We start from the raw sequence: 57,671 nt of genomic DNA on the forward strand, positions 1-57,671 counted from the left end.
TTATTGCTGATGCATACATTTATGAGAAATAAGGTGAGCATATGGTTCAGAGCTTTTTCGATTATTCTCTGGGGCCGCACGGGAGATTTCTCGGCGAGCTTTTGCTCAAATACCAGTTCCCGGTCAATTGCGCCATTTTTGCCTTTGTTTTTTATACCATTGTCCGCAAGCTGAATACCCGTAAGAAAGAGAAGGTGGATAAGCATGATTAAGCTGGCTCCATCCATACTGGCGGCTGACTTTTCCTCGCTGGGGAGTGAAATTGAAGCCATTGACCATTCCGGCGCCGATCTTGTCCATATCGATGTCATGGATGGGCAATTCGTACCGAATCTGACTCTGGGACCCGATATGATCCAAGCTATCCGGCCGTACACGAAGCTCTGCTTCGATGTGCACCTGATGATTGCGGAGCCGCAGCGCTTTATCGGCAGGTTCGCTGCCGCGGGTGCGGATATTCTCACGGTGCAGGCAGAGGCCTGCACCCACCTGCACCGTACGGTGCAGGAGATCAAAGCCGCCGGTCTCAAGGCCGGAGTAGCTCTAAATCCGGCAACCCCGCTCACAGCGCTCGAATGCATTCTGGAGGAGGCCGATCTGGTGCTGCTGATGAGCGTCAATCCCGGCTTCGGAGGGCAGAGCTTCATCCCTTCGGCAATGGGCAAAATCAAGGCGCTGCGCGGAATGCTGGACAGGGTGGGGCGGCAGATCGACCTTGAGGTGGACGGGGGAATCAAGCTGTCCAATGTCCGGGAGGTTGTGCAGGCAGGGGCCAATGTGGTTGTAGCCGGCTCTGCGCTGTTCAAGAGCGGCGGGCTGCGGGACAATGTGGAGCGTTTCCGTACTGAGATGGGGAACTGCAGAGTTCCCGGTCAGGAGCAGGCCAATGGAGGCGCTTGAGAAAATCATCGGCAAGCCGTTCCGCTGCACCTGCGGGCGGCTTCATGAAGTGCCGATCCGCAGCCTGTCGCTGGATGCGGATATGGAGGCTGTGGCGGAAGCCTGCCTGATGGATTTCCGGGGCAGTCATGTGCTGATTGTATCAGACCGCACAACCCATGGGCTGTACGGCCGTGAACTGGCCGGGCTGCTGGGCCGCAGAGGCTTTACGGCCGACAGCTGCCTGTACACCGAGGCGAAGGCGCTGCCGGACGAACGCTCGCTCGGGAAGCTGCTGATGTCCTCGGCGGGAAAGCCGGGCGGGCTGGTTGCCGTCGGTTCGGGCACAATCACGGATCTGACGCGGCTGGCTGCTGCTCTCCGGCATGGCCATTGCCATGGCAGGCGATTCGCGGCCTGCTTCCGGGGCCGAGCATCTGCTGGCCCATTATCTGGAGAGCGAGTTTCTCCGCGAGGGCAGAGAACCGCTCGCCCACGGCATCGCGGTTGCGGTGGGAACCTTATGTGCGGGCCTCTTCTATGAGGCCGTGCTCTGCAGCAGGGAGTGGACGGATATGGGACGGAGTGTTTCTGTCCGCGAAGCTCTGGCTTCCCGGCGTCCAGCCCCGGCGTCCAGCCCCGGAGGCCATCTGCGGCTGGCTGGCGGCAATTGGGCTATCCTCATCGCCGGCCGATTACGGCATTGGCCGTGAGCTGCTGCATGGGGCGCTGCTGAAGTCGCGTTTCAGCAGACAGCGGTATACGGTTTTCTCGTACGCGGCAGAGCTTGGCATCCTGGAGCAGGCGGCGGAGAAGGTGCTGAATACGTTATACCCGGTGTGAGAGGAAGCCATTGTGCATCACAATGATGCACAATGGCGGGGTAATAAATTGGGATGAAAACGTGTACATTTATGAATATCAAAATGATACTATGAAAATGAGGGGAGGGGGAGGCAAGCGAATGAAGGTTATAATCGGCAACGACCATGGCGGAATCTTTTTGAAGGAAGAGATTTTGCTGGTCCTGGGAGAGCTGGATTGGGAGGTTGAGGATATTGGCTGCCATTCTTGTGAGCCAGTGGATTATCCCGACTATGCCGTGCAAGCCGCACGCAAGGTAGCGGCGGGCGAAGCTGACCGCGGCATCCTGATCTGCGGCACAGGCATTGGCATGTCCATCGCCGCGAACAAGGTGGCAGGTATCCGCTGCGCCCTGATTCATGATCTGTTCAGTGCAAAAGCAACCCGGGAGCATAATGACAGCAACATTCTGGCGATGGGCGAACGGGTCATCGGCCCGGGACTGGCAGGAGAGATTGTGCGGGTCTGGCTGGAGACAGAGTTCACCGGCGGACGGCACCGGCAGCGCATCGACAAGATAGCGGAGGTCGAGCATTCTGCAACACAGCTGTAAAGAAGAGAGGGAGAGAGCATATGAATACATCGCCTGTTAAAAGCGGTGAGATCAAGGAATTGGCTGCAAGCGCTTTGCGCATCTTGTCCATCAATGCCATGGGAAGAGCCGGTTCCGGCCATCCTGCACTGCAGTTCATGGCGCTGGCATCGTCAAGCGGAAGGGCGGGAGAATAACGATGATTATGGAAACCTTTGTAGTTACGGAAGAGTCAGGGCTTCACGCCCGTCCGGCGTCGGTGCTGGTTCAGACGGCCAGTAAGTTCAAGGCGGAAATCCGTATTGAGTATGACGGCAGGAGCGTTAATCTGAAATCGATTGTCGGTGTAATGTCACTGGGAGTTCCCCAAGGCCATTCCTTCACCATTCGCAGCTCCGGCGAAGACGAGGAAGAAGCGATCGCCAAGCTCAGCAGTGTCATTATCGGCGGGGGGCTTGCACAATGACATTGCGAAAGCTGCAAGGAATCGGCGCATCCACCGGAATTGCTATCGCCAGGGCGCACCGCCTTGCATCGGCGGAGCCGGTGATTGAGAAAGCCAGCAAGCCCGGTACTGAAGAGGAACTGGCCCGGTTCGCTGCGGCCGTGCATCTGGCGGGTATTCAGGTTCGGGAACTGATGGCGCTTACGGCGGAGAAGCTGGGGGAAGCGGAGGCAAAAATCTTCGAGGCGCATCTTCTGGTGCTGGACGATCCGGAACTGCTCGGTTCGGTACGGGAGCTGATCGTTGCCCAAGGTGCAACTGCGGAATATGCGCTGCGCGAGGTGGCTAGGGAGATTACGGCATCCTTCGAAGCGCTTAACACGGAGTATCTGCGGGAGCGGGCCGGAGATATCCGCGATGTGACACAGCGGATAATGGCCGTGCTGTCGGGAGCGGTGACCGGGAGCCAGCCTATAGAACAAGCGGTCATTATTGTTGCCCATGACCTCACACCCTCGGATACAGTCCAACTTAACCGTGAATATGTGAAAGGTTTCACTACTGAGATGGGCGGAATCACCTCCCATTCGGCAATTATGGCCCGCTCGATGGAGATTCCAGCCGTGGTTGGCATGGCGGATGCACTGCAGGAGGTCCGTCATAACGACCTGCTTATTCTGGACGGGGAGGCCGGGGAGCTGCTGGTCAATCCGCCCGCCGGGATAGTCGCCGAATATGAAGCGAAGCTGCTGGAGGCGGAGCGCCGCAAGGAGAATAGAGCCCTGCTTGCGGCGCAGCCGACGATTTCCCTCGACGGGCACCGGATTGAGCTGGCAGGCAATATCGGCAGCCCTGGGGATGTGGCGGCTGTGCTTCGGCACGGAGGAGAAGGAATCGGCTTGTTCCGTACAGAGTTTCTATACATGGGCAGGGAGGAGCTTCCTTCCGAAGAAGAGCAGTTCATGGCTTACCGGAGCGTGCTCGAGCAGATGGAGGGCAAACCGGTCGTTGTCCGTACAATTGATGTCGGCGGCGACAAGGAGCTGCCTTGCCTGGAGCTGCCGAAGGAGGACAATCCCTTCCTGGGTTTCCGGGCCATCCGGCTTTGCCTGGAAACGCCGGAGCAGGTGCTGTTCCGCACTCAACTGCGGGCGCTGCTGCGGGCAGGCGTCTACGGAAACCTGAAGATCATGTTCCCGATGATCGCCACACTGGAGGAATTGCGCAGGGCGAAAAGCATTCTGGCGGAGGAGAAGCTGAAGCTGGAACAGGCCGGTATCCCCGCCGGGACCCCTATATCCGTCGGGATGATGGTGGAGATACCCGCAGCGGCTGTAATGGCTGATCTGTTCGCACCGGAGGTGGACTTCTTCAGCATCGGCACCAATGACCTGATCCAGTACACAATGGCTGCCGACCGGATGAATTCCCGGGTTTCCTATTTGTATCAGCCTTACAATCCGGCAGTGCTCCGGCTGATTAAGCAGGTGATCGACGCTGCACACCGTCAGGGAAAATGGGCGGGCATGTGCGGCGAGATGGCCGGGAGCCTGGCGGCAATTCCACTGCTGCTTGGCCTGGGACTGGATGAGTTCAGCATGAGCGCCCCTTCTATCCTGGCTGCGAGAGACAGCATCCGGCAGCTGTCGCATAAGGAGATGGAGGAGCTGGCCCGCCGGGCGCTGTCCCTTGGAAGCGCGGAGGAAGTGAAGGCCCTGCTGGAGCAGGCAGACGGCTGGTCTGCGGGTCTGCAAGCTGCAGCCCCGCAGGTGCCATAAGTCTAAAGCTTCGGCAAGATGGCAATTCCGCAGCTTTGCAAGACCGTTTCAGGATTCTCCGATTTGCCTGTTTTCCACGGATCAATGTGGATGAACAGGTCTTTTTTTGTTGAAAAAGGCAGAAACAGAAACCGGCAGCATCTTTTGTCAAGCTGTGGACAACGTTATCCACATATTCTGTCCGAGTTGTGTAAAAACCGTGTAAAATCAGCAATAACAGCATTTTTTTTAAGCCGGAAAATAGAGCTTTACTAAGATGCGGTTTCTTGTGAGAATTGTGGATAATGTGGATAGTTCGGTGGATAAAAAGTCCTTGACAAGGAAAAACGCGATTTTACGCATAAAAAAAGGCCATATGGGCCTTTTTAAGCAGTGAGTTATACACGAAAACTGTGGATGGGGCTGTGGATAACTATTTATGAACAAATCGGAAACAGTTAAAAAATATTTGTTTAACGTATTTACATTATTCGTCAGCAAGGTTTTCCCATTCGCTAAATAAATTTCCAAGCTGTTCTTTTTTGAGCTTCAAATCGCCTTCATGCTCCTGAAGTGCCATATAATCCTGAAAAACCTCGGGTTTGGTCATTTCAATCTCAATTCTGGCGATCGCCTCCTCAAGCCCGGCAATATTCTCTTCTAGTTCGGAAATCCGCCGCTGGCGGTTGCGCTCCTCGCGTTTGGCCTGCTTCTCAGCTTCGTAGGAAAGGGCAGTGCCTTTATCTGCGGTGAAAGCTCCGCTGCCGGCGGTTTTGGCACCCTTGGCAGAGGCAAGCTCGGCTTCCTCCAGGGCAATGGCCTCGAGCTCCTGCTTCTTCTCAATATAGTCGTCGTAATTGCCCAGATATTGATCGATTCCGCCAGGGTGCAGCTCCAGCACACGTTCCGCCATTTTGTTCAGGAAATAACGGTCATGGGAGATGAAGAGCAGGGTCCCTTCAAAATCAATCAGCGCCGATTCCAACACCTCGCGGCTCACCAGATCCAGATGGTTGGTAGGCTCATCGAGAATCAGCATGTTTGCGCCGCGCAGCATGAGCTTGGACAGCGCGACCCGCGCTTTTTCACCGCCGCTGAGCGCGGCAACCTTCTTCAGGACATCCTCGCCGCTGAAGAGGAAATTCCCCAGAATGGTACGGATGCGCGCTTCCTCCAGCATCGGGTATTCGCTCCACAGCTCCTCCAGCACGGTATTGCGCGGATTCAGCCGGGTCTGTTCCTGATCGTAGTAAGCGATTTTCACTTTGGTTCCCCAGTTCACGGTTCCTGCTGAAGGCTCCCGGGTGCCGGTCAAGCATTGCAGCAGAGTGGACTTGCCGATCCCGTTCGGGCCGATCAGGGCTGCTGTCTCTCCCCGGCGCAGTTCAAAGGAGGCGTTCCGGAACAGCGGCGCCGCCTCTTCACTGAACGCTACTGCTACATTCTGCACCTGCAGCACCTCCTTGCCTGACATGAAATCCGGCTCGAAGGAGAAGCTGGCCTTCTTCATATCACCCAAGGGTCTGTCAATGCGTTCCAGCTTGTCCAGCGTCTTGCGCCGGCTCTGCGCCCGTTTGGTGGTGGAGGCGCGTACGATATTTCGCTGCACGAATTCCTCCATCCGCGATATCTCGTCCTGCTGTTTCTCATACTGCTTCAGACGGATCTCATATTCAGCCGCCTTCAGATCCATATAACGGCTGTAATTGCCTGTGTAACGCCGGGACCGGTGGCGTTCAATCTCTACTATTGCAGTCACCAGCCGGTCGAGAAAATAACGGTCATGGGAGACGACCAGAATGCCTCCGGCATAGCTGCGCAGATAATCCTCCAGCCAGGTGAGCGTTTCGATGTCGAGATGGTTGGTCGGTTCATCCAGCATCAGCAGATCCGGAGCCTGCAGCAGAATCCGGGCCAGAGCCAGCCGGGTTTTCTGGCCGCCGCTGAGCGTGGCAATCGGCGTGTCCGGAGGGAACCCGCCGAAGCCCATGCCGTGCAGGACGCTGCGTATCCGCGTGTTCATCTCATAGCCGCCATGGTCCTTGAACCAATCTGAGCGTATGGCATAGCGTTCCAGAAGCTCTTCATAACGCTTGGAGTCATCCGCCAGCCTGGGATCGGCGATGTCCGCCTCCAGCTGCCGCAGCTCCGCTTCCGCTTCGATCAGCGGGGCGAATACGGCCAGCATTTCCTCTTGAATGGTCTTGTCCGACTGCAGTCCGCTGTTCTGGGCCAGGTAACCAATGGTGGTTTCCCTGGATTTATGAATTTGCCCGCTGTCAAAGGACATTTCGCCTGCGAGAATCTGCAGGAAGGTAGACTTGCCGGCTCCGTTGACGCCGACCAGACCTACCCGTTCCTTCTCGTTCACCTGCAGGCTGATGCCGTCCAGCACGCTTTGTATTCCATATGATTTTGTAATTCCTGTCGCTTGAAGAAGCATACCGATGAAACCTCCGCCCTTGCATATTTCACCAAGGCGGTTACCGCCCTGGCTGTCCAAAAAGCCTTATTCTATAGTGTACATGAAAAGCGTTTGCTGCGCGAGGGGAACGTCGGCTTTGCAATGGAGGCTCAGCCCGGACAAAAGAATCCTTAACCGGATGCGCAGCAACGCTGAAGGGGGGGCCAGGTCATAAGGGTTCCTCTAACAATGTATCCGGTACAACCTTGGCGAACCAGTGAGAAGAGTGGTAAACTGAGCTTACAAACTATGATAAGCTAGGATATAACGTGGGAGGAGGCTGCTGACGGGTGACAGGCGACAATGTGTCCCTCGCCGGATTCAAGCGGGAACTTCGCGCAGAGAGGACAGCCGTCCGTGACGGGCTTACTGCAGTGCAGCGGGACTCGATGTCCGCTCAGGTGTGCGGCCATGCACAGCGGTGGCTGCAAAGGGAAGCGGCGGCATCGCTTCTGGCCTATGTTCCTTTCCGCTCCGAGCTGGACTGCCGTCCGCTGATTACAGCAGCCTGGGCACACGGCCGCGAAGTGCTGCTGCCCCGGGTCATTGCGGCAACCGGCAGGATGAGCCTTCATGCAGTAGGCTCCTGGGAAGAGCTTGCGCCAGGAGCCTATGGTATCCTGGAGCCTTTGGCCCGCCGGGGAGATGTGCAGGAGCCGGAAACGCTCCGGCTTCCGGATGTGGTTTTTGTGCCGGGTCTGGCCTTTGACCTGCAGGGCGGGCGGCTCGGCTACGGGAGAGGCTATTATGACCGTTTGCGGGCTTCCTGGGAGCAGGAAGCCAGATTTGCCCTGAAGCCTCCGGTCTGGATCGGACTGGCCTTCAGCCAGCAATTGGTTCCTGAGGTGCCGATGGATGACCATGACGGCTATATGGACATGCTGATTACGGAAGAGGGTCTATTTCAGTGCCGGAAGGAGAATAAACCATGGAGTTAAGCCATTTCAATGAGCAGGGCAGGGCACGCATGGTGGATGTGAGCGCCAAGGAGATCACCAAGCGGACCGCTGCCGCACGCAGCAGCGTGGAAATGGCCCCGGGAACGCTCGCGGCAATCAAGGCGGGAAGAATCGGCAAGGGCGATGTGCTTGCCGTTGCCCAGGTTGCCGGAATTATGGCAGCCAAAAAAACTGCGGACTGGATTCCGATGTGCCATCCGCTCCCGCTTACCGGCATTGATATCCGCTTTTGGGATAACAGCGAAGACCGGCTATATATAGAAGCAACGGTCAAGACGACCGGAATGACCGGGGTGGAGATGGAGGCACTGACCGCCGTTTCGGCAGCAGCGCTTACCGTATATGATATGTGCAAGGCGCTGCAAAAGGATATGATTATCGGCCCTACGCTGCTGGTGCAGAAGAGCGGAGGGAAATCCGGAGATTACGCGCTGGAGGAATCAGAACAGCAAGATACGGGTGAAGGCGCTGATTAAAGGCTGCTTAACTGCGGCCGTATATACATAGAATAGCGAGAAGGAGGGACAACCTATGGCGTGGAAAACAGCAATCCTGACGGCCAGCGATAAAGGGGCCAGAGGCGAACGGGAAGACACGAGCGCCCAGGTTATTCGGGAGCTGGTGGAAGAGGAGCTTGGCGGCGAGATCGTTGAATACCGGATCGTGCCGGACGAACAGGATGAGATTATTGCCGCACTGATTGAATTGACGGATTATTTCCAGGCGGATTTGGTGCTGACTACCGGCGGCACTGATCTTGCGATTCGTGATGTTACGCCGGAGGCGACCCGCCGCGTCATTGAGCGGGAGGTGCCCGGCCTCTCTGAAGCCATGCGCAGTACAGTAATGCAGAAGAACCGCGCGGTCATGCTGTTCCGGGGAATTTGCGGCATCCGCGGCAGAACGCTGATCGTGAATCTGCCCGGCACACCCAAGGGAGTGCATGAGAATCTGGCGGCGATCATGGATCAGCTGCCGGAAGCACTGCTCATGGTAACCGGACAATACCGGCAGTAAACTCTCCTGTTCCGGCCATGTCACCTGGAATCGTCAAGGATCGCTGATGGATGTGTGACATAAGTTATGGTATTATTAATTTATTGTTGGCGATATCATGAACGGACAGAGTGACAAGGAGGGATAACACATGCTAAGTGGTATTGGTACTCCCGGGATTATTTTACTGGTCATCCTGGCATTGCTGCTCTTTGGCCCCAATAAGCTTCCTGAACTGGGCCGTGCTGTCGGCCGTACATTCCGTGAATTCAAGGACGGTGCGCGAGAAATTATCAGCGAGCCGGAGTCTGTGAAGAAGAGCGAGGCTCCGGCTCCGGCGGCCCCGCAGACGATGGCAGCGGATCTTCCGCAGGACAGACGTCTGCCGGAATAATATCATCTTTTCAAGCGGAGGGGTTCTCCCAGTGCTGTTTCAGGCTGGGCGGCGCCCCTTTTTTGAAATTTGTCCTGTGCAGTCTTCACTGCTGCATTCCTGGTTCATACATAAGTCATCGGGTGGTGTCAGTCATGTCTCTGGAAGCGGAAGAAATGTCAGTGGTCGATCATCTTACCGAGCTGCGCAGACGGATTATCTATGTGCTGATTGTCTTTATGGCCGGTCTGATCGCAGGCCTGTTCGTCGCCAAGCCGATCTATCTCTATCTGATTGAAGCCGACCAGGCGCAAGGCTTTGTGCTGCATGCGTTCTCTTTCTGGGACGGCATAGGAATGTATATGAAAATTGCCATGGCTGTATCGCTGGCGGTGTCCGTCCCGTTCATTGTTTATCAGCTGTGGGCCTTCATCAGCCCGGGACTGCGGCCGGCGGAGCGGAGCGCAGCTCTGCGTTACGTGCCTTATGTGTTCGTCCTCTTTATTTGCGGCATTGCATTTGCCTATTATATTGTCTTCCCCATGGCGCTGTCGTTCACTATTTCGATTACCCGCAGCATGGGGCTGGAAGAGACCTACGGCATTGCGCAGTACTTCAGCTTCATGTTCAGCCTGGTCATTCCGCTGGCGCTGCTCTTCGAGCTCCCGTTGATCGTCATGTTCCTGACCAAGCTGAGAATTCTCAATCCGCTGCGCCTGCGCAAAATGCGGCGGTATGCTTATTTTGCACTCGTCTTTATCGCCGTAGCCATCACGCCGCCGGATTTCATCTCGGACTTTCTGGTCACGATTCCTCTTCTGATCCTGTACGAATTCAGCGTGCTCCTGTCCGCATTCGTCTACCGTAAGCAGCTTGCCCTGGATCAGGAGCTGGAGGCGCGTTATGTCAGGAAAGCGGAGTCCCGGTAAGGAATCCAGACAAGAAGCCGGAGGGCATATTTCGCCCTTCGGTGGATAGAATGTAAGTGTGCATGGACCGGACAAGCCCGAAATCCATATTTTTCTCCAAAAGCGAGATGATTTTACGTAAAAGACTTGAAATCCGTCTTCAAGTTGAGTATCATAAAAATTGTTGTTAGCACTACAGAGTGTTGAGTGCTAACAGTGCTGGAAAATGAGGAAATCGCCGGTATCCGCCTGTGCTGAGGACCCTGTTTTTCATCACTGCCGTTGAAGCGTCCAGCTTCACCGGTCCCATTTCTGTTTTTAAGGTAAACAACATATTTCAAAGGAGGCTATTTTTTCATGATCAAACCACTAGGTGAACGCGTATTGGTAGAACCAAGCGAGCAAGAGCAAACCACTTCTTTCGGGATTGTGCTTCCGGACTCCTCCAAAGAGAAGCCGCAGGAAGGCAGAATTATCGCTGTAGGCGGCGGTGCCCTGAAAGATGGAGTACGTGTGCCGCTGGAAGTTAAAGAAGGCGACCGTGTGCTGTTCTCGAAATATGCCGGAACTGAAATTAAATACGAAGGCAAAGAATATCTGATTATGAAAGAAAGCGATATTCACGCGATTCTTGACTAGTCGGATAGGCCTGTCATAAAGCGATACCCGAACATACTTATTGTTGATAACACCAATTGGCTGATGCTTTCGAAGCAAGCTTTGCACGAAGCATAAGCCGGAGAATTACCGTTCACAAAACTTTTAGGAGGTTAACAACACAATGGCAAAAGAAATTAAATTCAGTGAAGACGCCCGCCGCGCAATGCTGCGCGGGGTTGATGCTTTGGCAAATGCTGTAAAAGTTACACTCGGACCTAAAGGCCGCAACGTGGTGCTGGAGAAGAAATTCGGCAGCCCGCTGATCACCAACGACGGTGTTACGATCGCCAAGGAAATCGAGCTTGAAGATGCATTCGAGAACATGGGCGCACAGCTCGTAAAAGAAGTTGCCACCAAGACTAACGATGTAGCCGGTGACGGTACTACAACTGCAACGGTTCTGGCTCAGGCAATGATCCGCGAGGGTCTGAAGAATGTAACTGCCGGAGCGAACCCGATGGTGATCCGCAAAGGGATCGACAAAGCGGTTAAAGCTGCTGTTGCTGAATTGCAGAAGATCGCTAAGCCAATCGAGGATTCCCAAGCCATCGCCCAAGTGGCGGCAATCTCCGCTGCTGACGACGAAGTGGGCAAGCTGATTGCTGAAGCTATGGAAAAGGTGGGCAAAGACGGCGTTATCACCGTTGAAGAATCCCGCGGCTTCCTGACCGAGCTTGAAGTGGTAGAAGGCATGCAGTTCGACCGCGGCTACATTTCCCCGTACATGATCACCGATACGGACAAAATGGAAGCTGTTCTGGAGAACCCGTACATCCTCATCACCGACAAAAAGATCAGCAGCACACAGGAAATTCTGCCGTTGCTCGAAAAGATCGTTCAACAGGCGCGCCCGCTGGTGATCATCGCTGAAGATATCGAAGGCGAAGCTCAGGCAATGCTGATCGTGAACAAGCTGCGCGGAACCTTCAATGCTGTTGCTGTTAAAGCCCCTGGCTTCGGCGACCGCCGTGAAGCTATGCTGCAGGATATCGCTGCCCTGACAGGCGGCCAAGTGATCACTGAGAAGCTCGGTCTTGATCTGAAGAGCACTTCCGTGGAACAACTGGGTAATGCCCGTCAAGTACGCGTAACCAAAGAAAACACTACGATCGTAGACGGCAGCGGCGACAAAGCGGACATCAATGCACGCGTAAGCCAAATCCGTTCCCAGCTGGAAGAAACCACTTCCGAGTTCGACAAAGAAAAACTGCAGGAGCGTCTGGCTAAGCTTGCCGGCGGCGTAGCCGTTGTCAAGGTAGGCGCTGCAACTGAAACCGAATTGAAAGAACGCAAGCTGCGCATCGAGGATGCCCTGAATGCAACCCGCGCTGCGGTTGAAGAAGGTATCGTATCCGGCGGGGGTACAGCTCTTGTGAACGTATATAACGCTGTTGCTGCTGTAGATGTAACCGGCGACGAAAAAACCGGCGTGAACATCGTATTGCGCGCTCTGGAAGAACCAGTTCGCACCATCGCTGCCAACGCAGGTCAAGAAGGCTCCGTTATCGTGGACCGTCTCAAAAAAGAAGTTATCGGCATCGGCTACAACGCGGCTACCGATGAGTGGGTGAACATGTTCGAAGCAGGGATCGTTGACCCTGCCAAGGTAACCCGCTACGCGCTGCAGAACGCAGCATCCGTGGCTGCCATGTTCCTGACTACCGAAGCAGTGATCGCTGACAAGCCAGAGCCTGAAAAAGGCGGCGGCGTGCCTGACATGGGTGGAATGGGCGGCATGGGCGGCATGATGTAACAATTTTTAGAAAACCCTTGAAGGGCCTGGTATTACGGGCCTTTCAAGGGTTTTTTTAAGTTAAGAATGTATATGTTTCACGCTATACATTAGCCTTATCCTTCCCGCTGAAACGGATACCGTCCTTATAAGGACGGCGAAGCCGTTTCCACTTGTTGTCTGGGATATTATGAATTTCTTTTGCTTAGGGGGCTAACCGAAACCGCGAGGGCAGGGAAGCAGAGTAAATTGAAGCAAATTCCCCTGAAAAGGGGATGTGGGGAGTGATGGACTACGGCGGCATCATGGGGGAATAATCCCCAGGAAGCGTTAAGATAGCCGGTAGCCGGTCCGGGAAAGGCTCGAGTTTAGGGCATACATAAAATAACCCGCCGGGCTTATATGTGCCTGACGGGTCCTTTTTAGTCTTTTTTTCTCATCAGAGCTGCTCGGCGGTTTTTTTCCATACATTGGTCAAAATCCGGTACAGCCGCCCCCTTTTCATGCAAGGCTAGTGCCTGTAGCCGGTTCGTTCATGCCGGTTTCGCGCTGTTCCGGCTCATACCGGCTGCACAACGTCATCCGCGTCTGTTGAATATGCCAACTCTTTCTGTGCTTCCAGTGCAGCCAGCCGCTCCAGCAGCGCTTCGCGGATGGTGTGGTAAGCATCGCTGCCGAGCGCCATGCGCAGCGGGCCGCCTCCCGCATCGACACGTTCGATGATGCGCTGCGCCATTTTCTCCGGATCGCCGACGACAACCCGGTTGAAGGCTTCCGGGGTGTCCATGCCGGGTAATTCGCCTTTCATCATGCGGGTGAATTGTCCTGCTTCCTGTTCGTGATACACCTCCATCGGCTGGCCGTAGACGGCGTTGCCGCCGAGGAAATTCGTACGTATACCGCCTGGTTCGACCAGTGTGGTCCGGATGCCAAAAGGCTCCGCTTTGTATTTGATGAGCTCTCCGATGCCAACCTTCAGAAGCTTGCACAGTCTGTTCAGCGTCTCCATATCCACGCGTTTCGATGTATCGTGATACAAGCCGGACACCGTATTAATCGCAAGTCCGGTCTCCGCTGCAAGCCCTCTGCCGGTCTTGTTCTGCCGGTCCATAATCTCTTTGACATGGCTGAGGATCACGGACAAGCCTTCTTTTCCGGAAGTATACAGCAGTAAAATAAATGTATCAACTATATAGATTGAACTTGTAATTTTTCTATTTAGGATTGGCCGTGACTCCAGAGAATGCTTGGACTTCCCGCCGCTGCCCGTCTGCAGATTTCTTGATGTATAGTTCGCGGTGGAAATCCGCAGACAAAGGCAGACGCTCCGCTCCTGCAGTCTCCAAATTCCCTTCCGCCGCTTTTTCGCCAGCCGTAATTAGTGGTAAAAAGGACCCCTAAAGTAGTGCATTCGGATACTGGATCATCCTTAGTGGGAAAAAGTACAACTAATTCGGCTGAAATCAGGTGTATGGGGGGAGATGGCCTCCAATAAGTGTACAAAATCCCACTAAAGCCTGTTAAATCCGGAATTCCAGCCCATTAGTGTTACTTTTTCCACTTCACTTCCGTTCCCTATGAACCTCCTTGCGTTCCATCCGCTTGTTCAGGTTCTCCGGTTCAATTCATATAGCTCATACATGCATCAACTGTCTGATACGATATGGAGGTGCTGAGGTTGACGGGGAGGGTATGAAGATTTAACATTTACAGAAGTAAGTATTAACTGCGGAAGCTGAATAAAATAAAGAGGCTTTTCTTTAAAATTATAGAAGGAAAGGAAGATCGGCATGACCTACTCACAAATTTCGAACAATTCAGGAAATGCCTCCGATATTCTCTATCTGGAGCAGCAGATCCAAGCCGTCAAGGCAGAGATTGCACGCGCCGGAGCTGCGGGCCGGAAGGAAGCGGCGGAGCAGGCGGGCAACAAGCTCGCCGAACTGGAAGCGAAGCTTGACGAGCTTGTGGATTAGGCAGAAGCACGGGCTATCCTGAAATAAGAAAATAATCCATCTGAATCAGGCAATTGTCTATTGTCCTTTCTCTCCCGGTTCTGTAGGCTTATCGTTGCAGAGTCTTGAAATTCTATGGCAGGGGCGATAAGAATGAGCGGATTATTGGAAGCTTTGCCGCGCAAGCTAACGATTACGATGTGGGATTTCTCCTGGTATACAATGACCCTGCCGGGGGAGCCTTATCATGATCTGGCGGCAAGGTTCAGGGAAGCGGTGGAACGGGGCTACAATACGATCCGGATTTGTGCGATGCCTTATATGCTGTTTACCGAGCAAGGGAAGAGGCAGGGACTGCTGAAATTGGGGAATTTGGGAGAAGTAGGACAGCGTACGCGATGGTACAACTGCAAAGGGGGAGCAGAGCTTGACGGACATGCCCGTTTGCTCGAGCTGTTCCGTCAGGCGCAGGCGCATGGCTGCTATATTATCCTGTCCTCCTGGGAGTATCAGCAAAGTCCAAGCTTTCTGGCCCAGCCGGAGCTGCGCGACGGGCTTGCAGCGATTCCGCCGGAGGCTCGGTTCATGGCTATTGCCGGATCGATGCATCAATTGATCGGGTTTGTGAAGGAGCACGGCTATGCCGGGCAGATTGCCTATGCCGAATTGCACAATGAAGTGGAATTTGGACAGCTGACTGCGGTGGCTGTGGAACAAGGCATCCCTGAAACCGCTACGCCGAGGGTTGTAGAAGCCATGCAGCCTTATATTGAGGAAGCCATAGCCTTTCTCCGCGGACAGCATCCGGATGTGCTGATCAGCGCCAGCTATACGCTGAATGAGGCTTATCCGAAAGCTTATGCTGCTCAAAATATGCAGGTGGCCCATTTTCATCTTTACGTTAAAGGGATGATTGATGAGCTTATGGACCTGGCGGGGTTAAGCGATGAAACACTCGATTTTCCCAACCGGTTCGTGAAGTCCCTGCTCAGGCCGGAAGCGCCTTCATTTGAGCAGTGGAATCTGCCTCCCGGGCAGGAATGGCGGATGGAGGGCAATCCGGTGGGCATGAAGCTTATCTATTTGCATGACTGGGCTGATACGGAGAAATGGGACTTGTTTTTGTATGAGCGTTACGGCGCCCATAAGCTGGCTATGCTGCAAAAAGTGGATGCAAGGTTCGAAGAGGTTGAAGACTGGGCGCGCCACACGAACCTTCCCATCGTTATTGGAGAGGGCTATTTAGGCTATACTCCGCTGTACGCCAATTTCGAAGAGGGTCCGGTTGGCAAATTCATTGCCGAATATGCGCTGCGCAAAGGCATGTCGCTGGGTTTTTGGGGAATGATCCTATGCTCGAACTGCGCTCCGCATCATCCCTTCTGGGCGGACATTGCCTGGCAGCGCAAATGGAATCAATTTATTCTTGAATCGGATTAGCTGTTATTTGACTTCCTGAAAGAAGGTGTGCCGGTCTGAGCGGACAAAACAGAACGGAGCTTGCCACCTTTGCGGGCGGCTGCTTTTGGTGCATGGTTAAGCCTTTTGACGAGCTGCCGGGCATTGTCTCGGTGGTATCGGGGTATACGGGCGGCCGCACGGCAAATCCGACTTACGAGGAAGTCGGTACGGAAACGACGGGACATGTGGAGGCTGTGCAGATTACGTTTGAGCCGGAGCAGTTTCCCTATGAGCGCCTGCTGGATATTTATTGGCAGCTGATCGATCCGACTGATGCAGGCGGACAATTTATGGACCGGGGCTACTCCTACCGGACCGCGATCTTTGTGCACAGCGAAGAGCAGCGCGGGCAGGCGGAGGCGTCCAGGGCGGCGCTTCGGGCAAGCAAAAGATTCAAGGCCCCGATTGTGACGGAGATTCTCCCCGCCGGTCCCTTTTATTCAGCTGAAGCGCTGCATCAGGATTATTACAAAACCCATCCCCTGGATTATAAGCTGTATCTGAAGGGCTCCGGGCGGGAAGAATTTCTGGAGCGGTACTGGAACAGCCGTGAGGACCAAAAGCGCCTGAAGAGCCGGCTGACCCGGCTGCAATATGAGGTCACACAGCATAAAGCAACAGAGCCGCCGTACGAGAATGAATTCTGAGACAATTACCGTGACGGAATTTATGTCGATGTAATCAGTGGCGATCCGCTGTTCAGCTCGGCAGACAAATTCGACTCCGCCACCGGCTGGCCCAGCTTCACCGGACCGGTTGCCGAAGGACTGATCCGCAAGGAAGCGGACTACAGCGGCGGCGGGGTGCGGACCGCGCTGCGCAGCAGGCTGAGCGGGGCATACCTTGGCCATTTGTTCTTCGACGGGCCGGAGCCGGCCAAGCAGCATTACCGGGTAAACTCCGCCGCGCTGCGGTTTATACCGAAGGAGGAGCTGGAGGCGGAGGGGCTGGGGCGGTATATGGAGTTTTTAAATGAGCGTTAAAGAGCAGAAGCTCCAGACCAATACAGACATAATATTCATATCGCTATATTTGAGGCATATAATATTACATGGCCGGAAATAATGTTTTGGCATCCGCTATACAGATTCTAGGCACTAGCTTATTTTTATAGATAGTGTCATGTAAGATCACATGGCGGATTGACAAAAGGATTCGGCAAGTGTATATTCTACTCAGCGATATATAGTTTTTAGTCAACAGAATGTAGCTGAGAAATCAGGAGACTTGCGTTTCCTTGTTTCAGTTGCATTTTTTTTGTTTGACCGAGTGCAGACTGAATAAATTGAACCCAAGAATCGAGGAGAATTCCGGTATGGGGGAACCCTTAGCTTCATCATTTCCGATTGGTAAATTGGCGATTCTGCTGGCTGTGCTGCAGGAGCATGAATGGAAAAAGGTTGTCGAGCAGGAGCTGGATTCACGGGATTTCCGCTACACGATTGGCCGGGTGGGAGCCATGGATATGATTAAGGTGGTTGCGGCAATCGAGACGGCGGCCAAGAACAACCACATTATCGACGGCAATTCCTACCGCGAGGTCCACGCGCTGTATCATGCGATCATTGAGACCATTCAGAGCATCGGGCGCGGAATCGTACAGTTTGGTGATATTTTGCGCACGGTAGGCCTCACTTTTGCCATTGTCAGGGGTAGAAGATCCGGTGCCGCCGAGCACGAAGGGGAATGGATCGCAGTATGTGCCTACGGCACGATCGGCGCGCCCAAAAAAGGATTTGAGCATGAAGCCATCGGTTTTGGTTTTAATCATATTTAGAGATTGTATTTTCGGAAGAAGCGCCTTAACGGATCAAGCCGTAATTTAGTGATTAGTGATATAGAAGCCGGTACCTCTTATTAGGGTATGGGCTTTTTCTATTACTCGTAAAGCAGGTGGGGCACATGCTCGAAATAGCCAGTCAATCCGTAATCATCCACGGCAATTCGTTAACGCTTGAAGAAGTTGTCCAGGTGGCCCGGTATCACAGGAATGTGGATATTGGCGAGGACAGCTGCCGGAAGGTCAATCATACCCGCAAATACGTCGAGAAGCTGCTGCAGGAGAAAAAGGTGGTATACGGCCTGACCACAGGCTTCGGCAAATTCAGCGATACGTATATCTCCCAGGAGGATACCAAGGCGCTTCAGCTCAATCTGATCCGCAGCCACTGCTGCGGGATAGGTGCACCGTTCCCGGAGGAGGTTGTGCGCGCCATCCTGCTGCTGAGAATCAATGCGTTATCCCTCGGCTACTCCGGCATCCGTCTGGAGGTCATTTGGCTGATGGTTGAAATGCTCAACCGGAATGTAGTGCCGGTGGTTCCGGAAAAAGGCTCACTGGGCGCAAGCGGTGACCTGGCTCCTTTATCGCATATGGTGCTTGTGATGCTTGGCGAAGGCGAGGCCTGTTATCGGGGCGTGCGCATGCCGGGCGGGCAGGCGCTGGCCAAAGCCGGGCTTGCGCCGATCGTGCTGGAGGCCAAGGAAGGGCTGGCCCTGATCAACGGCACACAGGTGATGACGGCAGTCGGAGCGCTGGCCTGCTGGGATGCGCTGAAGCTGGCGGACTGGGCCGATTGCACGGCGGCACTTAGCTGTGAGGCGCTGCGTGCGGTCAAAGATGCCTTTGATCCGGCGACGCATATCGTCCGGCCGCACAGAGGCCAAAGGCAAGCCGCCGACAATATCCGTAATCTGACGTCCGGCAGCAGGCTGATGACCAGACAAGGGGAGCTCAGGGTGCAGGATGCCTATTCGCTGCGCTGTGCGCCGCAGGTTCATGGCGCGAGCCGCGATGCGCTGGCCTATATTGCGGAAAAGCTCGTGATTGAGATCAATTCGGCTACGGATAATCCGCTTATCTTCGCGGATGAAGAGAAGGTGATCTCCGGAGGGAACTTCCACGGCCAGCCGGTTGCGCTGCCGATGGATCATCTGTCGATCAGCGCGGCGGAGCTCGCCAATATTGCCGAACGCCGGATCGAGCGGATGGTCAATCCGCATTTGAACGAGGGCCTGCCCCCGTTTTTAACAAAAAATGGCGGCTTGCAGTCCGGGTTCATGATCGCGCAATATGCCGCCGCCGCAGTCGTGTCGGAGAATAAATCGCTGGCCCATCCGGCCAGTGTGGATTCCATCCCCTCTTCGGGGAATCAGGAGGATCATGTCAGCATGGGCACGATTGGCGCGCGGAAGGCCAAGCAAATTGTGGATAATGCCTATGCCGTGCTGGCTGTTGAGCTCCTCTGCGGAGCCCAGGCGGTTGATTTCCGCAATCCGCAGCTGCTGGGCCAAGGCACAAAGTGGCTGTATGACCGCTGCCGGGAGCAGATTTCTTTTGTGGACGCGGACCGGGTGCTCTCCGGCGATTTCGCAGCCATTGCCGGGTGGATGAAGGAGCCGGGCGTGCTGGATGAGTTATTTGCCCTGGTGCCTTTTCACACTTATAAAAACTGATAAGAATGAAGTTATTAAGATTGAACTAAAAAAATACCAAAAAGGGAAAGTGGCGGAGGGGAAGTTTGGAACTGGAGGAGCGATAGCGTCCGCCTTTGTCTCCAGATGTTATCCGCTGGCAGCGATATAATCCAAAACATCTGGAGACAACAGCGGCCGGAAGTCCAAACATTCCCCGCAGTTACGATCAGACCCGAAATGGAATTTATCACCTAACCGAAGGGAGATCAACAAATATGGGCATAAACGAAGCAAGAGTCATCCGCGCGCCAAGGGGCAAGCTGCTGAATACCAAGGGCTGGGTCCAGGAAGCGGCGCTGCGCATGCTGATGAACAATCTCGACCCCGAGGTCGCCGAGCACCCGGAGCAGCTGGTCGTCTATGGCGGAACCGGCAAGGCTGCCCGGAATTGGGAGAGCTTCGACGCTATTGTGCGTTCACTGCAGACACTTGCGGACAACGAAACCTTATTGATCCAATCCGGCAAACCCGTTGCCGTCTTCCGCACCCATCCGGATGCCCCGCGGGTTCTGATCGCAAGTTCCAACCTCGTACCGGCCTGGGCGAACTGGAAGACCTTCCACGAGCTGGATCAGAAAGGATTGATGATGTACGGGCAAATGACGGCGGGCAGCTGGATTTATATTGGCACGCAAGGGATTGTGCAAGGGACGTATGAGACGTTCGCGGAATGTGCCAGACAGCATTTCGGCGGCACGCTGAAGGGAACGGTTACCCTCAGTGCCGGACTCGGCGGAATGGGAGGCGCCCAGCCGCTGGCTGTAACCATGAATGAGGGAGTATTTATCGGCATCGATGTGGACCGGACACGGATTGAGAAGCGCATCCGGTCCAAGTATTGCGACCTCCTGGCGGAGACGCTGGAAGAGGCTGTCACCCTGGCTGAAGAAGCCAAAAGCGCAGGGCGTCCGCTGTCCGTCGGACTGCTCGGCAACGCGGCGGAGCTGCTGCCGCAAATGCTTGCGCGGGGCTTTGTGCCGGACATCCTGACGGATCAGACCTCGGCCCATGATCCCCTGAACGGCTATATCCCGGCAGGCTATTCTGTGGAATCAGGCAGACAGCTGAGAGAAGAGAACCCGCAGGGATATGTGGAATTGGCGAAGAAAAGCATTGCCTGCCACGTCGAAGCCATGCTTGCGCTCCAAAGCAAAGGAGCGGTAACCTTCGACTATGGCAATAACATCCGCCAGGTTGCATACGACGAAGGCGTCCGGCAGGCGTTCAGCTTCCCCGGCTTTGTGCCGGCGTATATCCGTCCGCAATTCTGTGAAGGCAAAGGCCCCTTCCGCTGGGTAGCCCTTTCGGGCGATTCCGAGGATATTTACAAAACCGATGCTGCGATTATGCGCGAGTTCCCGGAGAATGAAGGCTTGCAGCGCTGGATACGCCTCGCTCAGGAGAAGGTCCCGTTTCAGGGGCTGCCCGCCCGCATCTGCTGGCTGGGCTATGGAGAGCGGGCGAGGTTCGGGCGGATTATCAATGACATGGTGGCCTCGGGAGAGCTGTCCGCGCCGGTTGTCATCGGCAGGGACCATCTGGATGCAGGCTCTGTGGCTTCTCCGAACCGCGAAACCGAAGCCATGCGGGATGGCAGTGATGCGGTGTCCGACTGGCCGCTTCTGAACGCCATGGTAAATACAGCTGCAGGAGCAAGCTGGGTATCGCTTCACCACGGGGGCGGTGTGGGCATGGGATACTCCCAGCATGCCGGGATGGTCGTCGTTGCAGACGGAACCAAAGAGGCGGAAGCCAGGCTGGAGCGGGTGCTGACCTCAGACCCCGGCATGGGCGTAGTCCGCCATGCGGATGCAGGATATCCGCTCGCCATAGAGACAGCTCAGGCCCAAGGCATCCGGATGCCCATGCCGGGCGTCCCGGGAAAGGAGCGGTAGCATGATCTGTATTCATAGCGCAGCCCAGATTGCCACGCTTGGCGGAGGCGGTACGAAGCCAAAGGCCGGCAGGGAGATGGAGGAGCTTGGCCTGATCGAAGACGGAGGCATCGTAATCGAAGACGGAATTTTCACCTTCGTGGGTACAAGCGAGGAAGCCCGCCGGTATGCGGCGGAGCACTCCGGAGATCAAGAAGTTACGATGCTGTCGGCGCAAGGGAAGACAGTCACCCCGGGACTGGTTGATCCGCATACGCATATCGTCTTTGCCGGGTCCAGGGAGTTTGAGCTGAATCTGCGTTTGCAGGGCGCGAAATACATGGATATTCTGAATGCCGGGGGCGGAATTCTTTATACGACAGAGCGTACACGTGAAGCTGCAGAGGAACAGCTAATGGCAGAAACGGTGAAGCGGCTGGACCGTTTCCTGGAATATGGGGTAACGACGGTTGAAGCCAAAAGCGGGTATGGCTTGCGGCTTGAGGATGAATTGAAGCAGCTGCGGGTGGCCCGCAGGCTGGACGCTTCCCACCCGGTGGATCTGGTGTCAACGTTTATGGGGGCTCATGCAGTACCGGCGGAGTACAAAGGAAATGCGGACGCTTTTGTCCGGAGCGTGATTGAAGAGATGATACCTGCGGTTGCCAGGGAGGGATTGGCCGAGTTCTGCGATGTGTTCTGTGAAGAAGGTGTCTTCACCGTGGAGCAGTCCCGGGACATTCTGCTGGCCGGCCAAAGGTGGGGGCTGAAGCCAAAAATCCACGCCGACGAGCTGGCCGCGTACGGGGGAGCGGAGCTGGCAGCCGAGCTGGGAGCAGTCTCGGCGGACCATCTGCTGAATGCCTCTGAAGCAGGCATTCAGCAGATGGCGGAGAGCGGAGTGATCGCTGTCCTTCTGCCCGGCACAGCCTTTTTCCTGATGGCCCGGCCTGCCGATGCGCGGGCCATGATTGCAGCCGGGGTGCCTGTTGCGCTTTCGACTGACCGCAATCCCGGCTCGTCACCGACGGAGTCGCTGCCTTTTATAATGAATCTGGCCTGCCTGACGATGCGAATGACACCGGCCGAGGTGCTGGCCGCCTGTACGATAAATGCGGCGCATGCCATTGGCCGTGCGGATACCATCGGCAGCATCGAAGCCGGCAAACAGGCTGATCTCGTGATATTCGACGCGCCTAATTATCTCTATTTACAGTATCACTACGCTGTTAATTTGGTGGATACCGTGATCAAAAAAGGGGAGGCGGTCGTTCAGAGCGGAAGGAGGGTCTTCGCATGAATGAGCTTCGGAAGGACGAATTGCGGACAGGGGAGCAGAACCGGCAGCTGCAAAATAATGAGCTGAGGATAAATGCTGCCCGGCTTCAGAGCACCATCCGGGACTTGGCGTTGTTCGGGCTGAACGAGGCTACCGGAGGATTGGACCGGACCACGTTTACACCGGCAGAATTGGCCGCGCGGGAATGGCTCAAGGCTGCGCTGCGCCGTCTGAATTTAGCCGTAAGGGTAGACGCGGCGGCGAATATTTGGGCGGTGAGAAGCGGTGCAGGAGGCATCGCCTCGGGTGCCGCAGGCGACTCGGAGGGAGCAGGCAGCCCGGGCGGGTCAGATGCTCCGGACAGCGCAGCGGGGCCGGACAGCTGCAGCTTAGGTGCCCCGGGCATTGCAGCGGAGCCCGGCAGCCCAGACGGCCCGGTTACTCCGGACCGTCTGGATGCTCCGGACCGTCTGGATGCTCCGGGCAATCCAAGACGTTCAGCCGCCTCAGACCGTTCGGCGGCCCGCCTCCCTGCCATTGCGTTCGGCTCCCATATCGATACGGTCCCGAACGGCGGCAAATACGACGGCGCTCTTGGTGTGCTCCTGGCGCTGGAGGTTATGACTGTACTGGAAGAAAACAAGGCCGTTACCCGCCATCCCCTGGAGCTGGTCTCCTTCAGCGCGGAAGAACCGAATCCGTTCGGGCTGTCCACGTTTGGCAGCAGGGCGGTGTCGGGGAAGCTCTCCCACAAGGATCTTGAGGGTGTCCGCAATGATCAGGGCGGTCTGCTCACGGATTCGCTGCGGCTGGCGGGCGGCGATCCTGAGCAGTTCGGGACGGCGCGGCGGGGACCGGAGGAGCTGGCTGCTTTTCTCGAAGTCCATATCGAACAAGGCAGGCGCCTGCTTGACCGCAGGATACCGGTAGGGATCGTGACAGCAATAACAGGGATCTACCGGGAAGAGATCACGGTTCTGGGCGAAGCCAACCATGCCGGTACAACCTTGATGGGGGACCGCAAGGATGCGCTGATGGGCGCTTCCCAGATCATGCTCGCCTTCGAGGCTGTCTGCAGGAACCATCCGGCGGATGAAGTGGTGGGCACGGTTGGCCGGATCGGCAATGAACCGAATGCGGCAAATATTATCCCGGAAAAGACCCGGTTTCATCTGGAGATCCGCGGGGAGCGGCGCACACAAATTCAGGAGGTGCTGGAGGGCTGGGGCAAGCTTGCCGAGTCCATTGCGGATATCAGGGGCCTCCGGCTGGAACGCCGCCTGATTCTGGATCAGGCTCCCGAGCCGATGGACCCCCTGGTCATTGACTTGTGCGCCGGGCAGGCAGAGCAGCTGAACTGCAGCAGCCTGAAGCTTGGCAGCATGGCGGGCCATGATGCCGCGCATATGGCTTCGCTGACCCGGGCGGGGATGCTGTTCGTGCCCAGCCTGGGCGGCAAAAGCCACTGTCCTGAAGAGGAAAGCCGGATCGAAGATATCGAGAAGGCGGGCAACGTATTGCTGCAGTCCATTCTGGCGTTGGATCAGGAATTGAACCGTTAGGGGGAGGAGCCATTGCGCGAATTATATTCAGCGGATAAGGTATACACGCAGGAGGGTTTTCAGGAGAACTATGCTTTACTGGTGGAGAACGGGAGGATTGCGGAAGTAGGCGTCCGCGAGGAACTGCTGCAGCGGTATCCGGATGCCCGGCATATCAGGTGGGAGGGCCAAGCCATCGTCCCCGGCACCGTCAATTCGCACAACCATTCCTTCCAGAGCCTGCTGCGCGGAATAGCGGCCGATAAGCCTTTTCTCGAATGGCGCGATCAGGCGCTGTACCGGTATTCGCCTCTTCTGGATGAAGAGGCGATTTATACCGGGGCTTTGCTGGCCTTTGGGGAGATGCTGCGTTACGGGGTGACGACGGTTTGTGATTTCTTTTATGTGCATAACGGCGGGACTGCTTATGATGAGGCGGTGATCCGGGCGGCGGGCGATCTGGGCATTCGTCTGGTCTTCGCGCGGACGATGTACGACTGGGCGGGGGCGCCGCTGTCTTACCGGGAGACGGTACCGGAGGCCGTGGAACGCACGCGTTCATTAGCCGCAAAGTATCAGGGGAATTCCATGGTCACCGTTCACCCGGCACCCCACAGCCCGCATGCGGCTTCACCTGAAATGATCAAGGCCGGCCACCGGCTGGCAGTGGAGCTGGATACACCTTTTCACATTCATGTGGCCGAAGAGATGTTCGAGGTCGAAGAGATTTTGCGCGATTATGGCCTTCGTCCTGTGCATTATCTGGATTCCCTTGGGGTGCTGGACGAGCGGATGATTGCCATTCATCTGGTCTGGCTGGAGAACCCGGAGATTGAGCTGATCGGCCGCAGACGGGGGGCGCTGGCATACTGCCCATCCAGCAACATGTTCCTGGCGGACGGGGTTACCCGGATACCTGATCTGCTTCAGGCAGGGGTCAGAGTGGCGCTCGGAACGGACGGGGGCTGCAGCAACAACCGGATCAGCGTGTATGAGGAGATGCGCATGTGTGCGCTTTTGCAGAAGGTCAGCCGCTTGGACGGCACCTGCATCACCGCCGAACAGGTCTACCGGATGGGGACCTCCAGCGCCGGTGACATCCTGCGGATGCCGATAGGCTCCATTGCAGCCGGACAGCATGCCGACTTTGCCGCACTGGATATCCGCGACCTCTCCCTGGCCCCCAGGAAAGAACTGTTCGCCAACATGGTCTATGCCATGCAGCCCGGGGCCGTCTCCAAGGCAGTGGTGGGCGGGAAGCTTGTTTTTGAGCAGGGGAAAATACTTACGGTATCCGAAGCTTCCATCGGCGGGCGCGTGGACCGGCTGTTCGAGAAGTGGGATAAGCCGGTGTGAGGAATAGTGCTGGGAAGTGTTCCGGGGATCAGGTGAAGAGAGACGGGGAGAAGGCGAAGGAGTGCCCGGTAAATGGGGCTTCTTCGTTTTTTTTGTTGTTTAGGAAATTATACTTCTCGTCAATTGTGGATAAGGTAGGTATGAAGTTAGGGGGGAATTATAACCGCAGCGGACTTCATTCACATCGTCAACCGCTGATTTTGATTTTGAGCCAAAAAGGTAATTGAATGTATAGGAATGGAACCGGCGAACCTGAACAAGCTGATGGAACGCAAGGAGATTCATAGGGAACGGAAGCGAAGTGTAAAAAGTAACACTAATGGGCTGGAATTTTGGATTCAACGGGCTTTAGTGGGATTTTGTACACTTCATGGAGGCCCGCTTCCCCCATAGGGCTGATTTCAGCCGGATTAGTTTTACTTTTTCCCACTAGGGATGTTCCAGGATTCAAATGCGCTACCTTAGTGTTACTTTTTACCACTAAATGGCTGCCCTTTGGATTAATGTGTTTCAAGGTCATCTTAATTTAGGCGTATTCCTCTGTAAGGGAGAGAAACAGATCGATTAGTTATCCTTTTTCCCGCTAACGCTTGAGGAAACGGGGATGGGGGTGATGGGGAAGGCTTGCCATAAAACATTTTACCAAGAGCTATAAGGGTGGCAAAAAGGCTGTAAATGACTTGAATTTAGTAGTCGGGCGGGGTGAAATCTGCGGCTTTATCGGACATAACGGTGCAGGGAAAACAACCGCCATTCGCGCGGTAGCCGGTGTGCTGGATTTTGAGGAAGGGGTTATTGAAATTGACGGTGTCTCCATCAAGAAAGCTCCGGTAGCCTGCAAGGCGAATATTGCTTATATTCCGGATAATCCGGATCTGTACGATCATCTTACCGGCATGCAGTACTTGAATTTTATCGGCGACCTCTTTAGCGTATCCAAAGCGGACCGTGAGCTGCTCATTAAAAATTACAGCGATGCTTTCCAGATTACGGCCAATTTGGGTGACATGATCTCATCGTATTCTCATGGGATGAAGCAGAAGCTTGCCATCATCTCTGCGCTCATTCATACACCCAAGCTGTTGGTGCTGGACGAACCTTTTGTAGGACTTGTAAGCTTCTTCACCACGATCAATAAGGCAAGCGGCGTATTATTCAGCTATAAGGACTACGATTTGGTGATGTCGCTGCCTGTAAAGACCAGTCATGTTGTCGCAAGCCGCATTCTTCAGCTCTATGTGCTGAATTTGTTCTTTACATTGATGGCCATGCTGCCGGCAGGTGCGGTATATGCTATAAAAGTGAATCCCGGGGCATTATTTTACCTTTTTTTCTAATGACAATCTTATTTATACCGTTACTGCCGATCATTGCTGCAACGATTATCGGCTCATTCATCAGCTGGATCTCTTCCCGGTTTAAAGCCAGTCGATTGGTCAGTCTTGTCTTAACCTTTGCCGTCATTATTGTCCTCGTGCTGGGTTCATTTACTCTGGACGGGAACGGGCAGAAGCTTGCCGAAACGGGAACTGGAACGGCAGATATGATCTTTAAGCTGTATCCCTTGGCAGCCATGTATACCGATGCTGTTTGCTCGTACCGGATGAGCTCATTTTTAATGTTTACTCTGCTGTCGGCATTTTCTTTTGCAATATTTTCCACTGTACTAAGCACCCGATATAAAGCTATTCATACAAGCCTGATGACCAGTCATGCAAGCAGCGGATATATAATGAAACCGTTAGAAGCTTCATCTCCTTTTCATGCCCTGTATAAGAAGGAGCTGCGCCGCTATTTCAGTTCTTCTGTTTACGTGCTGAATACAGGGATTGGCATGATTTTATTACTGGTGATGTCGATTTCCTTATTGTTTGTCAGTCCGGGGAAGCTGGGGGAGCTGGCTGCAATCCCGCAGTTATCACATGGTCTGGGTACGCTGGCTCCATTCCTGGTATCCTTATTTGTAACTTTAAGCTGTACAGCACCAAGCTCCATTTCTCTTGAGGGCAATCATTTATGAATTTTGAAAAGCTCGCCCATATCGAAACAAATCATATTATTTAGCAAGGTTGCCGTGAATCTCACCATTACGTTGCCCATTCTGGTTGTGAGTTGTGTGCTGCTTATGATATCGTTGCGTACGGGATGGCTCGAAAGCTTGTTGTTGCTTGTTATCCCTATGATATATGCCGCTTATTCAGCGATGACGGGTGTTATTGTTAACCTGAAATTACCCAAGCTGGAGTGGACAAGTGAAGTTATGGCGATCAAACTTTTCAGTCTCTATAACCATGCAAAATGGATGTTTATAGACCGGCAGGCGCTATCTCTCTGTACTGGTTCCATTCGCCATCCTCGAACATAGTTCCGTTAATATCTCTTCTGTTTTCTCCATCAGCCGATCCATCTCTTTTTCCTTCAATGCCTCCAAGCTCTCTGTCTCATGAACGATGTAGTTCAATTTCCCCACAAACACCATAATTTCAAGACCGGGATTATAATCCGTGTGCAGAAGAAGCAAAAGCTCAATAAGTGATATCTCCGAATCAGGCCGGGACTTGTTCTCATAAATGTACATCGCACGGATCATGGCAATGAGTGCCGAATGACAGAGGAAGAGCGAAGTTTTGAACTTGTGGTGTTTTCTCATAATATAGGCAAGCTTCATGTGGTATTGAGAAAGCTGGTAATAGTCATTTATAGTATGACGGGTTCTATCCTTCATGGTTATTGCCTCCTAGAGAAAGAGAATCACAATTTCTATTATAATATCTATAAATATTAAAATATATAATGATATTTATTGCTTGGTGTTTACCTTGATGAAACTTATCTACACTTTTGACATAGAGAGGTGAATACCGTGAAGGATAAGGAAGTTTTGAAGCTGGTAGGAGCCCGAATCCGTGCTTTGCGCAAGGGGAAGGGACTGTCCCAGGAGGCGCTTGGAGAGAAGGGCGGATTTCATTTTTCATACATAGGACAGATTGAACGCGGTGAGAAGAATGTATCTTTATTGAATTTGCAAAAAATTGCAGAAGCGCTTGAGGTGAATTTGATTCAGCTATCGGCATATGTGGATGAGGAAATCTTGGTTACCCAAACGGAGAACGAGATCCGGGAGATTGTTGATTTGCTTCGTGAAGCCAATGAGGAAAAGATCCGGCTGGCCAAAAATGTGCTGCGGGAAATTTTAAAAGGCCGTGCTTAACAAGCTGATAGCCATTGGGTCAAGCTGGACCATTACCAGACCATCCTGAGGTGTAGCCCAATATAGGGGAAATGCCTCTTTTTTTGTCTTTCAATTCAATCATTCGCCGCAGTCACAACCCAAGCCGATTAGGCAATTCAATAATCCAAAACTAGAACTATCCAGCCATAGCTAATGGCTATAACCTGTCATAGGTCATTGGTAGAATGGTATATCCGGCGGGTATGCTATATTAAATTTATATTATTTACGGCGAGGAGATTAACCTATGAGCACTCATACCGAACCTAAGAAGAGAAACGTTACTCCGTTTCGATATGATATTGTCGGCAGCTTTCTGCGCCCCGGCGCGTTGAAGGAGGCCAGAATAAAATTCAAGAACGGCGAAATTACCGCCGCGCAGCTGAAGGAAGCGGAGAACGCCGAAATCGTCAAGCTTGTGCAGAAACAGAAAGAGGCGGGCCTTCAAGCGGTAACCGACGGCGAATTCCGCCGCTCCTGGTGGCATCTGGACTTTTTCTGGGGCTTTGACGGTGTAGAACAGACATTTATTGAACAAGGCTACCGGTTCAACGGCGCTGAATCGAGACCCGAAACCGCCCGCCTGACCGGCAAAATAAGCTTCAGTAGCCATCCTTTTGTTTCGCATTATACCTTTTTAAAGAGTGTTGCGGGTGAGGATGTCGTTGCGCGTCAATCGATTCCTGCGGCTGCACAGCTCCTGTTCGAGCTGGACCGGGCAGAAAACAAGGAAAGCACGCAGGCCGTATATCCAAACCGGAAAGAGCTTGTTTCCGATATTGCCAAAGCGTACAGAGCGGTGATACTTGCCTTCTATGAAGCGGGCTGCCGCAGCATCCAGATCGACGACTGCACGTGGGGCGCGCTTTGCGACGAACAGTTTAGCGCATTCATGCAGCAGGCCGGTGTGAATGTGGCTGAGTATGCGAATGAATTTGCGAGATTGAACGAGGAGGTTGCAGCCGGCCTGCCGGACGATCTCGTTGTAACGACACATGTCTGCCGCGGCAATTATGTTTCGACTTATGCCGGAGTAGGCGGAGGCTATGAGCCCATTGTGGAGACACTCCTGAGCATCGATAATTACTCCGGCTACTACCTGGAGTTTGATACCGAACGGGCAGGCGATTTCAAGCCGCTTCGCTTCCTGAAGGACAACCAGCAGGTTGTGCTTGGCCTGTTCTCCTCCAAATTTGGGGAGCTTGAGAGCAGGGAAAATATTCTGAAGCGCATCGGGGAAGCGCAGCAATACGTTGATCTGAACCGGATCTGCCTGAGCCCGCAATGCGGCTTCGCTTCCACGAAGGAAGGCAACCACCTGACAGAGGAACAGCAATGGCGCAAGCTCGCTTTCATTAAAGAAATTGCCGAAGAGATCTGGAAGTAATCCGTAAGCCCAAATCCAAATAAGCCGAATGGAGAATTCTCCGTACGGCTTATTTAAAAGATCAGAATTTATATATTTTGGGGGAAGCGAAGCTTACCCGTTATTTCATGCCTGCGCTGTCTATGAAAGATTGGATCGGGAATTCGGCCAAGCAAACTGCGCTATTACGTTGGCCGAGCGGGCAGGTAGAGGAAATCCAAGGCAGAAGTACCTTTGAATTCGCCCGAAGCCGGCTGGACGGCGGAATCAGCGCGAAATGATTCTTCTCCTCCCCACTGAAATAGCAGCATTCTTATAGGACGCCGATAGGCGTCTTTCTTGTTGTTTAGGAAATTATGAATTACTTTTGCTGTGGATAAGGTGTGTATAAAGTTGGGGGTAAGTTGAAGATGTGGTCATCGTGCTGAACCTGCGGGTTGCGCTTTGCAGGAGGAACAGCGGAATTTGAGGAGCTAACCGGAATCGCGGGGTGGGGAAGTGAAATACAATGAAGCGAAGTGGAATTAGTGAACTTAAATGGACAGAAAAGCTGGCGGCAGAGGCAATAGTGGGAAAAAGTAAAATTAATTTCAGTGTATTTCCCTGTAGAGGGTAGAATCGGATGAATTAGGTATCCTTTTTCCCACTAACGCTTGCGAAAAAGGGTATTTAGGAAGAATGAAGTTCACTTTTTCCACTTGGGCTTGCCGCCGGCCGGTCCCGGCAGCCAACCCTGAATTTGAAATCTCAAACAGCTGCGCTGGCCAGTCAAGGACGGCATAGCCGTTTTGTTCTTTATAGGAAATTATCAATATCTTTTAATTATGGATAAGGTGGGAGAAAGTAGCCTTCATTGAAGCCTATTCCCCAGAAAGGGGGAGAATCGGATGAATTAGATATCCTTTTTCCCACTAACGCTGGCGAAAAAGGGGATGTGGGGAGATTTAAATTTACACTAAGGAGCAGATTCTTCGTTGCCATGATATCGTCCTTTTGGCACCACCATGGGAGAGCCGGCAATGGGGTCTTTGATCACCGTGCAGTCCAGTCCGAAAATATCTTTGACCAAGGTGGCTGTAATAACCTCTGATGGCTTCCCCTCAGCTACAAGCTTTCCGTTATGAAGCGCAAAAATATGTTCTGCATAACGGGCGGACAGGTTGATATCATGCAGAACCATTACAATTGTAGTGCCGTGCTTTCGGTTAAGGTCGGTGAGCAGGTCAAGAATTTCCACCTGATAGGTGATATCCAAAAAGGTTGTCGGTTCATCGAGAAACAGAATGTCGGTCTGCTGCGCCAGAGCCATTGCAATCCAGACGCGCTGCCTTTGGCCGCCCGAAAGCTCGTCAATATTATGATTGGCGAACTCCGTAATATCCATAATTTTCATCGCTTCGGCAACGGCCTCATAATCCTTTTTGGTCCACCCGCCGAGCAAGGATTGATGCGGAAACCTTCCCCGCCCAACCAAATCCGTCACCGAAATTCCTTCCGGAACAATGGGCGATTGCGGGAGCAGCCCGATCACGCGGGCCAGCTGCTTTGGCGGAATTTTGCCGATGGGCTTTCCGTCCAGGGTGATTTTACCGGATACGGGCTTGATCAGCCTTGCCATTGCTTTAAGAAGCGTCGACTTCCCGCAGCCGTTGGAACCAATAATAACGCTGATTTTATTGCTGGGGATAACCAGGCTTACTTCCTGGATCACCGTTTTATTGTCATAGCCCGCTACGACTTGTTCAGCTTGAAAAGTATGAGTGGCTGTCATTATAATTCTCCCTTTCGATTCATTCGGATTAGCAGGTAGATCAGATACGGCGCCCCGAGTAATCCGGTTATGACACCCACAGGGAATCTGTATTCAAACGCAAACTGTCCGATTAGATCTGCCGCCAAAACCAAATTAACGCCAACAAGACCGGCCGGAATTACGTTGGAGAAGCCGACTCCGACTAACCTTTTTGCGATAGGTCCCGAAAGGAAGGAGACAAAGGCTATTGGACCCGTAACAGCAGTAGCAATAGCAATCATGAAGACGGAGCTTACAATAAGCGCAATTCTTGTCTTGTCCGCGTGCACGCCGAGAGAAGTAGCCGCTTGTTCTCCAAGCTCCAGTATACTTAGATGCTTGCCCAGCAGGATAGCAACCGGCGCACAGATAAGAACCGTAATGACGAGCGGCGGAAGCTCGCGCATTTGAGACCCGTTAAGGCTGCCCGACAGCCATCTGAGCGCTGTGGGAACATCCTGTTGGGAGCTAATCAACAGCAGATAGGATATTACGGCGTCAAGCATGGCCTGTATGCCTATTCCGATAAGGATTAACCGCCCGATTGAAAAAATCTTGCCTCTGGATAAAAAATAAATCAATATCACTGTGGCAAGCCCGGCAATCACCGAAGCTACGGAAACAACCGTTCCGCTTGCATGAATTACGACGATGCAAAAAACAGCTGCTGCACTGGAGCCGGAAGTAATACCGATGACATTCGGGTTCGCAAGGGGGTTGCGGAGCATGGTCTGGAAAGTATATCCGGCAAGGCCGAAAGCAAATCCTGCAAAAAGGCCTGCCAGCATTCTGGGCAGACGGATGGTATTAACCGCAAAAGACACGCCCTTGAGCTGCTCTCCGGAAAGTGCCCGGATGACTTCTCTGACCGGATAAATGGTGTTTCCAAGTAATAGCATAAGGACGCAGAGCGCGCAGGCAAGCAGCGCAAGGAAGCAGGTAACCAGCAGCCATCGGCGGCGTCTTTGACGCCTGCCCGTCATAATAAATTCAATAGGTTGATTTGTCATAATGAACGCACTTTCGATCTCATAGCTAATAGGATTAGTATCGGAGCGCCTATGAACGCTGTAACTACACCGACTTCAAGCTCTCCGGGTCTGCCGATGAGCCTGCCGCATACATCGGAGAGAGTAAGAATAATTGCCCCTGATAAAGCTGACATCGGTATAACAAAACGCAAGTCGGAGCCGAGAATAAGGCGCATAACATGAGTGGATAACAGTCCGATAAAACCTATAGGTCCAGCAAGTGCAGTGGTTGCTCCGCATAATAAAACACCTGCGAGAGCCGCAATAAACCGCAGTGTTCCTGTCCGAACGCCGAGTCCGGTCGCAACATCGTCTCCCAGTGCCAGCGCATTCAGTGCCGGGGCGGTAATAAAGCCTATTAATAATCCGACGATCAGAAAGGGAGAGAAGGTGGCAATACTGCTCCAGGTTCCCGAACCTACGCTGCCCACTTGCCAGAATCTGAATTGATCCATGACATATGAGCGCGGAATCATGATGGCGGTGACCAATGAAGAAAGGGCGGCGCTTGTGGCAGCACCCGCCAAAACGAGCTTAATGGGGGTGGCTCCGCCACGCCCCATTGAACCGATTCCGAACACAAATACTGCAGTAATCGCAGCTCCGGCCAGCGCCAGCCAAATATACTCGCTGGCAGAGCTTATATTCAGGAAGGCAATCCCGCAAACTACAAACAAGGCCGCGCCTGTGTTGACTCCCAGTATACTGGGGTCCGCTATCGGGTTGCGCGTGACCGATTGCATAAGCGCACCGGAGACTCCCAGTGCCGCACCGCAAAATAAACTGAATACGGTCCGGGAAATTCTCTTGCGCACCACATTGGCCCCGAAGGACTGAATGTCCGGGTGAAACAACCCGTCCATCAGTTCGCTGAAGCTTATCGTCCGAGCGCCTAAGGCCAGAGATGCAACCACGCATATGCCGAGCAAGACCATGCAAACCACCAAAACGGCTGTGAAGTTTTTCGGAATATGCGTGGTTAGCTGTTTTTTTTCAGAACTCGCAGAGCTATTCATTTATCTTGTCAATGGCTCCGCCGATTAATGCAAGGTATTCATCAATGGTATACGCTATGGAAAGCGGGTTAGGAGTGCCGGCGGCTACCAGGGGGGTATCACTATCAATAAATGCAACAGAACCCCTCTCAATTGCAGGGATTTTGCCGAGCAGTGAATCGGCTTGGATCGCCTTTAGCAATTCGTCATTACCATATCCGACGATGAGATCGGCGTCGTTAAGGGCCTCGACATTCTCAGCGCTCAAGCTCAAAGAATAGCTGGTAGGGTCGGTAATCTGCTTCGTAATACTTTCAGGATACTCCATTCCCAGCTCGTACAAGAACGAGACACGGGAGTCAATTGGTGTGTAAATATGCAATTGGGACAGATCATCAGCCGAGAAATTAACCCAAACTACTTTCTTGCCATTAATCTGCGGATACTGGCTTAGCTTCTCGTTGACCAAGCCCTCGGTGTCCTTAATAAGCTGTTCCCCCTCTGCTTTCATACCCATGCCTTCGGAATTCAGCAAGACCTGCTCGCGCCATGTGGTTGTCCAAGGAGCGGTCGGATAGGCCACAACCGGGGCGATTTGGCTAAGCGTATCATAGTCTTCCTGTGTAATCCCGGAGTAAGCGGCAAGAATGACATCCGGATCTGCATCCGAAATAGCTTCAAAATCAAGGCCGTCCGTATCCTGGAAGACATTAGGATCGGCAACGCCAAGCTCCTTCAGCTTCTCAGCTGTCCAAGGCAGCAATCCGCTGCCGTCCTGAACACCGAAATTCGCTGCCGAGAAGCCTACGGGAACCACGCCAAGAGCGAGTGCGACATCGTGATTCGCCCATTGAATGGTAACCACCCGTTCAGGCTTGCTCTCAAGGACAGCTTCGCCAAGCGCATGCTTGATCACGATCGGATATTCGGTAGTTGCAGCAGGGGAGGCCGGTGCTTCTGTACTGGCAGGCTCGGTACTTGCAGACGGAGAGGGGGATGCCGTTGAATTGGATTGCTGATTGGAGCAACCAACCAGCGCAATTGTAAGCGCAAATGGAATCAATAACGTTTTAGATAAGAACTTTCGTGTTGTGTTCATGTCTTATGTACCCATCCTTTTTTAATATATTTTTAGCTGATGCTGACAACCGGCGGTGAGAAAAATCATATCAATTCCTTTTTCGATAATGATTCTCATTGTCATTAAATATATATTTCTTTTAGATGGGATGTCAATAGAAAAAAGGGCAATCCAAAGATGCGGAATGTTAAAAGGGGAGAAACGATCGGCAAGCGGCAGAGGGGGATTAAGCGGATGTACGCATTATTTCCCGCCCAGCATCTTAAAATTACGCTGTTTGCTTTACTCTAAGCGAATACTCACTCTGCTTTTGCGGGAAGAATGTATGCAAGAGAAGATTTGAAAGGAGTGGGAGCTTGATGAAAGTTGCAATCATGGGGGCCGGAATTTCAGGTCTGGCCTGTGCCATTACGCTGGAGAAGCATGGAATCGAACCGGTCATTTTTGAAAGCCGCAGTATGGTTGGAGACCGGTTTGTGAATGGAGAGGTGCTGCTCTCCATGTTCACCCGACCCGTCAACGACAGTATTGCTTATTTATCGGAGCAATTTGGCATCTATCTGCATCCGGCTGCCGGCATTTCAAAGATTACGTTTTATTCGAAGCATGAGAAGGCTGTTTTGGAAGGGCAGCTTGGCTTTACGAACATTCGCGGAAGAGAGAAAAATTCGTTCGAAGCGCAGCTGGGGCGGCAGGTCAAGTCGAAAATCCATTTTAATTCGAAAAAAACGTATGAGGAACTGCTTGCAGATTACACGCATGTGGTGCTGGCAACGGGGGACAGCGATTATGCGAAGAAGACCCGCAATTTCAGGGAAGACCTGACGGTTTCGGTCAAGGGGGCAACGGTCGAAGGCCGTTTTGATCCTTATGAGATCAAGGCTTGGCTGGACTACGAGATCGCTCCCTTCGGTTACGGATACCTGATCCCGTTCTCCGATAAAGAAGCTAACCTGGTCATTGCCATTCCCGATCTGCCTGAGATTAATACCGATATTGAAACCCTGTGGGACCGTTATTACCTGAAGGTGCAAGCGGAGCTTGAGCAAGTGCTGCCCATCACGGACGGGTTCAAAATTACCGGCTACCCTATAGGGTTATGTCACGCCGGAAGGATCGGCAATACGTTTTATGTCGGCAATTGCTTTGGCGCATTGATGCCGTTTATGGGGTTCGGGCAGCATGCCTCTTGGATGACCGGGATTTATGCCGCCCACGATTTATGCGGTCTGGGCAGTTATGAGGAGCTTACCAAGCCGATCAGGCAGAGTTATGAGAACTCCATCGTTCTGCGCAGGACGATGGAGCATCTCTCGAATGAAACCTTGGATGCAGTTATCCATAATCTCAACGGCCATTTGGGGCAGAAATTGTTTACAAGCCCACACTTGAATCCTTTGAAAATGGCCAGCTATCTGCTGCGTCCCTACATCAAGCTGAAGTGATTCAGCCTATCTCTTCCTAACCGTCTCCCCTTCTATTAACACGGGCTGATAATAGGTCTGATCGCGCAGATCCTTCTTCCCTTGCAGTTTCTTAATCACCCAATCGGCGGCATCGCGTCCCATTTGTTCCTGGGGGTGTGTCAATGTCGTCAGCTTGATGTTCGCATTCTTGGCGATATAGGAATTATCCTGGCCAATAATGGATAAGTCTTCGGGAACGGAGATAGCCAGTTGTCTGCATACATGTACGGCTTCCAAGCCAACCTCGTCGTTATAGCAGACAATGGCTGTCAGCCCGCCTCTGTTTTCGGTCAGGAATTTCTTCAGGCTGGTGGACAGGTCCTGCTTGGTCTCTGTGTAGAATGACAGCACCTGCTCCGGGTGAAACCGCAGTTTGGCTTCTCCTAGAGCTTTGATATAACCCTTCATCCGGTACTTTCCCTGCAGATCATCCATTTTGGCAATGATGCCAATTTGTGTGTGTCCATTAGCGATTAATTCCTTGGTTGCCAGATAGCTGGACTGTACATCATCGAGACAAAAGAAAGGGACTTCCAATTCTTCATAATAAGCATTAATCATGATGAAAGGCACATCCTGTTCCTTGAATGTCAGGTAGTAAGCGATATTGGGATTGTACAGGTTGCTTTTTGTAGGCTCAATGATCAGGCCGTCCACACCATAGGACAGCATCATCTCCAAAGCCTTCTTTTCCTGGGCGACATCATTATTTGTACTGGCGAGCAGCAATGAATAATTATCTTCGTTCAACCGGGATTCAATCCCGCGGATGATGGAGGGGAAGATGTAATCGGAAATATAGGTTGTGATGACCCCGATGGTTTTATTATTGGAATTTCCGGCGGCTTTTGAGCGGAATTGATTGCTGACATAAGTGCCGGAACCTTTTTCACTTCTTAAGAACCCCTCGTTTGACAGCTCCAAAATAGCCTTCCGCACCGTCTGGCGGCTAACGTTATACATTTCCTGCAAAGCGGATTCCGTTGGGATTTGATTTCCTACGCTGTATGTCCCTGAAAGGATGTTGCTCTTTATATCCTCAAGAATGATTTGATATTTTGGTTTCACTGTGCTCCTTCTTTCCTGGTTGTTCTAATACTAATTTTCTCGGCCTTAATATTTGTATGTACATATTTTAGCATAAATATGACCTTATTATAAATCTTTTGTACTACATGTTATATACTCAAAAGAGAAATATAGAGAAACAATCACTTCATTAGATAATTTGTAGGTATAACTATTAATGAATGTTGACAAATGTACGATCAAAAAATATACTGAGACTGTAAATAAGGGAAAGCGCATTCTTTCAATTAAAGCGGTTATAACAGTTGTTCAGAGAGGAGTAACGTGGGCATGGATCAGGACATTCAACAAGCGATACTCAAGGGGGAAACCTCACTTGGCATCGAATTTGGGTCCACACGTATCAAGGCAGTGCTGATTGATCACCGTTTTGAAACCGTCGCATCCGGAAGTTATGAGTGGGAGAATCTCTTGGCAGACGGATATTGGACGTACAGCTTAGAGAGTATCATCACGGGGATGCAAGAGGCTTACAGCGGGATGCAGCAGGAGGTTGAACAGAAATATGGAATCACCCTTCGAACGGTTGGTGCTATAGGATTCTCTGCAATGATGCACGGGTATATGGCTTTTGACAGCGCGGGTGAGCTGCTTGTTCCGTTCCGGACCTGGCGGAATGCGACAACCGGTGCTGCGGCAAAAGCTTTAACTGATAAGTTTCAATTCAACATTCCTGAGCGGTGGAGTACTGCCCATCTGTATCAGGCGATATTGAACGGGGAAGAGCATGTCCCCCGTATTGACTTCATTACGACGCTCTCCGGATACATTCACTGGCTGCTGACCGGCATTAAGGCTATTGGCGCAGGAGATGCCTCAGGTATGTTCCCCATTGATGAAGCCACACATGATTATAACGATTCCATGGTTAAGCAGTTTGATCAGCTCATTGCGCCCAAAGGCTACGATTGGAATCTTAGAGGGATTCTTCCTGAGGTCTGCATTTCAGGTCAGCAGGCAGGTGCATTATCCGCAGCGGGAGCCAAAATCCTGGATAAATCCGGGAATTTGCAGCCGGGTATTTCGCTTTGTCCTCCGGAAGGAGATGCAGGAACAGGGATGGTTGCTACGAATAGCGTGCGGAAACGGACCGGCAATGTCTCCGTGGGAACTTCGGTTTTTGCCATGGTTGTATTGGAGAAGGAGCTGTCAGCCGTATATCCGGAAATTGATCTGGTGACTACGCCTAACGGCAATCCGGTCGGAATGGTCCATGCCAACAACTGTTCAAGCGATATCAATGCCTGGCTCAGCTTGTTCCGTGAATTCTCTGAGGCCATGGGGCACAAGGCGGATACAAATCATTTATACAGTGTGATGTTCAATAAGGCTTTGGAGGCAGATCCGGATGGCGGCGGTTTGCTTAGCTACGGGTATTTCTCAGGTGAGAATATCACCGGAATCGAGAAAGGCCGGCCATTGTTTGTACGCTCTCCCGGGAGCCGTTTCAATCTGGCGAATTTCATGCGCACTCATCTGTTCACTGCTTTTGGCGCTTTGAAAATCGGAATGGATATTTTGACCAAGAAGGAGCATGTCGCAATCGACAGCATTCTGGCTCACGGCGGTTTATTTAAAACTCCTGTTGTCGGACAAAAAATTGTTGCCGCTGCTCTGAATGTCCCGGTATCCGTGATGGCAACAGCCGGAGAAGGCGGGGCGTGGGGGATGGCTATTCTGGCCTCTTACATGAGCAGAAGGGATGAGCAAGAAAGTCTGGAAGACTTCCTCGACCAGCAGGTATTTAAGAACGCCCAGGGACAAGAAATCTATCCTGACGGTTACGATGTTAAGGGCTTCGAAGTATTTATGGAACGCTACACTCAAGGTCTGGCGATTGAACAGGCTGCTGTAGATAATCTAGTGGAAAACTGGAGGGATTAACGTGTTGGAGCAACTGAAAGAAGAAGTATACCAAGCCAATCTGGAGCTGCCTAAACATGGACTCGTGAAATTCACCTGGGGAAACGTAAGCGCTGTTGACCGTGAGAGCCGCCTGTTCGTTATCAAGCCCAGCGGTGTCAGCTATGACAAGATGAAGCCCGGCGATATGGTAGTTATTGACTTCGACGGCAACGTTGTTGAAGGAGAGATGAGACCATCATCGGATACAGCGACTCACGCCGTGCTGTATAAGCATTACGAAGAGATCGGCGGTATTGTGCATACACATTCGACCTGGGCGACGATTTGGGCCCAGGCAGGCCTGGATGTACCTGTAATGGGGACTACTCATGCAGACACCTTCTATGGTTCTGTCCCTTGCACCCGTTTCTTGACCCAGGACGAGGTTGACCATGGCTATGAAGCGGCAACCGGCCGTGTCATCATCGAAACGTTTGAGCAGCGCGGGCTGGATATCATGGCAGTGCCGGGTGTCCTGCTTAAGGGTCATGCTCCCTTCACGTGGGGCAAGGATGCGAAATCCGCAGTGATCAACAGCGTTGTGCTCGAAGAGGTTTCAAAAATGAATTTATTCTCCCGTCAATTGAACAGTTTTGCCGAAGAATTGCCGCAGCGCATTCTGGATAAACACTATTTGCGCAAACATGGGAAAGACGCTTACTACGGGCAAAAGTAAAATTCAGCTTATATATCAAATTGGGAAAAGAGGAATGAACAAGTATGTCAACTGTAGGTGCAAAAGAGTTCTGGTTTGTCGTAGGTTCACAGCATCTGTACGGGGAAGAGGCACTGGCGGAAGTCAAAGCAAATGCACAAGTAATGACCGATGCCCTCAATAAAAGCGGCGTTCTGCCTTATCCGCTTGTACTGCAGGATCTGGCGGTTAGTGCAGACAAAATCACCAGCCTTATGAAGGAAGTCAACTATCGTGACGAGGTAGCCGGTGTCATTACCTGGATGCATACCTTCTCTCCCGCAAAAATGTGGATTCGCGGTACCAAATTGCTGCAGAAGCCGCTGCTCCACCTGGCTACACAGTACAATGAAAGCATTCCCTGGGCTACGATTGACATGGACTTCATGAACCTCAACCAGGCCGCCCATGGCGACCGAGAATATGGGTTTATCAATGCCCGTCTGAAGAAACAGAATAAAGTGGTTGTAGGCTACTGGGAGCGCGCGGAAGTGCAGAAGCAAATCGCCGAGTGGATGGATGTGGCGGTTGCGTATAACGAAAGCTTCAATATCAAGGTTGCCCGTTTCGGCGACAATATGCGTAATGTCGGCGTTACGGAAGGCGATAAGGTCGAGGCCCAGATCCAATTTGGCTGGACTGTTGACTACTTCGGAATCGGGGACCTCGTCGGGTACGTAAATGCTGTGAAGGAAGAGGAAATTGCCGATCTGTTTGCAGAATATTCCGGACTTTATGAATTCGATTATGGTACGTACAGCAAGGAAGCCTGGGAAGCCAGCGTAAAAGTGCAGGCAAGCTATGAAATTGCCATTAAACGCTTCCTGGACAATGGCGGCTACTCTGCCTTCACAACGAACTTCGAAGATCTCTATGGGATGAAGCAGCTTCCCGGCCTTGCCGTCCAACGTTTGATGGCGCAAGGATACGGCTTCGCCGGAGAAGGAGACTGGAAGACGGCAGCGCTGGACCGTCTGCTGAAAGTAATGAGCCATAACCAGTCCACCGGCTTTATGGAAGACTACACCTACGAATTGGCGGTTGGCCAGGAATCAATCCTTCAGTCCCATATGCTTGAAGTGGACCCGACGCTGGCAAGCAACAAGCCTAAGATCATTGTGTCTCCGCTGGGTATCGGCGATCGTGAAGACCCGGCCCGGCTGGTGTTTGACGGCAAGGCAGGAGACGGTGTTGTCGTTTCCATGGCTGACTTCGGCACACATTACAAACTGCTGATCAATGAGGTTACGGCATTTGAACCGACAGTTCCTGCTCCGAATCTTCCCGTGGCGCGTGTGCTGTGGAACGTGAAGCCGAACTTCCAGGATGGGGTTAAGGCGTGGATCGAGAACGGCGGCGGACACCATACCGTAGTTTCCCTGAAGCTAACGACAGACCAAATTATTGCTTATGCCAAGCTGGTTAACCTGGAATACGTGGTTATCAAGTAATTAGATTTCATAAGGCGCGGCTGTAACCGTATGGAGCGGATGGCTCTGTACGGTTTTTTTCTGTCCGGATGCGGCATCCTCTGAAGCTGAAACCCGAACGTATCGTTCAGATGGAGCAGGCCCCACGCCAGAACGGCGGCCAGAAAACCATTGTACAGCCCCTGGCTGGCAGCCAGCGATTTCGTATCCTGCGCAAGCTATACCCGTATTCGGAATTTTTGTCAATTTTCGGGTGATTCCCTGCCCAATAAAAAAATGCAGCAATATTATAAGGCCAGCCTGCAGGGCAACCCGTTATAATGATAGAAGCCGGATAATTCCACCAGGAACCCTGTGAGGAGGCAAGGTATTGTACATAAGAACACTGACATCCGCCGATGCGGAGAGTTACCGTGAGCTTCGGCTGCAGTCGCTGCGGCGGAATCCGGAAGCTTTTCTCAGCTCCTATGAATCGGAAGCCAAAATTTCCATCGTCACCACCCGGATCAGGCTGGAGCCAACGGATAATAATTTTACCCTGGGAGCTCTGGATGCGGAGGAAAAGCTGGTGGGCATTGTAACTTTTTTCCGTGAGAGCAGGCCCAAAATCCGTCATAAAGCCCATGTATATTCCGTCTATATTGATCCAAACGCCCGCAGGCAGGGAGTGGGGCGGCTCCTGATGCTGGAGCTGATTGCCCGTGCCAAGGCGACAGAGGGTCTGGAAATCCTTAATCTGACCTTAACCTCCCCCAATCTGCCCGCCAAACGGCTGTACGAATCGCTGGGATTTGTCTGCTACGGAACAGAGCCGAAGGCAATGAAGCTCGGGGAGAAATATCTGGACGAGGAGCTGATGTCTTTGGAGCTGATGTCATTGGAGTAGGAGAGGGAAGGGGAATACAGGAATAAATATAGCTGCCGGAAGCATAAGCTGGGTCTAGAAGTCCTGTCCGCAAAAGGGGTTGAAAGACTTGGCAACTGCGCTTCTTGGCAGCTTTTTATCGGCTATGGCCACTGTGCTTGGAGTGGTTCCGATCCTGTTTGTCCGAAGATTGTCCGAGCTGTGGAAGGATGTCCTGGTTGCCTTCACTGCCGGAATTATGGTATCTGCTTCTACCTTTGGCTTAATGCCGCAGGCCATCAAGGAGTCGGGAATCCTCGCCTTAACCCTGGGGCTGATTACCGGTGTGCTGCTGCTCGATCTGATTGAGAACAATATTCCGCATATCGATGTAGAGAATAAGCCCGGCTATACCAATATGGATTCCAAAGCGCTGCTCGTGCTGATCGCGCTGTTCATTCACAATATTCCCGAAGGTCTCAGTACGGGATTCAGCTATGCCAGCGAGCAGCCCAGCCTGGGTCCTATGGTGGCGGTTGCTATCGGGGCGCAGAATATGCCGGAGGGGCTGATCCTGGCCGTCTTTCTGATGAATTCCCGCGCTACCCGGCGAAAAGCGCTGGGCATGGCCGCCTTAACCGGCCTTATGGAGATGGTGTCGGCGGTCATTGGCTATTTTACAGCCAGCTATGTGCAGAATGCGGTAGGCTACGGGCTGGCTTTTGCCGCAGGAGCGATGCTCTTCATCGTCTATAAGGAGCTGATTCCTGAGAGCCACGGACACGGGTTTGAGCGCCCTTCCACCTATTCCTTTATCTTCGGCCTGCTGGCGATGGTGTATATTACACAGGTCTTTGGGTGACGGCGGGCAAATGTCTTCTTATACGGGGGTTATCCCCGCAAAATATTCTCGATTTGCTCCAGCTCCTCCGCGCTGAGCTCAGGTGCGTTCAAGGAGGCTACGGCATCCTCGATCTGGCTGACCTTGCTCGCACCGATCAGTGCCGAAGTGACTTTGCCGCCGCGGAGCACCCACGACAGGGCCAGCTGCGACATTTTCTGCCCGCGTGCGGCTGCGAGCCCGTTCAGCTTGCTTACCTTGCCGATGACCTCTGCGGTAATTTCCTTCTCGGAGAGGAATAAGCTTGGTCCGGCTGCGCGGGAATCCGGTGTAATTCCTTTGAGGTAGCGGTCGGTCAGGATGCCTTTTTGCAGCGGCGAGAAGGCGATGGTGCCGATGCCTTCCTCGGCGAGCACATCCTGCAGCCCATCCTCAATCCAGCGCGACATCATGGAATAATTCGGCTGATGGATCAGGCAGGGGGTGCCGAGACGGCGGAGAATCCGGGCGGCCTCGCGCGCTTCCTCAGCTTTGTAGTTGGAGATGCCGACGTACAGCGCCTTGCCTTGGCGCACCAGCAGATCCAGTGCCCCCATCGTTTCTTCCAGCGGCGTGTTCGGGTCCGGACGGTGGTGGTAGTAAATATCCACATAATCCAGCCCCATCCGTTTCAGGCTCTGGTCCAGGCTGGAGACGAGATTTTTCTTCGAGCCCCATTCTCCATATGGGCCTGGCCACATGTAATAGCCGGCTTTGCTGGAGATGATCAGCTCGTCGCGGTAAGCGGCGAAATCCTTGCGCAGAATCTGCCCGAAGCTCTCCTCGGCGGAGCCGGCAGGCGGGCCATAGTTGTTGGCAAGATCGAAGTGGGTAATCCCCAGATCGAAGGCTCTTCTGATCATGGCGCGGCCGTTCTCGAACACATCATTGCCGCCAAAGTTATGCCACAGTCCCAGCGAAATCGCCGGCAGGAGCAGGCCGCTGCGGCCGGTACGGTTGTATTTCATCTGGTCATAACGTTCAGGACTTGCGATATACATTTGATTATTCCTCCTTAAAGTCATGTTAACATGGACTTCCCGGCCCTGCTTCGCGAAGCTTGCTCCGGAAGCAGAGTCTGAAGTATCTTTAACAATTCTAAGCAATTTACACAGATCTTAAGCACTCAACGTGCAATCAGCCTTACGTAAGCGGTTGCTTCTTACGCAAGGGCTACGCTCTTAATTGTAGCGGAAGCATCGAGCCAAGCGTATGTCAGCATGGAAGAAGTTTATAGAACAATGTCATTATCGGCATGGCGGATGCGGTATTCCTTGGGGGAGCAGCCCTTGACCTTCTTGAACATCCGCGAGAACAGCAGCGGGTCCTGATAGCCGACGGAACGGGAAATTTCACCGATGGTGCAGGCACTCTCCGTCAGCAGCTCGCAAGCTTTGGCCATGCGGAAATTAAGCAGGTACTGCTGCGGCGGCAGGCCAACGGTCTTTTTGAACAAGGCGGATAAATATTTGCGGTCCAGCTTCAGGGAGGAAGACATGCTCTCCACGGTCACATTCTCACAGTAATGGGCATGCAGATAGTGCAGGCACTGCTCGACGTAAATGCTCTTTTGACGGGGAAGAGGGATAAGGTCTGCAGGAGCAGGAACTGTGCTGAGCAGCAGCCCGAAGAACTCATACAGGATCGCCTTGAGCGGGAGATCGAGACTGTCTGTGCGGCCGGAGGCAGCGGTAAGCCGGTCATACAGCGCGGGCATCAGGGAATCATCCATCGGGAATACGGGGTGTCCGGGCGAGAGCGAGGTCCTGGACAGCAGACGGGCAATTTCCTCCCCTGTAAAAGCAATCCAGGAATACGTCCAGGGATGAGCCATGTCTGCGGCATAATGAGTAACTATATGAGGATAGGTCAGGAAAGCCTGTCCAGGCTGCAGGATGTGGGTTTCTTGCCCGACAGAGACATAGCCGGTTCCTTCGTGAATGAAATGGATTTTGTACAGGTCGCGCACACCGGGGCCGACGCTGTGTCCGGGAGCGCACTCTTCACGTCCCCAATAATGAAGATGCAGATCGGGATTGCCCCGGAAAGGGCGCTCTGAATTGTATTTGAATATGGCCATGCTTCAGCCTCTTTTCGGGTTGGAATTGCTCCATTGCAAGGATGCACCTGCAATCCATTATACAATAGATTGTCCAAGGCTGATCAACCGCAAAAAGTCCCAGGCCCCAGACTGAGGGCGGGACTTACAGGGTTGTCCGAGAGGGGGAGGAGGTACGGGGGGCCGTGGCGCAGGCTCAATCCCCTCCTCCGAGGTGCCGTGTTGGCGGGAGGGGCGGTTATAATAGGGGCGCTGATAGTTAAGTGGAATTAGTAAAACTAATTGGCGTAATTCCAAGCGAAAACTGAATGTAGTGGGATATTGTACACCTAAACTGCGTGTATTCACCACAACTGGAGCAAATCGGTCACATTAGTTTTACTTTTTCCCGCTAGAGAATGTATCGGGACGAGAAGGTTCTGATTAGTTTTACTTTTTCCACTTAAGTCCGCCAGTACGTCGCAGCTCTGCTGTGACTATAAATCTGATACATCCAGGCCGATGGCCGCTTTTGCTTAAGCTTACCTTTTTGAGGCTTCCTCCTAGGCTTCCATTTTGAGCATGACCAGTTCTTCGACCGGCTCGCCGTTCACGAGATGCTCCTCCACAATGCGCTCCACATCGTCCGTGGTTACATTGTAGTACCAGATGCCGTCGGGATAGACAATTACAAAAGGTCCGTTGCCGCACAGGCCAAGACAGCTGGTTTTGTTGATCTTGACCGTTTTATTGATGCCCTTCTCTACGAGCTGTTCTTTGAATTCCTGCATTACATCTTCCACATCCTGATTATTGCAATGCTCGCTGCAGCAGAAGAGCAGGTGCTTCTTCAGCACCTTCAGTCGCATATTCATACATGGGCCTCCTTGATAATGTGAAAATAGCTTAGGTATCTTACGAGGAGTATAGTCTCTTTTGCATAATCTGTAATCGGGTAATGGTTAATGTTCCCAAAGGCTTAACAAATGCCGGAAAATCAGGATTTTCACGTTAGATTACCTAACCCGGACACAATAAATTTGATGAAAATGTGTCTGTTTTTGCCTCTCTCCAATTATTTTCTGATTCTGAAATTGTTTTGAAGGTTCCAGCCCCAAATTTAAATGCGCCAGTTTAGCGCTTCGCCGTTTGGTTAAGTAAGGGTTGTAAGGACATTGACCAAATGTAATGAAAATCAAATAAAAGCTAATCAGGAGGGAATCGTTATGAATAAGAAATTTGTAGGTGTATTCCATACGGAACATGAAGCTTCGCAGGCTATTGAGGAGTTGAAAACCCGCGGATTTCTGACAGAGGATATCTCGGTGATAGCGAGAAACAAACAGGATGCCCGGACAATTAATGATGAGACAGGCACCAAGGCACCAGAGGGAATAGCTTCAGGTGCGGCAACCGGGGGGGTGCTCGGCGGTGTGACCGGACTTCTGGCAGGCATTGGAGCACTGGCAATTCCGGGAATCGGACCGATTCTTGCGGCGGGGCCGATAGCGGCTGCACTGGCAGGAGCTGCGGTAGGTGCCGGAACCGGCGGACTTGTCGGCGGACTCATTGGACTTGGCATACCGGAGGATGAGGCACAAAGCTATGACAACTATGTGGACGAAGGCCGTATTCTGGTCATGGTGGACGCCGACAGTTCACGGGCCGATGAAGTGTACAGCGTATTCCGCAGCCATAATTCTGCGAATGCGGACCGCTATATGGATGAGCGGATGACTGGCGGCCAGGGCGATGCAGCAACTGCCCGTGACTCGGTGAGGGATGCCGTGGATGCGGCATTTAACGGTACCGGGCTGGAAGGACGCGAGGATACGGGCCTGGATACTATGAATTCCGCACCGGCGTATGATCTTCCGGAGACCCATAGGCTGGAGGATGTGAACCGTCCGGGGATGACGGGAGATGTGTATTCCGGTTCGCCGGCAGGCATGGACAATGCACCGGAGAATACGGGAACCGCTGACTTTGCGGACAGAGACAGTGAGGCAGACCGCAGGCTGCGCCTGCATGAAGAGCAGCTGGATGTTTCCAAAAACAAAGTGCAGACTGGTGAAGTCAAGGTGGTTAATCACGAGAATGAAGTACCGAGAGACCACAGCCGGACCCGGTAAGGAAAATGAACCGGCACGTTTCGGCAGCGGCAATATTTATAAAAAAGAGGGTTTCCCCAAATCTTGCCGGACTTGGGGAAACCCTTCTGTATGTTTGCAGGATTAGATAAAGGCTGCATCCGCTCTGCTGGCGGCCGCCTGCGGAATCTCCTTGCCGGGCAGAAAATGAATGCTGCGGATGTACCGGATCGTACGGCTCTGCGCCCGCATAATCACCGAATGGGTCTCGGCGCGTTCCTTGCCGATGAAACGGACTCCGCTCAAGAATTCGCCGGAGGTTACGCCGGTCGCCGCGAAGATGACGTCGCCGGTGCCGACCATATCCTCCATCGAGAGCACATGCTTCGGATTGTCGATTCCCATGAGCAGGCAGCGCTGCAGCTCGAAGGGACCCTCCGGCAGCAGCTTGCCCTGCAGCTCGCCGCCGAGGCATTTCAGCGCGGCGGCGGCCAGCACGCCCTCCGGTGCGCCGCCGGAGCCCATGTACAGATCGACATCGCTGTCCGGCAGCGCCGCCGCGATGGCACCGGCCACATCACCGTGGCCGATCAGCTTGACGCGCACGCCGAGCCTGCGCAGCGTGGCGATCAGCTTCCCGTGCCGCTTGCGGTCCAGGGCCATCACCGTCAGTTCGGAGAGGGCTTTGCCGGTAATCAGGCTGGCCTTGCGCAGCGTGACCTCAGCCGGATCTTCGAGGCTCAGCCTGCCGGCCAGCTCAGGGCCGCAAGCAAGCTTCTCCATATATATGTCGGGCGCATGCAGCAGGCTGCCCCGGTCGGCAATGGCGATAACCGATTGGGCATTGTGCAGCCCGCAGGCCACCACCTCGGTGCCTTCCAGCGGATCAACGGCCACATCGACCGAAGGGCCGTTCCGGTTCCCGACCCGTTCCCCGATATAGAGCATCGGCGCTTCATCCATCTCACCTTCGCCAATGACCACAGTCCCGTCAATGGAGACGGAATCAAACATGGAACGGATGGCGGTCGTGGCCGCATCATCCGCAGCATTTTTATCGCCCCGGCCAATCCAGCGGGCCGAGGATAAAGCGCCCAGTTCAGTTACCCGTACAATCTCCAGTGCCAATTCGCGTTCCATATGATTTCCCTCCAGTATAATGTTTGTATAATTTCAGTCCTGCGCTATATAGATTGAACCTTGTCTGGGGATTTCCACCGCGGACAGCGGGTGCAATCAAGAAATATCTATATAGTTGATTCTTAGGGGGAGTCGGAAATGTGCCCCATAATAATACCTGCGGTTTCTTCAATCGCCCTGTCCGTAATATCAATCACCGGGCAGCCCAGCTTGGTGAACAGCACGGCGGCATATTCCATTTCTTCCGTGATGCGCTCCAGGCTGGCATATTGCGAGCCTGCAGGAAGGCCGAGCTGCTTGAGGCGCTCGGAGCGGATCTTCAGCATGTATTCGGGCTTCATCGTAAGACCGATAAGCCGGTTCGGCGGCAGGCTCATCAGCTGCTGCGGCGGGCCGATCTCCGGGACGATCGGATAATTCACGACCTTTTTGCCCCGGTGGGCGAGGAAGATGCTGAGCGGGGTCTTGGAGGTGCGGGACATGCCCAGCAGCACAATATCCGCCTTCAGCATCGCGCCAAGATCGCGTCCGTCGTCACAGGCGACGGTGAATTCAATTGCCTCAATCCGCCTGAAGTAGTCCTCATCGAGCTGGTGCAGCAGCCCGGGCCTGGCCTGGGGTGCATCGTCGAAGGTGTCGATGAAGGCCTGCATCATCGGCCCCATGATATCCACAATCCGCAGATCGAGGCGGACCGCTTCCTCGCGGATCATCTCCCGCAGCTCCGGCTGGACCAGAGTGTAGGCGACAAAGCCCTGAAGCTGGGCCGCTTCCTCCATCAGCTTCCGCAGTTCGTCTTCATGCCTTACATTGCCGTATCTTCTGATCGTGACACGCTGATTCTGGAATTGGTGGATAACAGCCTGCACGACAGCCTCCGCTGTATCCCCTATCGAATCTGAGCATATCGTAATGAAATGTGAGGATGGCTCCATGCGCGTTCGATTCCTCCCGTTATCCTTTGGTTTCTAGATCGAGGAGAAGTTTGACGATGGAAGTTTTGGTCAGCCGCCCCACCACATCGAGTCTCGGGCCGTTTTCTTCCACAGTGCCGGGAATCACCACCGGCAAACTGTCCACCTCGTGAAAAATCATTTTTTGCGCGGCATCAAGCACCGTGTCCTCTGGCGAAACTGTCACGACCTTGGGCTGGCGGGTCATCACCATGCTCACAGGCATGGACACCGCACCGGGATTGCCCAGCGTAACCTTCAGAAAATCCTTGCGCGAGGCCACTCCTGTCAGCTTGCCGTCCCCGTCGCAGATAATCAGCGTGCCTACATCCTGCAGAAACAGGGTAACCACGGCATCCTGAATGGTAGTCGTCTCGCGGATAATAATCGGGATGCTCTGAATATCCTTGACCTTGGTTTCCTTCAGCAGATAGCCTCCGCCGAGGCGCTGCGAGGTTTTTTTGCCGGGAAAATAACCGACCTTTGGCTTGGCGTCAATGTACTCCAGCATGACGAGAACGGACAAGTCCGAACGGATCGTCGGCTTGCTGAGATTGAGATGCTCCGCGATTAGTTCCGCGGTTATCGGTGCTCTTCTTTTGACAACTTCAATAATTTGCAGTTGACGGGATGTCAGTTCGATCACAGGTTCCCTCCACTTTCCGGATACAATCTGGTGTTCCTTAACAGAAGGAGCACCGGTTGCCGATTCCCCCTTCCATTCTTACGTCTTATTGGAATATATAACCCTTAACTTGCTTATATAATACGCAATAATGATCGTTATTGCAACATATAATACGTCATATATATTTTTTTGTTGAAAATATACTATTGCTGAACCAAAGGTGCAGATCTGCGCGTGGAGATAGCGGGGAATGAGCGTGGGTGTGGAGTTAGGAGGAAGAGTGCGCTGGGGGAGTTGAGTAAATTAGTGGTTGAGATGGCGGGGAAAGAGAGTGAGTGTGGAGTTAATGGGGAATATCAGTGCTTGTTGGTCCCGTATACCTGTGTTTAGTCAGCTATTCTCGTTCAATTGAGGAAGGACAGAATGTTGCGGACACAGCCGGGGCCAATACCGTCCCCGGCCCGGCTAACCCCGGGCGTTATCCCTCGCGCCGTCTCCGGCTAAAGCACCTGCTTCCGCGGATACACCCCGCCTTCCTCCGGCTGCACCAGCGGAGTGCCCCGTTTCTTCCGCAGCATCAGCTGCTTCAGTGCGCCGGCATTCACAAGCACGGTGCCGGCAATGATCGTGAACACACCGAGTAAAGTAATCCAGGCTACAGACTCCCCGTAGAACAGGTAACCTACGCCGACTGCAATCGGCGGAGAGATGTAGAGCCAGGTGGAAGGAAAGACGGGATTGGTCTTGGCGACCAGCCAATAGAACAGCGTGTGGCCAACCATGGAGCCGATCACCGTCAGGAAGAGCAGGGAACCGGCTGTTTTGAACGACAGCAGGAAGCCGGGATGCACGTTTTCTGTAAACAGGGACAGGAGGAACAACAGCGCTCCGCCGTACATCATTTGGGCCGCGTTCAGGGTGACCGGCGATACACCGGAGAAGGCGCTGGTTACTTTTTTGGAGTAGATCGCTCCAGCCGCGTAGCAGCATTCCCCGATCAGCACAACAGCACAGCCGATGAGCCACAGAGGAGATACATCAACAGCAAGGCTTGGCAGCACGAGCAGCAGCACGCCGGTGAAGCCAATAATGCAGCCGATCAGTGAGTGGAGGGGGGCTTTTTGCCTCAGAAAAGCGGTCTGCAGCAGCAGGATCATCATCGGTCCGGTAGCCGACAGGACGGCGGCAAGCCCCGAGGAGACATACTGCTCGGCCCAATACAGCGCGGAAAAGGTCCCGAAGGTCAATGCGGCCCCGGTGAACAGCATTTCTTTGCGCAGGAGCAGGGCGAAGCTGGCTTTGCCTTTCCAGGCCATGAAGAGGAACAGTGCGGCGCCTGCAACGAAAAAGCGCAAGCCCGCCGAGAAGAAGGGAGGCGCACCGGCATCCACGCCGATTTTGATCACCAGAAAGGTGGTGCCAAAGATAAGACAGACAAGCGAGTAAGCGAGCATAATCATGTTAAGTTCCCCTTTGTGATGGTGGTGTGGCAGTCGGCCCATGTGTTGGATTCATCATATCGGAAGCTGGACAGAACAGAATATGGACCACAGAACAGATGGGGGGCGGAATATTGTACAATAGGATTATGAGATGTGAGATAGGGACGACTACGGGACTTGGCCCGCTTGGGCAGAGGCGACCATGGAAAGGAGCAGCATACAGATGAAAAAAGCGTCAGGAGCAGAACAGCAGCCTCCCTTGTTTCGCCGGGTGTATGAGCATATGCACAACCGGATGGAGCGGGGGGAATGGAAGGCGCATGACAAGCTGCCGTCGATCCGGCTGCTGGCTGAGGAACTGAAGGTGCACAGGCTCACGGTATTCAAGGCCTACCGGGAGCTGGCCGAAGACGGCAAGGTGTATGTAAAAGACAAATCCGGCTATTACGTCTCCCCGGGCAGCAGCACGGCGGGAGAGGCTGCGGAAGGAGCGGCGGTATCCTCGTATATGCTGGCAAATCCGATGTCCGATATACAGCGGATGCCGGCAACCTACCAGTTCTCGCAGGCGCTGATCGATCCGGGACTGCTGCCCAACCTGTTCCTGTCTGACTATGTCAAAAAAGTATTCGACCTCTACCCGAAGGTCATGGGTACATATTCCTCTGTCCAGGGCGACGAAGAGCTGCGCGGGACGCTTAGCCGCCATTTCCGGGAGCAGCACCGGCTGCAGCTGTCGCCGTGCGAGCTGCTGATTACTTCGGGCGCGCAGCAGGCGATCAATCTGATCGCAGGCATTATGCTGGGACCGATGGATGCGGTGCTGGTGGAGCGTCCGACATACAGCGTGGCCATGGATATTTTCCGGCGTCTTGGGGCGCGGCTGATGCCGGTGGAGATCACCCCTGAGGGCTATGATCTGCAGCAGGTTGAGGAGCTGATGCGCAGGCACCGGCCCCGGATGTTCTACATGAATCCGACGCATCACAATCCGACCGGCTACACGGTTCCGGCGCGGCAGCGCAAGCTGCTGGTCGAGCTGGCGGAGCGCTACCGCTGTCTCATTGTGGAGGATGATCCGTTCCGGGACATGTACTTCGCGGAGGAGCCGCCGCCGCCTTTTTTTGCCTATGATACGGAGGGCTGGGTGATCTATATCAGCAGCTTCAGCAAATATGTTGCCCCGGGTCTGCGGATTTGCGCGGTGGGCTGCCGTTATCCGTTCATGGAGCAGCTGATTACCGCCAAATCGCTCGCGGACAACGGCACGCCCATTCTGAACCAGAAAATATTTCTGCACTACTACACCTCGCCGCGCCTGCAGCAGCATCTTGTCAAGCTGCGGATCGCGCTCCAGGTGCACAAGGAAATTGTGGAGGAGGAGCTTGCCGCCACCGGCTGGGAATGGACACCCCCGCAAGGCGGGCTGAATCTCTGGGTCAAGCTGCCGGAGCCTATTTCCGTAGATGTGCTGTTTGCGCGTTGTATGGAGCAGTCCATATCCTTTGTTCCGGGCGGAATTCTCGATCCGCTGGGGGAGATGAAGTCCTGGCTTCGCCTGAGCTACTCTTTTGCGAGCGAAGGGGTGCTGCGCGAAGGCATCCGCCGTCTGGCGGCGGTTGCGCGGGAGATGTAGCCGGGGAGTCTCTGCGGACTGCGAGTGAAACCGGTACCCTCCGGAATTACCTCTGCTTCCCCCGGGACCATACTTATCTTTTTACAAACATTGCATATTTATTGCTTTGTTTAACATTAATCGGATTTTCGGAAAATATCCCCTTAATATACTTGCTCTAGTATGAGGTAGTAATCAAGCTTAAGGAGGGTGTATATGAAATCACAGAAAAAGAATAGATTCAAGGCCGTACTCACTGTCACTGCGGCAGGTGCGCTTTTGGCTTCGGGCATAGTGGCTGCCCCAACCGTCAAACCGGCAGATGCGGCTGCCTCACAGACAAAAAGTGTCATTCTTTTTGTGGGCGACGGCATGGGGACAGCAGCGCGTAATGCGATCCGGCTGGCGACCGTGGGCGAAAAAGGCAAATTGGCCATGGATGATATGCCCTACGCTGGACTGATTCATACCAGCTCTACGGTACCGGTTACAGATTCGGCAGCATCAGCCACGGCGTATGCCAGTGGAGTAAAAACGTATAATGGAGCCATCGGCATGGATGCCGGCAAGAAATCGGTGCCGACCATCGCGGAATATGCCAAAGAAGCCGGTAAATCCACAGGTGTGGTAACAACCAGCCAAATTACAGATGCTACAGGCGCAGCTTTTGGCGCTCATGTGGAAGACCGCTCGAAGCAAAGCGACATCGCATTGCAGCTTCTGACCAAGAGCAAAGTGGATGTTCTGCTCGGCGGCGGTGAGGATTTCTGGTATCCGGCAGGCGAAGCGGGCAAGTTCCCGGATACCCCGGTTGAAGATCCTTCCGAGAAGAGCAAGGGAACCCAGGGCAATCTGGTCAACAAAGCGAAGCAGCTCGGGTACACTTATGTATCTACGAAGGACGGCCTGAAGCAGGCCAAGGGCAGCAAGCTGCTCGGACTGTTCGCCAACGAGGAAATGTTCCAGCAGAATGAGGAAGGTCAAGGAGACATTTATAATCCTGCAGTGTCCCTGCCGGAAATGACCCGGAAAGCGATCGACACCCTGTCCAAGAACCAAAAAGGCTTTTTCCTGATGGTAGAAGAAGAAGGTACGGATGAATTTGCCCACAAAAATAATGCCAAAATGACGATTAAATCCGGACAAGCCCTGGATGCAGCCGTGCAGGTCGCCAAGAATTATGCCAAAAAGAATCCGGACACCCTGGTGCTGGTGCTGGCTGACCATGAAACCGGCGGGCTCTCCCTTGAAGCCGTAGACGCCGAGGACGAATCGGGAGACGGCATTTCCAAAGAGGACGGCCCGTTTGCCATTGCCAATTCAAAGGCTAACTTTGTAGTGGACTGGACAACCTCCGGCCATACGGCAGTCGATATTCCGGTTACAGCGATGGGCAAAAACGCCCAGCTCTTTACCGGAGTGTTTGAGAACACAGCCGTGTTCGATAAGCTGATGCAGGCCTATGGATTTAAAGTAAAAAAATAATGCGGCGGAGCGAAGAGTTCCTGTTGCAGAATACAAGCTGGCCGGTTTTTCGGCTGGCTTTTTCTAAATATAGAATTTATATGCTTGGCACACTAAATGATCCTTCTATTTCTCTGAAGGGGCTGACCCAAAAGCCATGAAATGGCTGCTTGGGTCAGCTTTATTTTTAAAAGAGAATTTATATGTTTCACGCTATACATTAGCCTTATCTTTCCCGCTGAAACGGACACCGTCCTTATAAGGACGGCGCAGCCGTTTCTGCTTGCGTAAGATATACGCAGGCTTTTGGAGTGGACGCTCCGCGAACGGAGCGTTGTCCGGGTCGCTGTGCTCTCCAGATTTATTTCATTCCCCCTAGGAGCTGCGAGGAAATTAGTAGCCGCTTTTGTTGACAAAACCTCCACGGTTTTGGGAGTTTTGTCAACAATGTAGCGGTACTTTATTTCGTCGCAGTCTCTTAGCGGTGAAAATACGGAGACCCAGGCGGCCGCTGCCGCTGTTCCGCGGGTCCGTCCGCTCCGCTGTTTAAGCGGGAGGTGGCTCTGTAGTAATAGGTGATGAGAGTTAACCAGCTCCGCCTTAACAACGGCATTTCTGCCGTTATTTCAGGGCACGCGGCAGTAATCTTGCGAATAATTTCACACAGCGAGAAAGAGTAAGCGAAGGAGTGTGGAAGTAAGCGTTGGGAAGGGAGCTGCCGGCATGGAACTATGAAGCCTTGCTTCATTTCGCCTGCGCACAGATCATTTGGAGAAGCGTACAATCCGTTCATTCCCGATAACTTATTTTGGGATAGGTTCTTAATGTATAGGAATGGAACCGGAGAACCTGAAAAAGCTGATGAAACCCAAGGAAGGTTCATAGGGAACGGAAGCGAAGTGGAAAAAGTAACACTAATGGTCTGGAATTCTGGCTTCAACGGGCTTTAGTGGGATTTTGTACACTTAATGGAGGCCCACTCCCTCCAAATGGCTGATTTCAGCCGGATTAGTTGTACTTTTTCCCACTAGGGATGATCCAGGATTGGAATTCGCTGCCTTAGTTATCCTTTTTACCACTCAAATGGCTTCCCTTTTGATTAATTATTCAGGTTCATCTTAATGTAGGAGTATTCCTCTGTAAGGGAGAGAAACGGATCGATTAGGGAGCCTTTTTCCCGCTAATGCAAGCGAAAAAGGAAAAGTGGGGATTAAATTTACTTTTTCAGACGGTTGAGAGAGTAGCTTTTTGGAGGAGATCGGAATCATAAACCTTTGATTTATAAGGTGTTTTCTAATCGGAAATCATTAAAAACCGGGTTCTCAACAGTCTGTCTTTTTCCACTTGGGCTTAGGCCGCCGGGTCTCAGCAGGAAGGTCTGGAGGGATCGGGGAGGAAGAGCTTCAGCCGGCCAGGGGAACCGGAGAGCCAGGGAGCCGCAGCCGGCTCACACCTGAAATGCAAATAGCTGCGCTGCCCGATGAAGGACGGCACAGCCGCTTTTTTTTAAGAATTTGCATGCTTTGCGCTATAAATGATCCTTAATCTTTCGCGCTGAAACGGGTACCGTCTTTTAAGGACGGTGAAGCCGTTTCCGCTTGTTTTGCGGCAGTATGTTTGGGTTATTAGACGAAATAGCCGCTGCAGCTCTATTTGCCCATATATTTACATTTTTCTAGTAACATTTGTAACTGACGGGCTTGCTGAAAATTGATAAATATAGGATGTAAGCGTTTTATAACATGACTGGGGGGATGTTTGTGAAAAAAGTAACAAAATTATTGCTGGCAGCGGGTATCTCATTGGCTGTCATAGGTACCCTAAACAGCGGTGCCCTGAACAATGTGTCTTCAGCAGCGAGCGCACCGCTCAAGGTTGGCCGGGTAGAAGCAGCCGCTCATGGCACCAAATGCTTCACTGTGGCCGTAGCCGTCGTGCAAAATGGCGTCATCGTAGCCGCTTCGCTGGACGATTATCAATTCCTGGGTACGGATGTGGCAAAGGGAGTGCCTAACTCCGACAAGGACTTCGGACAGAATTACAAAGATCCTTCACTGGTTCTGGCCTCCAAGAAAGCGAATACCAAATATTACAGCGAGCATATGAAAGAAGAAGCAAAGTCTACAGTTTCTTATGACAAAAACCTTGCCGCTATCGAGAAATTTGCGACCGGCAGAACGATCAAGTCGCTTGAAGCTACGCTTACGTACAAGAGCAAAGAACAGGTGGTTGATGCTGTCAGCGGAGCGACCCTTGTAGATACCGACGGCTACCTGAAAGCCATTCTGGCTGCTGCCAAGGCTGCGAAATAAGCTTCTGCTTCAATAAAGGCAAATGTAAAGCCTCCCTTACGGATACAGGTGTAAAGGAGGCTTTTTATGTTTTCTTTTTTGTGGCTTGCGGGAAACCCGGCATCTGCAGGAATGAACAGACGGCATTACACCCAGCCGAACAAGCGGGCTGACTGGGCAACGGCAAAGGTTGCGGCAATGGCGATTCCGAGCGGAATGACAGCGGACAGCACGGCCCATTTCATGCTGCGGGTTTCTTTGTAGATGTTGATAAGCGTAGTGCCGCACGGATAATGGAGCAGAGAGAACAGCATCATATTCAGCGCGGTCAGCCAGGTCCAGCCATGGCTCAGGAAAATATCCTTGATGCTGCCGAGCCCATCTATATCGACCATCGCGCCGGAGGACATATATCCCATAAGCAGAATCGGCAGCACGATTTCATTGGCAGGCAGTCCCAGGACAAAAGCCATAATTATGAAGCCGTCAAGACCAAGCAAATTCGCAAAGGGATCAAAAAAAGCGGCCATATGGTTAAGGATGCTGCTTCCGTGAACGGACACATTGCCCAGTATCCAGGTGATGATTCCGGCCGGAGCGGCGACGATAATAGCCCGGGTCAGCACGTTCAGGGATTTCTCTTTGGAGGAAATAAGGATGGTTTTCCAAATTTGCGGACGCCGGTAAGGCGGA

The 57,671-nt window shown here is 53.0% G+C and carries 53 protein-coding genes and 3 pseudogenes (1 of these 56 only partly in view); 38 read left to right on the forward strand and 18 right to left on the reverse strand.

The window, feature by feature from the left end:
- Nucleotides 1–41 precede the first annotated feature (41 nt).
- The 8 genes from HYD27_RS08510 to ptsP all read left to right on the forward strand — a co-directional run bounded on the left by HYD27_RS08510 (nt 42) and on the right by ptsP (nt 4,498).
- A complete protein-coding gene (locus HYD27_RS08510) occupies nt 42–212 on the forward strand; it encodes a hypothetical protein (RefSeq protein WP_219213641.1) in 171 nt (56 codons plus the stop codon).
- Nucleotides 205–900, forward strand: a complete 696-nt coding sequence (rpe, locus tag HYD27_RS08515) for a ribulose-phosphate 3-epimerase (RefSeq protein ID WP_219213643.1) — start codon at nt 205–207, stop codon at nt 898–900. The genes HYD27_RS08510 and rpe overlap by 8 nt, the downstream gene beginning before the upstream one ends.
- Nucleotides 887–1,423 (forward strand): iron-containing alcohol dehydrogenase, encoded by a 537-nt coding sequence (locus HYD27_RS33065; protein ID WP_483874573.1) that lies wholly within the window; start codon nt 887–889, stop codon nt 1,421–1,423. Before rpe ends, HYD27_RS33065 begins: the two co-directional genes overlap by 14 nt.
- Nucleotides 1,420–1,722, forward strand: a complete 303-nt coding sequence (locus HYD27_RS31970) for a hypothetical protein (protein WP_228745060.1) — start codon at nt 1,420–1,422, stop codon at nt 1,720–1,722. Before HYD27_RS33065 ends, HYD27_RS31970 begins: the two co-directional genes overlap by 4 nt.
- Nucleotides 1,723–1,843: 121 nt before the next feature.
- Nucleotides 1,844–2,296: a ribose 5-phosphate isomerase B gene (gene rpiB / locus HYD27_RS08525; RefSeq protein WP_219213647.1), complete on the forward strand. Its 453-nt coding sequence runs from the start codon at nt 1,844–1,846 to the stop codon at nt 2,294–2,296.
- Nucleotides 2,297–2,316: 20 nt separating this feature from the next.
- Complete coding sequence (locus HYD27_RS08530; protein ID WP_219213648.1) at nt 2,317–2,472, forward strand: hypothetical protein; 156 nt, start codon at nt 2,317–2,319, stop codon at nt 2,470–2,472.
- A 2-nt stretch (nt 2,473–2,474) separates the two neighbouring features.
- On the forward strand, nt 2,475–2,741 hold the full coding sequence (locus HYD27_RS08535) for a phosphocarrier protein HPr (protein ID WP_219213650.1): 267 nt from the start codon (nt 2,475–2,477) through the stop codon (nt 2,739–2,741).
- A complete protein-coding gene (gene ptsP, locus HYD27_RS08540; protein ID WP_219213653.1) occupies nt 2,738–4,498 on the forward strand; it encodes a phosphoenolpyruvate--protein phosphotransferase in 1,761 nt (586 codons plus the stop codon). The genes HYD27_RS08535 and ptsP overlap by 4 nt, the downstream gene beginning before the upstream one ends.
- 466 nt (nt 4,499–4,964) lie before the next feature.
- On the opposite strand, the gene HYD27_RS08545 is transcribed toward ptsP, so the two are convergent.
- Nucleotides 4,965–6,920: an ABC-F family ATP-binding cassette domain-containing protein gene (locus HYD27_RS08545; RefSeq protein ID WP_219213656.1), complete on the reverse strand. Its 1,956-nt coding sequence runs from the start codon at nt 6,918–6,920 to the stop codon at nt 4,965–4,967.
- A 311-nt stretch (nt 6,921–7,231) separates the two neighbouring features.
- On the opposite strand from HYD27_RS08545, the gene HYD27_RS08550 reads away from it, so the two are divergent.
- From HYD27_RS08550 to groL, 7 genes are all read left to right on the forward strand, one after another.
- Nucleotides 7,232–7,879 carry a 5-formyltetrahydrofolate cyclo-ligase gene (locus HYD27_RS08550; RefSeq protein ID WP_219213659.1) on the forward strand — a complete coding sequence of 216 codons (648 nt, stop codon included), beginning with the start codon at nt 7,232–7,234 and terminating at the stop codon, nt 7,877–7,879.
- Complete coding sequence (gene moaC, locus HYD27_RS08555; protein ID WP_219213662.1) at nt 7,870–8,376, forward strand: cyclic pyranopterin monophosphate synthase MoaC; 507 nt, start codon at nt 7,870–7,872, stop codon at nt 8,374–8,376. Before HYD27_RS08550 ends, moaC begins: the two co-directional genes overlap by 10 nt.
- A gap of 55 nt (nt 8,377–8,431) precedes the next feature.
- Entirely contained in the window at nt 8,432–8,917 is a 486-nt protein-coding gene (locus HYD27_RS08560; RefSeq protein WP_020429419.1) for a MogA/MoaB family molybdenum cofactor biosynthesis protein, read from the forward strand.
- Nucleotides 8,918–9,047: 130 nt separating this feature from the next.
- Nucleotides 9,048–9,290, forward strand: coding sequence for a twin-arginine translocase TatA/TatE family subunit (gene tatA, locus HYD27_RS08565; protein WP_219213665.1), 243 nt, complete (start codon nt 9,048–9,050; stop codon nt 9,288–9,290).
- Nucleotides 9,291–9,424: 134 nt separating this feature from the next.
- Nucleotides 9,425–10,198: a twin-arginine translocase subunit TatC gene (tatC, locus tag HYD27_RS08570; RefSeq protein ID WP_219213668.1), complete on the forward strand. Its 774-nt coding sequence runs from the start codon at nt 9,425–9,427 to the stop codon at nt 10,196–10,198.
- A 336-nt stretch (nt 10,199–10,534) separates the two neighbouring features.
- A complete protein-coding gene (gene groES, locus HYD27_RS08575; RefSeq protein ID WP_219213671.1) occupies nt 10,535–10,816 on the forward strand; it encodes a co-chaperone GroES in 282 nt (93 codons plus the stop codon).
- A gap of 142 nt (nt 10,817–10,958) precedes the next feature.
- Nucleotides 10,959–12,590 carry a chaperonin GroEL gene (gene groL, locus HYD27_RS08580; protein ID WP_219213674.1) on the forward strand — a complete coding sequence of 544 codons (1,632 nt, stop codon included), beginning with the start codon at nt 10,959–10,961 and terminating at the stop codon, nt 12,588–12,590.
- Nucleotides 12,591–13,128: 538 nt separating this feature from the next.
- Here groL and HYD27_RS08585 read toward each other — a convergent pair.
- Nucleotides 13,129–13,707 carry a helix-turn-helix domain-containing protein gene (locus HYD27_RS08585; protein WP_219213676.1) on the reverse strand — a complete coding sequence of 193 codons (579 nt, stop codon included), beginning with the start codon at nt 13,705–13,707 and terminating at the stop codon, nt 13,129–13,131.
- Nucleotides 13,708–14,359: 652 nt separating this feature from the next.
- Here HYD27_RS08585 and HYD27_RS08590 point away from each other — a divergent pair.
- The 10 genes and pseudogenes from HYD27_RS08590 (at nt 14,360) to HYD27_RS32650 (ending at nt 26,849) form a co-directional block, all read left to right on the forward strand.
- Complete coding sequence (locus HYD27_RS08590; RefSeq protein ID WP_219213679.1) at nt 14,360–14,545, forward strand: hypothetical protein; 186 nt, start codon at nt 14,360–14,362, stop codon at nt 14,543–14,545.
- Nucleotides 14,546–14,677: 132 nt separating this feature from the next.
- Entirely contained in the window at nt 14,678–15,964 is a 1,287-nt protein-coding gene (locus tag HYD27_RS08595) for a cellulase-like family protein (protein ID WP_219213682.1), read from the forward strand.
- A gap of 35 nt (nt 15,965–15,999) precedes the next feature.
- Nucleotides 16,000–16,968 (forward strand): annotated as a pseudogene (gene msrA, locus HYD27_RS08600) (peptide-methionine (S)-S-oxide reductase MsrA).
- Between the two features lie 332 nt (nt 16,969–17,300).
- On the forward strand, nt 17,301–17,762 hold the full coding sequence (gene hutP / locus HYD27_RS08605; RefSeq protein WP_219213686.1) for a histidine utilization transcription antiterminator HutP: 462 nt from the start codon (nt 17,301–17,303) through the stop codon (nt 17,760–17,762).
- 125 nt (nt 17,763–17,887) lie between these two features.
- Nucleotides 17,888–19,441 (forward strand): histidine ammonia-lyase, encoded by a 1,554-nt coding sequence (gene hutH / locus HYD27_RS08610; protein WP_219213688.1) that lies wholly within the window; start codon nt 17,888–17,890, stop codon nt 19,439–19,441.
- A gap of 236 nt (nt 19,442–19,677) precedes the next feature.
- A complete protein-coding gene (gene hutU, locus HYD27_RS08615) occupies nt 19,678–21,357 on the forward strand; it encodes a urocanate hydratase (RefSeq protein ID WP_219213692.1) in 1,680 nt (559 codons plus the stop codon).
- A gap of 1 nt (nt 21,358) precedes the next feature.
- Nucleotides 21,359–22,636 carry an imidazolonepropionase gene (gene hutI, locus HYD27_RS08620; protein ID WP_219213694.1) on the forward strand — a complete coding sequence of 426 codons (1,278 nt, stop codon included), beginning with the start codon at nt 21,359–21,361 and terminating at the stop codon, nt 22,634–22,636.
- Complete coding sequence (locus HYD27_RS08625) at nt 22,633–24,177, forward strand: Zn-dependent hydrolase (protein ID WP_219213696.1); 1,545 nt, start codon at nt 22,633–22,635, stop codon at nt 24,175–24,177. The genes hutI and HYD27_RS08625 overlap by 4 nt, the downstream gene beginning before the upstream one ends.
- Nucleotides 24,178–24,189: 12 nt before the next feature.
- Complete coding sequence (locus HYD27_RS08630; RefSeq protein WP_219213698.1) at nt 24,190–25,512, forward strand: amidohydrolase family protein; 1,323 nt, start codon at nt 24,190–24,192, stop codon at nt 25,510–25,512.
- Between the two features lie 629 nt (nt 25,513–26,141).
- Entirely contained in the window at nt 26,142–26,849 is a 708-nt protein-coding gene (locus tag HYD27_RS32650; protein WP_309242041.1) for an ABC transporter ATP-binding protein, read from the forward strand.
- Here the strand turns inward: HYD27_RS32650 and HYD27_RS08640 are convergent.
- Nucleotides 26,806–27,174, reverse strand: a complete 369-nt coding sequence (locus HYD27_RS08640) for a hypothetical protein (RefSeq protein WP_219213702.1) — start codon at nt 27,172–27,174, stop codon at nt 26,806–26,808. The genes HYD27_RS32650 and HYD27_RS08640 overlap by 44 nt on opposite strands.
- 70 nt (nt 27,175–27,244) lie before the next feature.
- Here HYD27_RS08640 and HYD27_RS08645 point away from each other — a divergent pair, with 70 nt between their 5' ends.
- Entirely contained in the window at nt 27,245–27,532 is a 288-nt protein-coding gene (locus HYD27_RS08645) for a hypothetical protein (protein ID WP_219213705.1), read from the forward strand.
- Between the two features lie 303 nt (nt 27,533–27,835).
- On the opposite strand, the gene HYD27_RS08650 is transcribed toward HYD27_RS08645, so the two are convergent.
- Nucleotides 27,836–28,237: a HEPN domain-containing protein gene (locus HYD27_RS08650; protein ID WP_219213708.1), complete on the reverse strand. Its 402-nt coding sequence runs from the start codon at nt 28,235–28,237 to the stop codon at nt 27,836–27,838.
- 138 nt (nt 28,238–28,375) lie between these two features.
- On the opposite strand from HYD27_RS08650, the gene HYD27_RS08655 reads away from it, so the two are divergent.
- Complete coding sequence (locus tag HYD27_RS08655; RefSeq protein ID WP_219213710.1) at nt 28,376–28,723, forward strand: helix-turn-helix domain-containing protein; 348 nt, start codon at nt 28,376–28,378, stop codon at nt 28,721–28,723.
- A gap of 268 nt (nt 28,724–28,991) precedes the next feature.
- On the forward strand, nt 28,992–30,131 hold the full coding sequence (locus HYD27_RS08660; protein WP_219213713.1) for a 5-methyltetrahydropteroyltriglutamate--homocysteine S-methyltransferase: 1,140 nt from the start codon (nt 28,992–28,994) through the stop codon (nt 30,129–30,131).
- A gap of 934 nt (nt 30,132–31,065) precedes the next feature.
- On the opposite strand, the gene HYD27_RS08665 is transcribed toward HYD27_RS08660, so the two are convergent.
- The 4 genes from HYD27_RS08665 to HYD27_RS08680 are packed head-to-tail and all read right to left on the reverse strand — an operon-like array spanning nt 31,066 to nt 35,027.
- A complete protein-coding gene (locus HYD27_RS08665; protein WP_219213716.1) occupies nt 31,066–31,881 on the reverse strand; it encodes an ABC transporter ATP-binding protein in 816 nt (271 codons plus the stop codon).
- Entirely contained in the window at nt 31,881–32,912 is a 1,032-nt protein-coding gene (locus tag HYD27_RS08670; protein WP_219213719.1) for a FecCD family ABC transporter permease, read from the reverse strand. The genes HYD27_RS08665 and HYD27_RS08670 overlap by 1 nt, the downstream gene beginning before the upstream one ends.
- Nucleotides 32,909–33,949, reverse strand: coding sequence for a FecCD family ABC transporter permease (locus HYD27_RS08675; RefSeq protein WP_219213722.1), 1,041 nt, complete (start codon nt 33,947–33,949; stop codon nt 32,909–32,911). Before HYD27_RS08675 ends, HYD27_RS08670 begins: the two co-directional genes overlap by 4 nt.
- Nucleotides 33,942–35,027: an iron-siderophore ABC transporter substrate-binding protein gene (locus HYD27_RS08680; protein ID WP_219213724.1), complete on the reverse strand. Its 1,086-nt coding sequence runs from the start codon at nt 35,025–35,027 to the stop codon at nt 33,942–33,944. The genes HYD27_RS08675 and HYD27_RS08680 overlap by 8 nt, the downstream gene beginning before the upstream one ends.
- Nucleotides 35,028–35,368: 341 nt before the next feature.
- Between HYD27_RS08680 and HYD27_RS08685 the strand changes: the two genes are divergently transcribed.
- Nucleotides 35,369–36,454: an NAD(P)/FAD-dependent oxidoreductase gene (locus HYD27_RS08685; protein WP_219213726.1), complete on the forward strand. Its 1,086-nt coding sequence runs from the start codon at nt 35,369–35,371 to the stop codon at nt 36,452–36,454.
- A 6-nt stretch (nt 36,455–36,460) separates the two neighbouring features.
- Here HYD27_RS08685 and HYD27_RS08690 read toward each other — a convergent pair whose 3' ends face one another.
- Nucleotides 36,461–37,543, reverse strand: a complete 1,083-nt coding sequence (locus HYD27_RS08690; RefSeq protein ID WP_219213728.1) for a GntR family transcriptional regulator — start codon at nt 37,541–37,543, stop codon at nt 36,461–36,463.
- A gap of 291 nt (nt 37,544–37,834) precedes the next feature.
- On the opposite strand from HYD27_RS08690, the gene HYD27_RS08695 reads away from it, so the two are divergent.
- The 3 genes from HYD27_RS08695 to araA are packed head-to-tail and all read left to right on the forward strand — an operon-like array spanning nt 37,835 to nt 41,614.
- A complete protein-coding gene (locus HYD27_RS08695) occupies nt 37,835–39,448 on the forward strand; it encodes a xylulokinase (protein ID WP_219213730.1) in 1,614 nt (537 codons plus the stop codon).
- Nucleotide 39,449: 1 nt separating this feature from the next.
- Nucleotides 39,450–40,145 carry an L-ribulose-5-phosphate 4-epimerase gene (locus tag HYD27_RS08700; RefSeq protein ID WP_219213732.1) on the forward strand — a complete coding sequence of 232 codons (696 nt, stop codon included), beginning with the start codon at nt 39,450–39,452 and terminating at the stop codon, nt 40,143–40,145.
- 44 nt (nt 40,146–40,189) lie between these two features.
- On the forward strand, nt 40,190–41,614 hold the full coding sequence (araA, locus tag HYD27_RS08705; RefSeq protein ID WP_219213734.1) for an L-arabinose isomerase: 1,425 nt from the start codon (nt 40,190–40,192) through the stop codon (nt 41,612–41,614).
- Nucleotides 41,615–41,694: 80 nt separating this feature from the next.
- Here the strand turns inward: araA and HYD27_RS31975 are convergent.
- Nucleotides 41,695–41,811: pseudogene (locus HYD27_RS31975) on the reverse strand (DUF1304 family protein); the annotation flags it as partial.
- A gap of 152 nt (nt 41,812–41,963) precedes the next feature.
- Between HYD27_RS31975 and HYD27_RS08715 the strand changes: the two are divergent.
- Entirely contained in the window at nt 41,964–42,479 is a 516-nt protein-coding gene (locus HYD27_RS08715; RefSeq protein ID WP_219213736.1) for a GNAT family N-acetyltransferase, read from the forward strand.
- A gap of 88 nt (nt 42,480–42,567) precedes the next feature.
- Nucleotides 42,568–43,299, forward strand: a complete 732-nt coding sequence (locus HYD27_RS08720; protein WP_219213738.1) for a ZIP family metal transporter — start codon at nt 42,568–42,570, stop codon at nt 43,297–43,299.
- A gap of 29 nt (nt 43,300–43,328) precedes the next feature.
- Here HYD27_RS08720 and HYD27_RS08725 read toward each other — a convergent pair whose 3' ends face one another.
- The 3 genes from HYD27_RS08725 to HYD27_RS08735 form a co-directional block, all read right to left on the reverse strand.
- Nucleotides 43,329–44,318 carry an aldo/keto reductase gene (locus HYD27_RS08725; protein ID WP_219213740.1) on the reverse strand — a complete coding sequence of 330 codons (990 nt, stop codon included), beginning with the start codon at nt 44,316–44,318 and terminating at the stop codon, nt 43,329–43,331.
- A gap of 230 nt (nt 44,319–44,548) precedes the next feature.
- Nucleotides 44,549–45,397: an AraC family transcriptional regulator gene (locus HYD27_RS08730; protein ID WP_219213745.1), complete on the reverse strand. Its 849-nt coding sequence runs from the start codon at nt 45,395–45,397 to the stop codon at nt 44,549–44,551.
- Nucleotides 45,398–45,918: 521 nt separating this feature from the next.
- Nucleotides 45,919–46,230, reverse strand: a complete 312-nt coding sequence (locus HYD27_RS08735; RefSeq protein ID WP_020429600.1) for a (2Fe-2S) ferredoxin domain-containing protein — start codon at nt 46,228–46,230, stop codon at nt 45,919–45,921.
- Nucleotides 46,231–46,581: 351 nt separating this feature from the next.
- Between HYD27_RS08735 and HYD27_RS32655 the strand changes: the two are divergent.
- Nucleotides 46,582–47,076, forward strand: a pseudogene (locus HYD27_RS32655) (general stress protein); the annotation flags it as partial.
- 513 nt (nt 47,077–47,589) lie between these two features.
- Here the strand turns inward: HYD27_RS32655 and glpX are convergent.
- From glpX to HYD27_RS08760, 4 genes are all read right to left on the reverse strand, one after another.
- The gene (glpX, locus tag HYD27_RS08745; RefSeq protein ID WP_219213749.1) at nt 47,590–48,585 is read right to left on the reverse strand and encodes a class II fructose-bisphosphatase; all 996 of its coding nucleotides are present in this window, start codon (nt 48,583–48,585) and stop codon (nt 47,590–47,592) included.
- 122 nt (nt 48,586–48,707) lie between these two features.
- Nucleotides 48,708–49,520: a pyruvate, water dikinase regulatory protein gene (locus HYD27_RS08750; protein WP_219213752.1), complete on the reverse strand. Its 813-nt coding sequence runs from the start codon at nt 49,518–49,520 to the stop codon at nt 48,708–48,710.
- Nucleotides 49,521–49,539: 19 nt separating this feature from the next.
- Nucleotides 49,540–50,184 carry a helix-turn-helix transcriptional regulator gene (locus HYD27_RS08755; RefSeq protein ID WP_219213755.1) on the reverse strand — a complete coding sequence of 215 codons (645 nt, stop codon included), beginning with the start codon at nt 50,182–50,184 and terminating at the stop codon, nt 49,540–49,542.
- Between the two features lie 482 nt (nt 50,185–50,666).
- Entirely contained in the window at nt 50,667–51,626 is a 960-nt protein-coding gene (locus HYD27_RS08760) for a DMT family transporter (RefSeq protein ID WP_219213758.1), read from the reverse strand.
- A gap of 205 nt (nt 51,627–51,831) precedes the next feature.
- Here HYD27_RS08760 and HYD27_RS08765 point away from each other — a divergent pair, with 205 nt between their 5' ends.
- The 3 genes from HYD27_RS08765 to HYD27_RS08775 all read left to right on the forward strand — a co-directional run bounded on the left by HYD27_RS08765 (nt 51,832) and on the right by HYD27_RS08775 (nt 56,999).
- A complete protein-coding gene (locus tag HYD27_RS08765; protein ID WP_219213760.1) occupies nt 51,832–53,244 on the forward strand; it encodes an aminotransferase-like domain-containing protein in 1,413 nt (470 codons plus the stop codon).
- A 195-nt stretch (nt 53,245–53,439) separates the two neighbouring features.
- A complete protein-coding gene (locus tag HYD27_RS08770; RefSeq protein WP_219213763.1) occupies nt 53,440–54,708 on the forward strand; it encodes an alkaline phosphatase in 1,269 nt (422 codons plus the stop codon).
- Between the two features lie 1,739 nt (nt 54,709–56,447).
- Entirely contained in the window at nt 56,448–56,999 is a 552-nt protein-coding gene (locus HYD27_RS08775; RefSeq protein WP_219213765.1) for a hypothetical protein, read from the forward strand.
- A gap of 125 nt (nt 57,000–57,124) precedes the next feature.
- Here the strand turns inward: HYD27_RS08775 and HYD27_RS08780 are convergent, their stop codons facing one another.
- Nucleotides 57,125–57,671 carry the 3' end of a nucleoside recognition domain-containing protein gene (locus HYD27_RS08780; RefSeq protein ID WP_219213768.1) on the reverse strand. It continues 863 nt past the right edge of the window, so the window shows 547 of its 1,410 coding nt (coding positions 864–1,410); its start codon lies beyond the right edge, outside the window — the gene reads right to left on this strand; it ends in the stop codon at nt 57,125–57,127.

Source organism: Paenibacillus sp. S150 (assembly GCF_019352175.1).
Lineage (GTDB): Bacteria > Bacillota > Bacilli > Paenibacillales > Paenibacillaceae > Paenibacillus_AQ.

Coding starts and splice junctions, on each gene's coding strand:
- HYD27_RS08510 (WP_219213641.1), top strand. CDS start 42: ATGGTTCAGAGCTTTTTCGATTATTCTCTGGGGCCGCACGGGAGATTT.
- rpe (WP_219213643.1), top strand. CDS start 205: ATGATTAAGCTGGCTCCATCCATACTGGCGGCTGACTTTTCCTCGCTG.
- HYD27_RS33065 (WP_483874573.1), top strand. CDS start 887: ATGGAGGCGCTTGAGAAAATCATCGGCAAGCCGTTCCGCTGCACCTGC.
- HYD27_RS31970 (WP_228745060.1), top strand. CDS start 1,420: ATGAGGCCGTGCTCTGCAGCAGGGAGTGGACGGATATGGGACGGAGTG.
- rpiB (WP_219213647.1), top strand. CDS start 1,844: ATGAAGGTTATAATCGGCAACGACCATGGCGGAATCTTTTTGAAGGAA.
- HYD27_RS08530 (WP_219213648.1), top strand. CDS start 2,317: ATGAATACATCGCCTGTTAAAAGCGGTGAGATCAAGGAATTGGCTGCA.
- HYD27_RS08535 (WP_219213650.1), top strand. CDS start 2,475: ATGATTATGGAAACCTTTGTAGTTACGGAAGAGTCAGGGCTTCACGCC.
- ptsP (WP_219213653.1), top strand. CDS start 2,738: ATGACATTGCGAAAGCTGCAAGGAATCGGCGCATCCACCGGAATTGCT.
- HYD27_RS08545 (WP_219213656.1), bottom strand. CDS start 6,920: ATGCTTCTTCAAGCGACAGGAATTACAAAATCATATGGAATACAAAGC.
- moaC (WP_219213662.1), top strand. CDS start 7,870: ATGGAGTTAAGCCATTTCAATGAGCAGGGCAGGGCACGCATGGTGGAT.
- HYD27_RS08560 (WP_020429419.1), top strand. CDS start 8,432: ATGGCGTGGAAAACAGCAATCCTGACGGCCAGCGATAAAGGGGCCAGA.
- tatA (WP_219213665.1), top strand. CDS start 9,048: ATGCTAAGTGGTATTGGTACTCCCGGGATTATTTTACTGGTCATCCTG.
- tatC (WP_219213668.1), top strand. CDS start 9,425: ATGTCTCTGGAAGCGGAAGAAATGTCAGTGGTCGATCATCTTACCGAG.
- groES (WP_219213671.1), top strand. CDS start 10,535: ATGATCAAACCACTAGGTGAACGCGTATTGGTAGAACCAAGCGAGCAA.
- groL (WP_219213674.1), top strand. CDS start 10,959: ATGGCAAAAGAAATTAAATTCAGTGAAGACGCCCGCCGCGCAATGCTG.
- HYD27_RS08590 (WP_219213679.1), top strand. CDS start 14,360: ATGACCTACTCACAAATTTCGAACAATTCAGGAAATGCCTCCGATATT.
- HYD27_RS08595 (WP_219213682.1), top strand. CDS start 14,678: ATGAGCGGATTATTGGAAGCTTTGCCGCGCAAGCTAACGATTACGATG.
- hutP (WP_219213686.1), top strand. CDS start 17,301: ATGGGGGAACCCTTAGCTTCATCATTTCCGATTGGTAAATTGGCGATT.
- hutH (WP_219213688.1), top strand. CDS start 17,888: ATGCTCGAAATAGCCAGTCAATCCGTAATCATCCACGGCAATTCGTTA.
- hutU (WP_219213692.1), top strand. CDS start 19,678: ATGGGCATAAACGAAGCAAGAGTCATCCGCGCGCCAAGGGGCAAGCTG.
- hutI (WP_219213694.1), top strand. CDS start 21,359: ATGATCTGTATTCATAGCGCAGCCCAGATTGCCACGCTTGGCGGAGGC.
- HYD27_RS08625 (WP_219213696.1), top strand. CDS start 22,633: ATGAATGAGCTTCGGAAGGACGAATTGCGGACAGGGGAGCAGAACCGG.
- HYD27_RS08645 (WP_219213705.1), top strand. CDS start 27,245: ATGAAACCGTTAGAAGCTTCATCTCCTTTTCATGCCCTGTATAAGAAG.
- HYD27_RS08650 (WP_219213708.1), bottom strand. CDS start 28,237: ATGAAGGATAGAACCCGTCATACTATAAATGACTATTACCAGCTTTCT.
- HYD27_RS08660 (WP_219213713.1), top strand. CDS start 28,992: ATGAGCACTCATACCGAACCTAAGAAGAGAAACGTTACTCCGTTTCGA.
- HYD27_RS08665 (WP_219213716.1), bottom strand. CDS start 31,881: ATGACAGCCACTCATACTTTTCAAGCTGAACAAGTCGTAGCGGGCTAT.
- HYD27_RS08670 (WP_219213719.1), bottom strand. CDS start 32,912: ATGACAAATCAACCTATTGAATTTATTATGACGGGCAGGCGTCAAAGA.
- HYD27_RS08675 (WP_219213722.1), bottom strand. CDS start 33,949: ATGAATAGCTCTGCGAGTTCTGAAAAAAAACAGCTAACCACGCATATT.
- HYD27_RS08680 (WP_219213724.1), bottom strand. CDS start 35,027: ATGAACACAACACGAAAGTTCTTATCTAAAACGTTATTGATTCCATTT.
- HYD27_RS08685 (WP_219213726.1), top strand. CDS start 35,369: ATGAAAGTTGCAATCATGGGGGCCGGAATTTCAGGTCTGGCCTGTGCC.
- HYD27_RS08695 (WP_219213730.1), top strand. CDS start 37,835: ATGGATCAGGACATTCAACAAGCGATACTCAAGGGGGAAACCTCACTT.
- araA (WP_219213734.1), top strand. CDS start 40,190: ATGTCAACTGTAGGTGCAAAAGAGTTCTGGTTTGTCGTAGGTTCACAG.
- HYD27_RS08725 (WP_219213740.1), bottom strand. CDS start 44,318: ATGTATATCGCAAGTCCTGAACGTTATGACCAGATGAAATACAACCGT.
- HYD27_RS08730 (WP_219213745.1), bottom strand. CDS start 45,397: ATGGCCATATTCAAATACAATTCAGAGCGCCCTTTCCGGGGCAATCCC.
- HYD27_RS08735 (WP_020429600.1), bottom strand. CDS start 46,230: ATGAATATGCGACTGAAGGTGCTGAAGAAGCACCTGCTCTTCTGCTGC.
- glpX (WP_219213749.1), bottom strand. CDS start 48,585: ATGGAACGCGAATTGGCACTGGAGATTGTACGGGTAACTGAACTGGGC.
- HYD27_RS08750 (WP_219213752.1), bottom strand. CDS start 49,520: ATGGAGCCATCCTCACATTTCATTACGATATGCTCAGATTCGATAGGG.
- HYD27_RS08760 (WP_219213758.1), bottom strand. CDS start 51,626: ATGATTATGCTCGCTTACTCGCTTGTCTGTCTTATCTTTGGCACCACC.
- HYD27_RS08765 (WP_219213760.1), top strand. CDS start 51,832: ATGAAAAAAGCGTCAGGAGCAGAACAGCAGCCTCCCTTGTTTCGCCGG.
- HYD27_RS08770 (WP_219213763.1), top strand. CDS start 53,440: ATGAAATCACAGAAAAAGAATAGATTCAAGGCCGTACTCACTGTCACT.